Below are 54,740 nucleotides of genomic sequence, written 5' to 3' on the forward strand. Positions count from 1 at the left end.
CTCGAACGCCTGCGGATCGAAACCACCGCACTCCACCGCCAGCGAGTGATCGACGATCAGCTGCACCGGCACCACCGGATTGACCTTGGCCGGGTCACCGCCCTTGTCGGCGATCGCATCACGCAGGCCAGCGAGGTCGACCAGCGCGGTCTGGCCGAGGATGTCATGGCACACCACGCGCGCCGGGAACCACGGGAAGTCCAGGTCGCGACGGCGCTCGATCAGCTGCTTCAGCGAGTCGGTCAGCGTGGTCGGGTCGCAGCGACGCACCAGGTTTTCGGCCAGCACGCGCGAAACGTACGGCAGCGTGGCATAGGCACCAGGCTGGATGGCATCGACCGCGGCGCGCGCGTCGAAGTAGTCCAGCGAGGCGCCGGGGAGGTTCTTGCGATAGTCGATATTCATGGGCTGGCGGAATGCTTGAGGCGGGCCGGGTGCCGGCGATGCGGCGGCGAAAACGTCCGGCCGGCACGAGGCCGGCCGGATGCATGCAGCAGTGGAACGGTGGCGATGATCAGGAACGCTTGTCGATGGCCACGAACTCGCGATCTTCCGGGCCGATATAGTTGGCGCTCGGGCGGATGATCTTGCCGTCGATGCGCTGCTCGACGATGTGCGCGCTCCAGCCGGCGGTGCGGGCGATCACGAACAACGGAGTGAACATCGCGGTCGGCACGCCCATCATGTGATAGCTGACGGCGCTGAACCAGTCGAGGTTCGGGAACATCTTCTTGATGTCCCACATCACCGTTTCCAGGCGCTCGGCGATGTCGTACATCTTCAGGCTCGACTGCTCTTCGGACAGTTCGCGGGCGACGTCCTTGATCACCTTGTTGCGCGGATCGGACACGGTGTAGACCGGGTGGCCGAAACCTATCACTACTTCCTTGCGCTCGACGCGGGCCTTGATGTCTTCCTCGGCTTCGTCCGGATTGTCATAGCGCTTCTGCACTTCGAACGCCACTTCGTTGGCGCCGCCGTGCTTGGGGCCGCGCAGTGCACCGATGCCACCGCAGATCGCGCTGTACATGTCGCTGCCGGTGCCGGCGATGACGCGGCAGGCGAAGGTCGAGGCGTTGAACTCGTGCTCGGCATACAGGATCAGCGAAGTGTGCATCGCCTTCACCCACGAATCCTGCGGCTTCTCGCCGTGCAGCAGGTGCAGGAAGTGGCCACCGATGGAGTCATCGTCGGTTTCCACGTCGATCGCGCGACCGTTGTGGCTCCAGTGGTACCAGTACAGCAGCATCGAGCCCAGGCAGGCCATCAGCTTGTCGGCGATGTCACGTGCGCCCGGATGGTTGTGGTCGTCCTTCTCCGGCGACACGCAGCCGAGCACGGACACGCCGGTGCGCATCACGTCCATCGGGTGCGCCGACGGCGGCAGCTCTTCCAGCGCAGCCTTCACCGCAGCCGGAATGCCACGCAGCGACTTCAGCTTGGCCTTGTACGAGACCAGCTCGGCGCGGGTCGGCAGCTTGCCGTGCACCAGAAGGTAGGCGATTTCCTCGAACTCGCTGGTATTGGCCAGGTCCAGGATGTCGTAGCCGCGGTAATGCAGATCGTTGCCACTGCGGCCGACGCTGCACAGCGCGGTGTTGCCGGCGGCGGTGCCGGACAGGGCGACGGACTTCTTCGGCTTGAAGGTCGGGGTTGCGGTCGTATCGTTCATGTTTCCCTCCGAAACTTGATGGTGCAGGGTACTGCTTATTTCTTGGCGGCGAACAGCGCATCGAGCTGCTGCTCGAAGGCGTGGTAGCCGATACGGTCATACAGCTCCTCGCGGGTCTGCATGCTGTCGATCAGGTTGCGCTGGTGGCCTTCGCGGCGGACCGTCTGGTAGACGTTCTCGGCCGCCTTGTTGGCGGCGCGGAACGCCGACAGCGGGAACAGCTGGATCGCCACGCCGGCCGAGGCCAGCTCGTCGCGGCTGAACAGCGGGGTCGCGCCGAATTCAGTGATGTTGGCCAGCACCGGCACCTTCACCGCATCAACGAAGCGGCGGTAGGTCTCCAGGTCGTAGGCGGCTTCAGCGAAGATGCCGTCGGCACCGGCTTCAACACAGGCGATGGCGCGCTCGATGGCCTTGTCCACACCGTCTACCTGGATGGCATCGGTGCGTGCGATCAGGAAGAAGTCCGGATCGGTCTTGGCATCGGCAGCCGCCTTCACGCGGTCGACCATTTCACCCTGCGAGACGATCTCCTTGCCCGGGCGATGACCGCAGCGCTTGGCGCCGACCTGGTCTTCGATATGGCAGGCGGCCGCGCCAGCCTTGATCAGCGACTTCACGGTGCGCGCGATGTTGAACGCGCTGGGGCCGAAGCCGGTGTCGATGTCGACCATCAGCGGCAGGTCGCAGACATCGGTGATGCGGCGCACGTCCACCAGCACGTCTTCCAGGGTGTTGATGCCCAGGTCCGGCAGGCCCAGCGAGCCGGCAGCAACGCCGCCGCCGGACAGGTAGATGGCACGGAAACCCGCGCGCTTGGCCAGCAGCGCATGGTTGGCGTTGATCGCGCCGATCACCTGTAGCGGCGATTCGGCAGCCAGCGCCTCGCGGAAGCGGGCACCAGCGGAGAAGTGGGTGGAAGCGGTCATGCGGCGATCCAGGTTGAAGGACAGGGAGGTAAGCGCAAGCACCATGCCAACCTGCAAGCGATTGATTTCACAGGCATGACCGCCCAGCGCCGGTGAAACATATGAAACATTGAAACAGATGTATCATGAAACATCGCCACACCCGATCCCCGCACCATGTACCTGCCCCGCTCGCCCCTGCGCCACGCCGAAGCCGACCCCGGCCGGCCGGTGATCTGGACCGTCAGCGTCTCGCGCCTGACCGGCCTGTTGGGCGACGTCATTCCCGAATTCGACCGCCGCGCACGCATCGAGCAGATCAACCTTGGCTTCGAGGAAGCAGTGGACGTGATCGGCCAGCGCCTGCGCCGCGAGCACTGTGATGTGGTGATCGCCGGCGGCTCCAACGCGGCCTGGCTGCGCGGCCGCCTGGACCTGCCGCTGGTGCCGATCCAGGCCAACGGTTTCGATCTGATGGAAGCGCTGGCACGGGCGCGCCGCATCGCCCCGCGCATCGGGTTGGTTACCCACGCCAGCGACGTGCCGGTGTTCAGCAGTTTCCAGCAGAGCTTCGGCCTGGACATCGAGCATCGCCGCTTCGTCACCCGCGAAGACGCCCGCGATTGCATCGCCGACCTGCGCGCCAACGGCATCGAAGTGATCGTCGGCACCGGCATGGCCATCGACCATGCCGAGCAGGCAGGCCTGCCGGGCGTGCTGCTGTACTCGGCCGATTCGGTGCGGCAGGCCTTCGAGCACGCGCTGGAACTGACCCAGACCCTGGCACGATCGGCGGACGCGCGCCCGGCTACGCGCCGACGGGCCACACCGCGCGCCGATGCGCATGCGCTGCTCGGCGACAGCAACGCGATGGCCGATGTGCGCGCACAGATCGCGCTATACGCCCCGCACGACAGCACTGTACTGGTCACCGGCGAGACCGGCACCGGCAAGGAACTGGTAGCGCGGCAGCTGCATGCGGCCAGCGGCCGGCGGGGGCGCTTCGTCGCACTGAACTGCGGCGCGATCAGCGAATCGCTGCTGGAGGCGGAGCTGTTCGGCTACAGCGATGGCGCCTTCACCGGTGCGCGGCGTGGTGGTCGCGTTGGCCTGGTCGAGGCCGCCGATGGCGGTACGTTGTTCCTGGATGAGATCGGTGAACTGCCGCTGCCGTTGCAGACCCGCCTGCTGCGCGTGCTGGAAGAACGTGAGGTGCTGCGCGTCGGTGCAACCGAACCGACGCCCGTCGACCTGCGCGTGGTAGCCGCCACCCTGCAATCGCTGGAACAGCGCGCGGCGGCTGGCAGCTTCCGTCGCGATCTGTATTACCGGCTGGCCGCGTTGCGCATCGCGTTGCCCACTCTGCGCGCGCGTCGCAGCGATATCCCGCTGCTGACCACGCACTTCTTCCGCGAACTGCGCGGCATCGATGCACCGCTGGATGCAGAAGCGCTGGCCCTGCTCGGCGCTGCCGATTGGCCAGGCAATGTGCGCGAACTGCGCAATCTGGTCGATCGGCTGCGCATCCACTGGCAGCCGGGTGAAGGGTTGATCGATGCCGCGCGACTGCTGCAGCTGGCACCGGAGCTGGTGAACGAAGGCATCGCGGCACTACCGGTGGAAAGCAACGGCAAGCGACCGCCGCGTGCGCAGTTGGAGGCGCTGCTGCAGGAACACCGTAATGACCGCGAAGGCATGGCGCAGGCGCTGGGCGTATCGCGCACCACGCTGTGGCGGTGGCTGCGCGCGGAAGGGTTGTAACCGCCTATTGCCTGGTGGGTGCGAACCTTGGTTCGCACCGTTTTTCCGTCAAGCACCTCATCCACGCATGGCGTGGATCTACTGGCATCGCGAGACGCTACACCAGCAGTTCATCGGCCACACGCGCATCATCACTACGCCTTACGGGTACAGCAGACGCTTGCTCCAGCGCCCTTCGGCACCGGCTTCATAGCACCAGCGCTCGTGCAGGCGGAACTGCGCGCCGTACCAGAATTCGATACGGTCAGGCACCACCCGCAGACCACTCCATCCGTCCGGACGCGGCACGTCCTTGCCGTCGAAACGTGCCTCGACCTCGGCCACGCGCGCGTCGAACTCCTCGCGCGTGTTCAAGGTCTTCGACTGCAGCGACGCCCACGCACCGATCTGGCTCATGCGCGGACGGCTGGCGAAATAGGCATCTGCCTCGGCATCGGCCACCTGCTCCACGCGCCCCTCGATGCGCACCTGGATGCCGGCCTCGCGCAGGCTGCGCCACAGGAACAGCAGCGCCGCCTTCGGATTGGCCTGCAGCTCGCGGCCCTTGTGACTGTCCAGGTGGGTGTAGAACACGAAGCCGCGCTCGTCGAACGCCTTCAGCAATACGGTGCGCGCCGACGGCCGGCCCTGTGTATCGGCAGTGGCTACGGTCATCGCATTGGGCTCCACCTCGCGGCTCTGTTTCGCTTCTTCGAACAGGGCGGCAAAGGTCGACAGGGCTTCGGCGTACAGGTCGCTCATGACAGCATTCTTCTCACACGGTTTGGGCTATTGTGGCGGCATGGTCGCTGCTGCGTACATGCCCCAGGTGAAAGGATTCCCCGAGACAGTGGTCGAGCAGGCGCTGGATGACGCGCTGGGCAGCAGTACAGCCGTTCCAGTATTGGCGATCAGCGGTCTGCAGGGGAGCGGCAAATCGACGCTGGCCGCGCAGGTGGTCGCCCGTGCCCAAGCCCGTGGCCTGAACGCTGCGACGCTCTCCATCGACGATGTCTACCTGACCCGTGCGCAGCGCCAGCGCCTGGCCCGGCAGGTGCATCCGTTGTTGATCACCCGTGGCCCGCCAGGCACCCACGACCTGCCACTGGCGCACGCGGTACTGGATGCAGTGGCCGCACGACAGCCGCTGGCCCTGCCCCGCTTCGACAAACTGGCCGACGAGCGCTTGCCCGAAGCGCAGTGGCAGCAGCTCGAAAAGCCGCTGGACCTGCTGGTATTCGAGGGCTGGTTCCTCGGCACTCCCGCGCAGGACGAGGCCGAACTGGCCCCTCCCCTCAACGCACTCGAGCGCGAGGCCGATGCCGATGGCCGCTGGCGGCGCTGGTGCAACCAGGCGCTGGCCCGCGACTATCCGGCGCTGTGGCAGCGCTGTGATCGCCTGTGGTTCCTGCAGCCCCCGGATTTCTCGGTGGTGCCGCGTTGGCGCTGGCAGCAGGAGCAGAATCTGCAAGCGGCCCAGCCGGGCCGGCACGGCATGAGCCGGCCGCAGCTGGAGCGCTTCGTGCAGTACTACGAGCGGGTCAGCCGGCAGGCATTGCGTGCGCTGCCGGCCATTGCCGACCGGATGGTGGTGCTGGACGCACAGCGCCAGGTACAGGCGCTGCGCTGAGCAGGTTCACTCCACCAGGAAGGTGATCCGCAGGTTCACCCGCCATTCGGTGATCTCACCGTTGCCGTCGGTGACCACCTTGGTCTCATTGATCCAGGCGCCCTGGATGCCCTTGACCGTCCCGGACACCTTCTTCAATCCGCTGCGCACCGCGTCCTCCACGCTCTTGGGCGAGGACGCATTGATTTCGATGACCTTGGCAACCGACATGGCAGACACTCCGTCAGGCGCGGGAAACCCCGCAGGAACCTCCACCCTGACGTGAAGAACGTAAAGGCCAAGGCACGGAGGTGTTAGCATCAGAGGGCATGAATCCCGCTCCGAACCTGATCCTGATCGGCCCCATGGGCGCCGGTAAAACCTGCATCGGCCGCCGCCTCGCCGAGCGCTTCACGCTGGACTTCGTCGACGTCGACCAGGCCATCGTCGACGCGGCCGGGGCCAGCATCCCCACGATCTTCGAGCATTCCGGCGAGGCCGGCTTCCGCGCCCATGAGCGCCAGGCGCTGGCACAGGTGCTGGCCGGCCGTGGCCAGCTGGTGTCCACCGGCGGTGGTGCCGTGCTCGACCCCGACAATCGCGCCCTGATCGCCCGGCGTGGCTTTGTCGTCTACCTGCGGGTCAGCGTCGCGGCCCAGCTGGAGCGCCTGTCACGCGACAAGGCGCGCCCCCTGCTGCAGCGGCCGGACCGGGAACAGGTACTGCATGACCTGGCCGCGCATCGCGACCCGCTGTATCGCGAGCTGGCCGATGTCACCCTTGATACCGACCCGTTTACCGCAGCCGATGCGACCGCCCAGCTTGTGCTCAAGCTGGCCACGCACTGGCAGCGACAGGACCCCACTGCATGACTTCCCCTGCCCTGCTGCAGGTCGCCGTTGGCGGCGACCGCCCCTATTCCATCACCATCGGCGCCGGCGCCCAGGCCGAAGGTTCCGCGCTGGCCAGCCATGTTCGTGGCCGCCATGTGCTGCTGGTCAGCGACAGCGAGGTTGCGCCGCGCTATCTGGATGCCGTCAAACAGACCCTGCTGGCCGCACGACCGGAGCTGATCGTGGGTGAGCATGTACTGGCTGCCGGCGAAGCCTCCAAGACCCTGGCGGAGTTCGGTGCAGTCATCGAGGCACTGGCCGCGCTCGGCGCGACCCGCGATGCCTGCGTGTTCGCCCTCGGTGGCGGTGTGGTCGGTGATCTCGCCGGCTTTGCCGCGGCCTGCTGGATGCGCGGCGTCGACTGCGTGCAGCTGCCGACCACGCTGCTGGCGATGGTCGACTCCTCGGTGGGCGGCAAGACCGCCGTGGATATCCCGGCCGGCAAGAATCTGGTCGGCGCGTTCCATCCGCCGCGTGCGGTGATCGCCGATACCCGCGTGCTGGCCACCCTGCCGCCGCGTGAACTGCGCGCCGGCCTGGCCGAAGTGGTCAAGTACGGTGCGCTGGGTGATGCGCTGTTCTTCGAATGGCTGCAGCAGCATGCCGACGCACTGGTGGCCGGCGAGGATGCCGTGATCGCCGAGGCCATCGCCCGCAGCTGCCGGCACAAGGCGGCGATCGTCGAGCGCGATCCCTTCGAGAAGGGCGAGCGCGCCCTGCTCAACCTCGGTCACACCTTCGGCCACGCCATCGAAACCGAACAGGGCTACGCCGCACCAGGGCGCGATGCGCTCAACCACGGTGAGGCCGTAGCGGTGGGCATGGTGCTGGCGGCCCGCCTCTCCACCCACCTGGGCCTGGCCGACGACGCCGACCGGGTGCGCCTGCAGGCGCTGCTTGAACAGCTTGGCCTGCCGGTGGCAATCCCCGCCGGGCTGGACCCGCAGGCCCTGCTCGGCCGCATGCGCCTGGACAAGAAGAACGTGGCCGGCCGCCTGCGCCTGGTGCTGTGGCGTGGCATCGGCCGTGCCGAAGTGGTGCCGGACGTGGATGAAGCGGCGGTACTAAAGGTGCTGGGGGCAGGCTGACCGCTTGCGCGTTCGGCGGGCATGGCCCGGCGCAACCGGGGAGGTTTCATGAGGTTGCCGGCCAGCGGCCGGCACTACCGCGTTGCGGCAGGGGTCACACCACCCCCGCTACAATCGACGCCATGCACGTCCACCTGCAACAACCCGCCGACGGTGCCCAGGCACCGCGCTTCCTGCGCCTGACCCTGGTCCCGGACCTGTTCGGCGGCTGGGAGCTGCTGCGCGAATCCGGCCGCGTCGGCGCCCGTTCGCAGCTGCGGCGCGAGCTGTACCTCAAGGCCGACGAAGCCCGCCACGCCTACGAGAAGGCCCGCGATGCAGAACTGCATCGGGGCTTCCAGATTCTTTCGCACGGCGACTGACTGCGCCGCTGCCCTTTTCGCCCAAGGAATGCCCACTGTGACCAGCCCTCTCCGCAACGATCGCCTGCTGCGCGCCCTGCGCCGCGAACCGGTGGACTGCACCCCCGTCTGGCTGATGCGCCAGGCCGGCCGCTACCTGCCGGAATATCGCGCCACCCGGGCCAAGGCCGGCAGCTTCCTGGCCATGGCCAAGAACCCGGAGATCGCCTGCGAAGTCACCCTGCAGCCGCTGCGCCGCTTCCCGCTGGACGCGGCCATCCTGTTCTCGGACATCCTCACCATTCCCGATGCAATGGGCCTGGAGCTGTACTTCGTCGAAGGCGAAGGCCCGAAGTTCCGCCACCCGGTGCGCGATGAAGCGGCCATTGCCAGGCTGGCGGTGCCGGACATGGAACAGGACCTGGGCTACGTGATGGACGCGGTGCGCCTGATCCGCCGCGAGCTGGACGGCCAGGTGCCGCTGATCGGTTTTTCCGGCAGCCCGTGGACACTGGCCTGTTACATGGTCGAAGGCGGCGGCAGCAAGGATTTCGCGCGCATCAAGGCGATGGCGCTGAATCATCCGCAGGCCCTGCACCGCCTGCTGGAAGTGACCACCGACGCGGTGATCGCCTATCTCGGCGCGCAGCGCGCAGCCGGTGCGCAGGCCCTGCAGGTGTTCGACACCTGGGGCGGCGTGCTGTCGCCGGCGATGTACCGCGAGTTCTCGCTGCGCTATCTGCAGCGCATCGCCGAATGCCTGGAGCGCGGCGAAGGCAGCGAGCGCACGCCGCTGATCCTGTTCGGCAAGGGCACCGGCCTGCACCTGGAAGCGCTGTCACAGACCGGCGCCGATGCGCTCGGCCTGGACTGGACGCTGGACCTGGATGAAGCACTGCGCCGCACCGGTGGCCGCGTCGCCCTGCAGGGCAACCTCGACCCGACCACGCTGTACGCCTCGCCCGATGCGATCGCCGCCGCGGCCGCACGCGTGCTCGATACCTATGCCGCCGGCAACGGTGGTTCGCGCGAGGGCCATGTGTTCAACCTCGGCCACGGCATGTCGCCGGACATGGACCCGGCCCATGTACAGGTGCTGGTCGACGCGGTGCACGCACACAGCCAACGCTGAGCATCCCGCATGCAGTCGCGGCGCGATGTTGATCGCGCCGTGACCCGCAGTGCGCGATGATGGCGCCCCCACGTTGCACCGGCCACACCCCATGTCCACAGCGCCATCGACCTACACCCGCCAGCGTCCCCTGCTGTGGCTGGTGTCCTTGGCGATCTTCATGCAGATGCTGGACTCGACCATCGTCAACACGGCGTTGCCGGCGATGGCGGCCAGCCTCGGCGAAAGCCCCCTGCAGATGCAGTCGGTGGTCTTCAGCTACGCACTGGCCGTGGCCACCTTCATCCCCGCCTCCGGCTGGATCGCCGACCGCTACGGCACCCGTCGCACCTTCTTGGTGGCGATCATCCTGTTCACTCTCGGCTCGCTGGCCTGCGCCTTGGCCCAGCACCTGCACCAGCTGGTCGGCGCACGCGTGCTGCAGGGCATCGGTGGTGCGATGCTGCTGCCGGTCGGGCGCCTGGCGGTGATGCGCTCGGTGCCGCGCGAGGACTTCCTGCGTGCGATGAGCTTCATCGCCATTCCGGCCCTGGTGGGTCCGCTGATCGGCCCGACACTGGGCGGCTGGCTGGTCGAAATCGCATCGTGGCACTGGGTGTTCCTGATCAACCTGCCGATCGGCGTCATCGGCTTCATCGCTGCGATGAAGATCATGCCCGACCACTACGCCAGCCACCGCACCCGTTTCGACCTGCGCGGCTACGCCATGCTGGCCTTTGCGATGGTGGTGCTGTCGCTGGCGCTGGATGGCATCTCCGGGCTCGGCACGCCGCACGCGCTGGTGATGCTGATGACCGTAGCCGGCCTGGCTGCGCTGGTCGGCTACTGGCTGCATGCGGCCAATTCAACGGCACCGCTGTTCTCGCTGGCGCTGTTCCGCGTGCCCAGCTATCGCATCGGCATTCTCGGCAACCTGTTCTCGCGCATCGGCAGCAGTGCCATGCCGATGCTGATTCCGCTGCTGCTGCAGGTCGGCCTTGGCCTCGGGCCGATGAACGCCGGCCTGATGATGGTGCCGGTGGCGGCCGCGGGCATGGTGTCGAAGAAGCTGGCGGTGAAGCTGGTCGAACGCTACGGCTATCGTCGGGTACTGATGACCAACACCGTACTGGTCGGCCTGGCAATGGCCAGCTTCATCCTGATGACGCCGGGCCAGCACCTGAGCGTGCGCCTGCTGCAGTTGGCCTTCTTCGGCGCGGTCAATTCGCTGCAGTTCACCGTGATGAACACTGTCACCCTGCGCGACCTGGATCGCGAGTTCGCCAGTTCCGGCAACAGCCTGCTGTCGATGGTGATGATGCTCGCCGCCGGCTTCGGTGCGGCTGCTGCAGGCAGCCTGCTGGCCGCATTCGGTACGCAGCTGGAAGGCCACGGCGCGACGGCGGCGCTGCACGCCACGTTCCTGTGCGTCGGCGCGATCACCCTGACCTCGACGCTGATCTTCTGGCAGCTGCCCGACACCAAGCCGGAGCCGCGCGAGGTCGAGCACGTAGCGGAGTAGTGGGTTCGGCAGGGCTGCGCCCTGCACCTGCAGAGGCCACTGCGCAAGCAACAGCAACGGCAACAGCGGGCTATCCGTGGGATGGTGGGGCGGTGTCGGAGTGCGGGGACGCCGCAAGTACGTCCCTGTAGGCTTGGCAGCCGCATCCATGCGGCTGACACCCCGCAATCCGACACCGCCCCACCTTCGATGGATTTCTGGTGGCTGATGGATTCACGCCATGCGTGGATGAATCTCTGTCAGATATCGAAATAATTCTGGGGTCAGATCCGTTTTCCATCGGAAAACGGATCTGACCCCAAGAGCCAACACAGAACGCCATTCCGACAGATCGCGGAAATCTGTCGAAGGCGGGGTGGGTCCGGTTGCGGGGGCGTGAGCGCCATGGATGGCGCGACCGAGCTTACATGGACGTACTTGCAGCGTCCCCCGCAACCGGACCCACCCCGCCATCCCACGGATAGCCAGCTGTTGCTGTTGCTTCGGCCGTTGCCGTTGCTCTGGCCTCTGCAGGTGCAGGGCGCAGCCCTGCCGAACCCCTATCGCCCCAGCACGCGGGCGATCGCTTCCACCAGCAGCTCACCGGTCACCGGCTTGCGCAGGAAACCACCGATGCCGGCCGCTTCCACCTGCTGCTGCAGATCCGGATCGGTGCGCGCCGTCACCGCCAGCAGCGGCAGCGTGTACCCCTGGTTGCGCAGGTGCTGGGCCAGTTCGAAACCGCTCAGGCCCGGCAGATCCAGATCGAGCAGACCGACGTCGAAATCACCCGCGCTGATTTCACGCAGTGCGGCCAGCGCATGGGCAGCGTGGATCACCTCATGGCCGCGGCTGGTGAGCAGGCCACACACCACGTCGGCCACGGTCGCATCGTCCTCCACCAGCAACACCCGCAGCGAAGGCATGTTGTCCACAGCGGCGGCAGCATCGCTGTCGGCACCTCCGTCGCTGGCCGCACCCTGTTGCAGCGGCAGTGGCAGGCTGACACCGAAGCAGGTGCCATTGCCCAGCTGGCTTTCCACCCGGATCCGTCCCTGCATCGCCAGCGCCAGTTCGCGGCAGATCGCCAGCCCCAGGCCGCTGCCGCCGTACTGCGCGGCAGTGCGCGCGCCGTCGGCCTGCTCGAAGCGCCGGAACAAGCGCTGCTGCTGTTCCTGGCTGATGCCGGGGCCGGTATCGCGCACCTCGAAGTACAGCCCACGGCTGCCCTCTTCGCAGCGCGCGTGCAACGTGATGCTGCCGCGGCTGGTGAACTTGACCGCGTTGGACAGCAGGTTGAGCAGAATCTGCCGCACCCGCATCGCATCACCCGTCGCCTGCAGCCCGGCAGGCAACTGGTTGTCGAGGATGAAGCGCAGGCCCTTCTGCGCAGCCAACGGCCCCATCAGTGCGGCCAGATCCTGCAGCAGGCGATTGAGACTGAACGCATTGGATTGCAGTTCCAGGCGCCCCGATTCGATCCGCGCCAGGTCCAGCGCATCGTTGACCAGATGCAGCAGGTGCTCACCGGCATGCCGGATCGACTGGGTGTAGCCGCGCTGCTGCGGATCCAGCGGCGAGGCCAGCAGCAGTTCACTCATGCCCAGCACGCCGGTCATCGGCGTGCGGATTTCATGGCCGAGATTGGCGAGGAACCGCGTCTTGGCCGCCGATGCATGTTCGGCCAGATCCTGCTTGTGCAGAGCGAGCTGGTAGGCGTGCTGGCGCTGCAGCCGGCGCCGGTACAACCAGGCGAACCAGCTGGTCAGCAGCAGCGCGATCGAGGCCAGCACCAGCAGCCCGGACAAACTGCGCCACCAAGGCGGCTGTACGTGGAATTCCAGGGTCTGCACCCGCGACCACACGTGGTCGGCCGAGCGCGCCTGCACTTCCAGCCGGTAGGCGCCGGGTGGCAGGCGCGAGAACAGGCGCTCGCCTGCCGGGCCCACCTCGACCCAATCCGGGTCGTAGCCGGCCAACCGGTAGCGGTAAGTGTTGGAGGCCGAATCGGCGAACGACAACAGGCGCGCGACGATACGCAGGTCGCGGTCGCCATCGGCGATCTGCAGCGGCGTGTCATGGGTCAGGTCCAGCAGCTGTTCGTTGCGGCGCACCTCCACCCGCTCGATCACCAGCGGCGCGCGCCGGGTGGAAGGCCGCACCTGCTCGGGATCGAATACCACCACGCCAGCGGGGGTACCGGCCACCATGCGCCCAGCGGCGGAGGCGATCAGGGTGTGTTCGCGGAACTCCTGGCTGGGAAGCCCATCGTGCACCCCGTACAGGCGTACGCTCTCGCCATCCGCACTGACGCGCACCAGGCCACGGGCACTGGTCGCCCACGCCACGCCCTGTGCGTCGACCACCAGACCGGTGGCGGAAATCGCCGGATAGCCCTGCTCCGCGCCCACCACCGCCTGCCGTTCCAGCCTGCCCTGGCTCCAGAGGTAGCGCGACAGGCGACCATCTTCGGACAACAAGACCTGGCCGTCCTTGCCGACGTGCAGGGCATACACCGCCGTGGCCGGCGCACCGGGCACCGGCTGGAAGCGCTGCGCATCCGGTTGCCATTGCAGCAGGCCGCGGCTGCTGGCCAGCCAGATGCGGTCCTGCGGGCCGCACTCCACGTCCAGATTGAGCTGACCGGCCTGCAGACCGTCCTGGCCGTTTTCCAGCTGCCGGCGCACGTGCCCGTCCAGGTCGCGCTGCTGCAGGCCCGCCGACAGCATCAACCACAGGCTGTCGCCATCGCAGGTCATCATCGCCTCGATATTGCCTTCCATGGTCGCATCCGCGCCGGAGTCACGCCCCCAACGCCGCAGTTCGCCCCGGCGCGGGTCGTAGCGCATCAAGGCGTCGGTCGAGCCCACCCACACCCGTCCCTGCCGGTCTTCGCGCACCGAGGTCAGCCAGTGCATGCCGTTGACGAAGGTGCGGTGCTGCTCGATCACGCCCGTGCGTGGATTGAATCGGTCCAGCGCGCCATGGCTGCCGACGGTCCACACGCCGCCATTGCTGGAGGGGCTGGTGCCCAGCACATAGGAATTGCGCAGCGAGGACGGATCATCCTCCAGCCGCGAGAACACCGAGAACTGCCACCAGCGCGGCAGTAGATGCCACAGGCCGGCATTGGTGCTGGCCAGCCAGATGCCACCTTCGCGGTCCTCATAGGCGCCGGTCCAGTTCGGCCGCACCAGGCCACGGGCGATGGCGCTGTACAGCGGCACTGTCTGGTAACGGCCATCGATGCCCCGGCCCAGGCCACTGCGGGTATCCAGCCAGTGCCCGCCCTGCTCGTCGCGCAGCATCATGCCCAGCACCTGGTCGCCGGCCGGCAATGTCCAGGGCACGGATTCGAAACGGCCATCCGGGCGGCGCACGGTGGCCCCGGCCATCGTGCTGATCCAGAGGCTGCCGTCGGGCTCGGCGGTCAGCCCATTGATCAGCAGGCTGGGCACCAGGTCGCCGCCGATACGTTCGAAATCGGTGCCGGTCCAGCGCGCCACGCCATGCTTGGTACCGACCCACAGGCTGCCGTCGGCAAGCGTGGCCAGGTACGGTACCGAGGCGGCCGGCAGACTGCGCGGGTTGTTGGCTTCGGGCAGGAACCGCTGCAGGCGGTCATTGCTGTCCAGCCGGTACAGGCCGCCCTCGTGGGTGCCGAACCAGATCGCGCCATCCGGCGTCGCAGCCAGGCTCCAGACCGTATTGCTGCCCATCAGTGGCTGGCTGCTGCGGTCGTAGAAGCGCAGCTGCCGGCGATCGGCCGACATCCGCACCAGACCGGCATTTTCAGTGCCTATCCACAACTCGTTCCGGGCATCGACCAGCACGCTCCAGATGCGGTTGTCGCGCAGGCCGTCCTCGGAACGCCAGATGCGGTAGTTGCGCCCGTCGTAGCGGGCCAGGCCATCGTTGGTGGCAATCCACAGGTAGCCGTAGCGGTCTTCGGCCATGCGGTTGACAGTGTTGGATGGCAGCCCATCGAACACGGTGACCTGCCGCGGCGAAGGTGGCACCGGCTGCGCGGCAGCCGGGGCCAGGCAGCACAGCAGCAGCATCAGCAGCGTCACTGCCCGCAGATACACCACCGATGGCCTCCTCACGCTGCTGTTGATGATGCCCACGCCGTGGGCGTCGGCATGGTAAACCGAAAGTTGCGCGATTCACGCCGCAAGTTGTCGTACTCAGCTGATGATCTGGCGCTTGCTACGCGCCTGGGCAATCGCCGCCACCAGCAGGTCGCCGGTCACCGGCTTGCGCAGGAAACCATCGAATCCGGCCGCAAGCACCTGGGCCTCGGCATAGGCATCCGAGCGCGCGGTAACTGCCACCAACGGCAACTCGTAGCCCATCGCGCGCAGCTGGCGGGCGATCGCGGTGCCGTCGAGTGCCGGCAGGTCCAGATCGAGCAGGCCGACATCAAACCCCTCCGTGGATATCTCCGACAGTGCGCCCAGGCCATGCAGCACATGCACCACCTCATGGCCGCGCCCGCGCAGCAGTCCGGCAATGACCTCGGCAACGGTCGCATCATCCTCGACCAGCAGGATGCGCAGCGCAGGCAGCGTCGGCGACGGGGCCTCGCCAGGGCTGGAGGCCTGCTGCCGGCTCCAGGGCAGCGGCAGCCGCACGGCGAAACGTGCGCCACGCCCCGGCTGGCTGTCGACATCGATGCGGCCGCCCATCGCCACGGCCAGCTCCTGGCAGATCGCCAGGCCCAGCCCGCTGCCGCCATAGCGCGACGCGGTGCGCGGGCCATCGGCCTGTTCGAAGCGGTGGAACAGGCGCTGCTGCTGCTCGGCATTGATGCCCGGCCCGCTGTCGCTGACCTCGAAGGTCACCGCGCCGCCATCATCGTCCAGCCGCGCCGCCAGACCGACATGGCCGCGCTCGGTGAACTTGATCGCGTTGCCCAGCAGGTTCAGCAGGATCTGGCGGACACGCATCTCATCGCCACTGACGCTGATCGGGCCGGGCAATGCATCCCCGCGCTGGAACGCCAGCCTGCGCTGTTGTGCCATCGGCTGCATCAGCGCCTGCACCTGGTCCAGCAGTCCGCCCAGATCGAACGGCCGGATATCCAGTTCAAGCCGGCCGGCCTCGATCCGTGCCAGGTCCAACGCATCATTGACCAGCCGCAGCAGATGGCTGCCGGCCTGCTGGATCGAGCCAGCATAGCTGCGCTGTACCGGGTCCAGCTCGGTGGCCAGCAGCAGTTCACTCATGCCCAGTACGCCGGTCATCGGCGTGCGCACTTCGTGGCCCAGCGTCGCCAGGAAGCGGCTCTTGGCCTGCGATGCCTGCTCGGCGATCTGCTGCTTGTGCACCGTCAGCTGCCACTGCTGGCGCCGCCGCAGCCGCCTGCGGATCGACCACAGCAGTGCCAACAGCAACAGCGAGCCCAGCATCACATAGCCGAAAATCGCCATGCCGCTGCGCCACCAGGGCGGCAATACCTTGATGTGCAACTGCTGCGAGGGTGTCCACGGGCCACTGGCCGATGCGGCCTGCACCTCGATCGAATACGCCCCGGGCGGCAGCCGCGACAACGTACGCTGGCCATCCCCGCCCTGTTCCACCCAGTTCTGGTCGTAGCCATCCACGCGGAACCGGTAACGGTTGCCCTGCGGGTTGGCGTAGGAAAGCAGCCGCGCATCGATCTGCAGGTCACGGTCATCGGGTCCCAGCAACAGCAGGCCGGAGGTCGGCAAGGGCTGCCAGCCGCGCGCATCATCACGACGTACGCGCACCTGCGCGATCACCAGCTGCGACGGTGGCAGTTCGACATCCGCAGCATTCGGATCGAAACCCACCATGCCGGTCTGGGTAACGGCCAGCACCCGCCCATCGGCATCGATCGCCGGTGGGCGTCCGGTGAACTCGGCATCGAGCAGGCCGTCGCGCTCGTTGAAGATCTGCAGACGACGCTGTTTCGGATCCCAGCGCAGCAGGCCACGCGGAGTCGTCGCCCACAACTGTCCGTTTGCGGCCAGGGCCAGCCCCCCCATGCTGACCGGCGGCACGCCGGCGCTGGCATCGACGCGCTGGATCAGGCGCAGGCTCAGGCCGTCCCACTGGTAGCGTTCAAATGCGCCCTGGCGTGCGATCCACATCTGCCGGGGATCGATCCATACCAGGTCATAGATCGGCCCCCGGGAAACGCCCGGCACCGCTTCGAAGCGGTCACCCTGCTCGCGCATGATCCCCGTTTCCCCCATCACCCAGGCCCGCCCGGTGGCATCGAAGCGGATCTGTTCGACCGGTGCATCGGTATCACCACGCAGCATGGCGCCATCGAAACTGCGCAACAGGCGGCCCTCGGCACTGCGCTGCTGCAGGCCCAGATTCATCACCGACACCCAGACCGTGCCATCAGGCGCCTGCCGCATCAGATCGATCCGCTGTCGCAGGTCGGAGCCGCCGCCGATGCGCCAGTCGCGCAGCGCACGGGTGGCCGGGTCATAGACGCTGATGCGTCCCGCGCGGCCCAGCCACAGCCGTCCATCGGGACGTGGCAGCACCGACCACACCGCACCGCCGCCCAGCTCGCGGTCGCTGGCCAGCAGGCTCAATGTCCCCTGCGCATCGATCTGGTAGACACCGTGCGCAGAACCGACGTAGTAGCTGCGACCATCGCTGGCGGCACTCAGCAGGTACTGGCTGTCCAGCGGCTTGCCATCAACCTGGTACCAGGTCGAAAAACGCCGCCAGTCTGGCGGCAGGTAGGCCAGGCCCTGGGTCAACAACGCGACCCACAGCCCTCCCTCATGATCCTGCAGCAGGTCGAGCACGCCACTATGGCCGGTCAGGAAGCCACTGCCACGGTCGCCCTCCAGTTTGCGCAGCACCTGGCCGTCACCGCGCAGCAGGCCATCGGAGGTTCCCGCCCAGTAGCCTCCGCGGCTGTCGGGCAGCACCAAGGCCGAGCGCAGGCCGGCGCTGTCGGCCCAGGCCGGGCGCGTCACCCGATCCTGCGCATCGATGCGATACAGGCCGTCGTTCTGTGTGCCGACCCAGATTGCGCCATCGGCATCGCGGCTCAACCGCAGCACACTGACCGCCGCCAGTTCGCTCGGCGCCACAACTTCAAAGGCCTGGCCATTCCAGCGCGCCACGCCGGCTTCGGTTCCCACCCACAGCCGTCCCTGCGCATCAACCAGACTGCTGAAGACGGTGTCGCTGGGCAGCCCACCGGGCTGCGCCGGATCATGCTGGAAATGTCGCAATGAGCCATCTTCGCCGAAGCGGCAGACCCCGTGGCTGCTGCTGCCGATCCACAGAGCGTCCTCGGCGTAGGCCAAGGTCCAGAACTGCCCCTGGCACCCGTCAGTGACGGAATCGAAGGTCTTGAAGCGCTCGCGATCGGCATCCAGGCGGGCCAGCCCCTTGCCGTTGATGCCGACCCATACCCGATCGAGCGGGTCGACCAGCAGGGTTTCGATCTCGTTGCCGGGCAGCGAGTCCGGCCGTGCAGGGTCGTGCTGCCACACCCGCAGTTCACCGCCGTCATAGCGGGCCAGACCGCCATCGGTGGCAGCCCACACGCGGCCCTGGCGGTCTTCGGCCAGCGCGACCACCATGCGCGAGGGCAGCCCCTCGGCCGCGCCGAAACGGCGCAGGCGCGGTGTTTCACCGGCCATGTCCAAGGTCGCGGCTGCAGCGGAAAGCGCCAACAGCACCAGACCTGCTCCTGCAATGCCTTGGCACCACCGGCGCCAGCCGCTCGTCATCCTGAACCCCCTGTCCTGTGCCGATTGTCACACAGGGCTGCAGCCATCGCTGCAACAGCCTGTTTCCGGCCACATCGGCACCACGAACTGTTGCAGCCGTGCACACAGCGTTGCGCAAGGGCTATGGGTATGATCGGACGGTCTTTTTCCCGGAGTCCACCGCCGATGCGCCACTGCCTGGCCCTGCTGCCGATGCTGCTTGCCGTCGCCCCCGCCTGGGCAGGCAACGATGCCTACCGCATCGATCCGGTGCACACCCGGGTGTTGTTCGCGATCGACCATGCCGGTTACTCGCAGGCGCTGGGTACGATCTCCGGAAGCCAGGGCCAGTTGCAGTTCGATAGCGACAACTGGCGCGATGCGACACTGGACGTCGAGATTCCGGTGGCGCGACTGGACCTTGGCGATGCCAAGTGGAACCAAGCCACGCTGGCGCGCAGCCTGCTCGATGGTGAACGCTTTCCCATTGCCCGCTTCGTCTCCCACCACGTCGAACCGATCGACGCGAAGCGTGCCCACGTGACCGGGACATTGACCCTGCGCGGGGTCAGCCAGGAAGTCACGCTGGAGGTGACCTTGAACCAGGTCAAACGCTATCCGCTGCCGCCGTTCCGGCGTACTGCAGGGTTCTCCGCCACCACGACACTGAGCCGCCGCGCCTTCGGCATCACCGCCTGGCCGGGCGTGATCGGCGATGCGGTACAGGTGCGGATCGAGGCTGAAGCCACGCTCGACCGCAGCGACTCTCCGGGAACTCCCGCGCCCCAACCCCACTCCGACAGCCAGACGGCCACCAAGGACCCTTCATGACCGCCAAGAACACCCCCGCCGCCTGGGGGAGTGTCAGCCAGACCCTGCACTGGCTGATCGCATTGCTGATTCTCGCCCTGGGCATCGTCGGCCTGACCATGGGCGAGCTGCCGAAGACGCCCAAGTACTTCTGGGTCTATACCGCGCACAAGTCGATCGGCATCACCGTGCTGGCACTGGTGGTGCTGCGCCTGGGCTGGCGCCTGTATGCCGGTGCCCCCAAGCCGGTACCGGGCGTGCCGAGCTGGCAGGAGCGCATCGCCAGCGCCACCCATGTGCTGCTGTATGTGCTGATGTTCGCCATCCCGTTGTCGGGCTGGATGTACGACTCGGCCAGCGGCCTGCGCCCGTTCCGCTGGTTCGGTCTGGTCGAAGTGCCCAAGCTGAGCGGACCGGACCCGCAGGTCGTGGCGGTTTCCCATGCCCTGCACGAATACGGCTTCTGGCTGTTGATCGCGGTGGTACTGGCCCATGCCGGTGCTGCCTTCTACCACCACCTGTTCCAGCGCGATGCCACCCTGTCCCGGATGTTGCCGCGCGGCTGGCTCGCCTCTCCCCAGAAGGACTGACCGATGAACCTGAAACTGACCACCCCGGCCGCCGTGGCCGCCGCCCTTGCCGGCCTGCTGGCCACCGCACCGGTGCTCGCCGCCGATTACGCGCAGGCCCCTGGCGCCGGTTCGTTCCTGGCCTTTGCCACCAAGTACGACGGTGAAGTGTTCACCGGCAGCTTCCCGGGTTTTGCCACCAAGCTCAGCTTCGACCCGGCCAACCCGGCTGCTGGTTCGCTGGACGTGGTGATTCCGCTGGCCGGCGCCAAGAGCGGCAACAGCGACCGCGACTCCACCCTGCAGGGCGCGGACTTCTTCAACGTCGGCAAGTTCGCTACCGCGCGCTATACCGCCAAGGGCTTCCGCGCGCTTGGCAACGACCAGTTCGCCGCCGATGGCACGCTGGAACTGCGCGGCGTCAGCAAGCCGGTCACCTTCACCTTCACCTGGAAACCCGGCGCACAGCCGGTGCTGACCGGCAAGGCCACGGTCAAGCGACTGGACTTCGGTGTCGGCGGTGGCGACTGGGCCGATACCAAGACCATCCCGGACGAAACCGCGATCAGCACGATCGTGAAGTTCGACGCGAAATAAGACGCCCTGGCGTCCGCGGTAGCGCCGGGCCATGCCCGGCGGCTTCCCCCCGATGGCCGCGCTACGCGCTCGCCGGGCATGGCCCGGCGCTACCTGCCCGCGGCCAACCAGGCCTGCACCGCAGCCGCATCGAACGGCCAGTCCAGCTCCCGCCCGCAAGACTCATCGCGCAGCACCGGCACCCGCGCCCCATAGCGCGTCTCCAGCGCCGGCTGGTCATCCAGGAACACCGATTCGAACTCGGGCGACCGCGCCTTGGCCAGTTCGGCCAGGGCCATGTCACACAGATGGCAGTCGTCACGCTGGAACAGGGTCAACACCGGGGTTTGCTCCCTTGGCGGAAATGCTGCGCCGCAGTCATGGAAGTGCGGCGTGAACCGCTAGAATAGCGGTCTCTCCCGGTACCCGCAGTACGGCAACCATGGCTGTCAGCACGTTCGACGTTTTCAAGATCGGCATTGGCCCGAGCTCCTCGCACACCGTCGGGCCGATGAGGGCCGCCGAGCGCTTCATCCATCGCTGGCTGCTCGACCCTGGCAAGCTGGGGGAGGTCGCACGCATCCGTGCCGACGTGTACGGCTCGCTGGCGCTGACCGGCCGCGGCCACGGCACCGACAAGGCGATCCTGCTGGGCTTGGAAGGGCAGCGTCCGAACCTGATCGACCCGGACATCATTCCGTCCACGCTGGAGCGCATCCGCAGCAGCAAGCGGATCATGCTGATGGGCCAGCACGAGATCGCCTTCGACGAAAAGCGCGACCTCGGCCTGAACAAGCGGCAGAAGCTGCCCTACCACACCAATGGCATGCGCTTCACCGCGTACAACGCCGATGACGAAGTGCTGGCCACCCGCGATTACTACTCGGTCGGCGGCGGCTTCGTGGTCAACCAGGACGACGCGGCCGATGATCGCATCGTGCCTGACGAAACGCCGTTGCCCTACCCATTCAAGAGCGGCGACGAGCTGTTGGCGCAGACCGCACGCAGTGGCCTGAGCATCGCCCAGTTGATGTTCGAGAACGAGAAGTGCTGGCGCACGGAAGACGAGATCCGCGACAACCTGCGCGAGATCTGGAGCGCGATGCAGGCCTGCGTGGCGCGTGGCATCCGTGAGGAAGGCGTGCTGCCCGGTGGCCTGAAAGTGGGCCGCCGCGCACCCGCGCTGTACCGCGAACTGTCGTCGAAGCCGGAAGCGGCGATGCGCGACCCGCTGACCACGCTGGACTGGGTCAATCTGTATGCGCTGGCCGTGAATGAAGAAAACGCCGCCGGTGGCCGCGTGGTCACCGCACCCACCAACGGCGCGGCGGGCGTACTGCCGGCGGTGCTGCACTACTTCGACCGCTTCTGCCCCGGCGCGAACGAACAGCGGGTGTTCGACTTCCTGCTGACCTCGGCGGCGATCGGCATCCTGTACAAGGAAAACGCCTCGATCTCCGGCGCCGAAGTGGGCTGCCAGGGTGAGGTCGGCGTTGCGTGTTCGATGGCCGCCGGTGGCCTGGTCGCGGCGCTCGGCGGCAACCCGAGCCAGATCGAGAACGCGGCGGAAATCGGCATGGAGCACAACCTCGGCCTGACCTGCGATCCGATCGGTGGCCTGGTGCAGATTCCGTGCATCGAGCGCAACGCGATGGGTGCGGTGAAGGCGATCAATGCCTCGCGCATGGCGATGCGCGGCGACGGCAAGCACAAGGTGTCGCTGGACAAGGTCATCAAGACCATGCGCGATACCGGCCGTGACATGCAGGACAAGTACAAGGAAACCAGCCGCGGCGGGCTGGCGGTGAACGTCATCGAGTGCTGAGTTGTAGAGCCGAGCCCATGCTCGGCTGATGAGGGAGCCGAGCATGGCCTCGGCTCTACAGCGGACAACACCGTCCCCGCTTTCCGGTTAGGCTCGGGCATCCCCTGCTCCGGAATGTCCCATGCGTGTGATCGCTGCTGCCCTGCTTGCCTGCGTTCCGTTGTCCGCTCTCGCTGCACCGGCCTACGGGCCGCGGCTGGAGGGGTTCGATTACGGCTATCCGGTGAAGACCTTTGCGCTGGAATCGCAGCGCCAGCCGTTGGAAATGGCCTATCTGGATGTCGCGCCGAAGAAGACGCCGATCGGCGTGGTGGTGCTGCTGCATGGCAAGAACTTCTGCGCAGCGACCTGGAAGGAGACGATCAAGCCGCTGGTGGCCGCAGGCTACCGGGTGATCGCACCGGACCAGGTGGGGTTCTGCAAATCGAGCAAACCCGAGCGCTACCAGTATTCCTTCGGGCAGCTGGCCGACAATACCCATGCGCTGCTGCAGCAGCTGCAGTTGGGTGACGTGCCGGTGCATGTGGTCGGTCATTCGATGGGCGGCATGCTGGCCATCCGCTATGCGCTGATGTATCCACAGGAGCTGCGCAGTCTGTCGCTGGTCAATCCGATCGGGCTGGAAGACTGGAAGGCGCTGGGCGTACCCTGGCGCAGCGTGGACGCGTGGTATGCCGGTGAAATGAACATCAGCTATGACAGCATCCGCCGCTACCAGCTGGACGTGTACTACGACGGCAAGTGGAAGCCGGCGTACGAACCGTGGGCGCGCATGCAGTCGGGCATGTACGAAGGCCCGGGCAAGCAGCAGGTCGCCTGGAGCCAGGCGTTGACCTCGGACATGGTGTTCAACCAACCCGTCGTCCATGAACTGAAGAACCTGCAGGTACCGACCACCTTGTTCATCGGCCAGAAGGACCGCACGGCGATCGGCCGTGACCAGGCATCACCCGAACTGAAGGCGACGCTGGGCAACTACCCGGCACTGGGCAAGGCGGCAGCGGCGGCGATACCCGGCTCGACCCTGATCGAGTTCGCGGCACTGGGCCATTCGCCGCAGGTGCAGGACCCGAAGCAGTTCAATGCGGCATTGTTGAAGGCACTCAAGGCGCGGTGAATTTCCATAGCCGCCGGGCATCCCCCGGCGCTACGAAGATCGGTGTGGGTAACGCCGGGCCATGCCCGGCGAGCGCAGCGGCAGCTGGGGTCAACCCACGATCCGCAGCACGTCATCCAGCAGCGCCGCTGCGGTCACTTCCGCACCCGCACCCGGCCCCTGGATCAACAGCGGTTGCGCGCGGTAGCGATCGCTGTGGATGGCCACGCGGTTGTCGGTACCCGCACCCTGTGCCAGCGGGTGGTCGGCAGCCAGTTCGCGCAGGCCTACCTGCGCACCCTCACCATCCACACGTCCGACAAAACGCAGCACCCGACCGTTCGCGCGCGCCTGCTGCCAACGTGCCTGCAGCGGTGCATCCAGCTGCTCCAGCGCGTTCACTGCATCGTCCAGCGGCAACGCTGCCAGCGTATCCGGCACCAGTGAATAGACCTGCACCTGCGAAGCATCCAGCGCCAAGCCGCTGCTGCGCGCGAGGATCAACAACTTGCGGCGCACATCCTCGCCGGAAAGATCCAGTCGCGGGTCCGGCTCGGTGTAGCCGGCCGCCAGCGCTTCACGCACCGCTGCCGAGAACGGTGACTGGCCGTCATACCGATTGAACAGCCACGCCAGCGAGCCGGAAAGTACGCCTTCGATGGCATGGATGTGGTCGCCACCGGCAACCAGCGCACGCAGGCTGCTGAGCAACGGCAGGCCGGCGCCGACGGTGGCACTGTCGCCGTAGCGCGCACCGCTGTCGGCGCAACGGTCGGCGATGGCCTGCGCACGCGACAGCTGCGCGCCACGGCCGAGCTTGTTGGCGGTCACCACGTGCACGCCGCGCGCCAACCACTGCACATGGCGCGCCGCTACGTCTTCGCTGGCGGTGGCATCGACCACTACGTCACCACGCTCCAGCCCTTCGGCGCTGGCCCACGGCGGCGAACTCTGACCATCACGTGGCGCACGGCGTGCCAGTTCCAGCGGCAACGCCAGATCACGGTCGATCGCCAGCGCCGTGCGCGAATTGGCCAGCCACTGCACGCTGGGCAACTCCAGCCCACGTGCCTGCAGCGCCTGGTAGCGCTGTACGAAGGCCGAACCGACGGTGCCGGTTCCGAGCAGCGCCAGGCGGCCGGTCCCCAGCAGCGGAATCTCGACAGGCAAAGCGCTCATGCGTCTGCTACCTGTTTGCCGCGTGCCACCGCGTCGATCACCGCTTCGGCGCGTGCCAGTGCGGCGTCCAGATCAGCCAGCAGGTCGCGTTCGCCTTCGATACCGACCGACAGCCGCAGCAGGCCTTCGCTGATGCCCGCGGCAGCGCGCGCTTCGGCCGTCATCGCCGCATGGGTCATGGTTGCCGGATGCGCGATCAGGCTCTCCACGCCCCCCAGCGACTCGGCCAGCGTGAAGTAACGCAGGCCATCGACAAACGCGCGCACAGCCGCATGTGGATCATCGCCGGCACAGCTGGCCAGTTCGAAGGACAGCATCGCGCCGAAACCACTCTGCTGCCGGGCGGCAACGGCGTGGCCGGGATGATCGGCCAGGCCCGGATAGTAGACCTTGGCAACAGCCGGATGCGCATCAAGCAGTGCCACGATCGCGGCAGTATTCTCCTGGTGCGCGCGCAGGCGTGCATCCAGCGTGCGCAGGCCGCGCAGGGTCAGGAACGCATCGAATGGCGAACCGGTAAGGCCCAGTGCATTGCCCCACCACACCAGCTGTTCGTGCACGGCGGGATCGCGGGCAATCACCGCACCACCGACCACGTCGCTGTGACCGTTGATGTACTTGGTGGTGGAATGCAGCACCACGTCCGCACCGAACGACAGGGGCTGCTGCAAGGCCGGCGACAGGAATGTGTTGTCCACCACCACCAGCGCACCGGCCTTGTGCGCGGCATCGATGACGAAGCGCAGGTCGGTGATGCGCAGCAGCGGGTTGGATGGCGTTTCCACCAGCACCAGCTTCGGCTGCGTGGCCAGTGCCTGGGCCAGCGCGCGCGGGTCGGTCAGGTCGGCGGTGACCAGTTCGAAATGGCCCTTCTTCGCCAGCGCGTTGAACAGGCGCCAGCTGCCGCCGTACGCATCATGTGGCACCACCAGGGTGTCGCCGGGCTGCAGCAATGCGTTCAGCACCAGGTTGATCGCGCCCATGCCGGTGGCCGTGACCACGCCACCGGCGCCGCCTTCCAGTTCCGCCAGCGCTTCGCCCAGCAGGTCGCGCGTGGGATTGCCACTGCGGGTGTAGTCGTACTGGCGCTTGTTGCCGAAGCCTTCAAAGCTGAAGTTCGACGACAGCACGATCGGCGGCGTGACCGCGCCATGGGCGGTGTCCCGATCGATGCCGGCGCGGACGGCGGCGGTGGTGCGACAACAGGACGGTTCAGCGGCGTGCAGGCTCATGCGGACTCTCCAGAAGTGCGGAAGGCGGTGGCGAGGATCGCGTCGATGCGATCGGTTTCTTTCAGGAAGGCGTCGTGGCCATAGGGCGAGCGCAGCACGCGCAGGCTGCCGCGCGGGCCCAGTCCCTCGACCAGCCCGACCAGGTCGGCAAGCGGTACCAGGCGGTCGCCTTCAACGGCAACCACCACGGTCGGCGGCAGGATCGCGCTCGGGTCCACGCGGTGCAGGTCGATCGACTCGGACAGGCGCAGGTAGGCATTGACCGGCGTGCGCGCGACGTACTGCGCGCCTGCGGCGTCGAGATAATCTTCGGCGGCGACTCGGACGCGGCCATTGACTACTTCCGGTGCTGCGTCGAAGCGCTCGCCGAATTCTTCCGGCGTGCGATAGCTGAGCATCGCGAACTGGCGGGCCAGCGCCAGACCGTGGTCTTCGCCACACTGCAGCTGGCCTAGCGCCACGGCACGACGCTGCAGCGCACGCCAGGCGGCGGCATACGGATGCGGGCGGTGCGCGCCGCTGACCAGCACCAGCTGGCGTACCCGTGCGCGGTGGCGGATCGCGAACTGCTGGCCGACCAGCGCGCCGTAGGAATAGCCGACGAACGCCTTCAACGTGCGGATGCCGAGGTGATCCAGCAGCAATGCCAGCGCATCGGCCTGGTCGGCGGTATCGATCGGCACATCCAACGCACCGTCGGCGCCGATGAAATCGAACGCGAGCACACGCAGCTGCTGCGGATCCAGTGCGCGACCACTGGCAACCAGGCCTTCGGCCCAGCCCTTTTCGCTGAACTGCGCATTGGAGGCCACATGGCGGTGCGCGGAAATGCCGCCGGCCAGCACCACCACCGGTGCGTTGACCGGACCGACCCACTCGTAGCGCAGGCGCACCGGGCAAGGGCCGGCATGACGCATCGACAGCACTGCGGCGAACTCGCCGCGCTCGGCGTGCACGCGGTCATCGACCGGCACGCTGACGGGGACAAAGGGTTCGGGGCGAAGCACGGTGCTGGTGGCGAAGCTCATGGCGGGTTCCGGTAGGGAAATCGGCCATCGAGCCTTCGCGGGGCTCGCGTTCGAAATGCACGTGGTGTGCAGGTTCGAACCATCTTTCGGTGGACGCCACGGTCCCCGCAGGATTTGGCACCTACGCAGGCGCTTTCGCGTCTGCGGGCTGCCCCGGCTTCAAAGGGCCTGTCCCTCTGCCGGTCTCGATGGTGGAGCCACGATGCCAGTCCTTTCCGGGCATGTCAATCCCTTCATGCGGATAAAGAGATGAATAAGCGGAGAGGCCGCCGCCCTTCCCCCTTCCCTACAGCTTGCGTAGAGTCCCGGCGGTCCATGTCGCTGGAGCCATCGATGCGCCGTTTGCCCCTGTCCTGCCTGCTGCTGCCCCTGTTGGCGAGCGCCTCCGCGAACGCCGCCGACTGGCGCCAGGGCTGGGGACTGGTGCCGCAGACTGCAGCCGCGCGCAGTGCCGACGCCGCGCCGCAAGCGGCGCCGGTGGCACGCCTGCGGCTGCAGCCGATCGGCGACCAGTGGCAGGCCCGGATCGACAATCCGCTGTCCGGCCCGGTGCAGATCGAGCTGCGCGCGGCCCCCGGCACGCAGGTGGAGGGCCTGCCGCTGCAGTCGCTGGTGCAGGCCACCGGCAGCCTGGTAGTCGGCCACCTGCCCTCCCCTTCCAACGGCAAGGCACTGGACCTTCGCCTGCAGTCGGTGCCGGGCAATCCGGCCGCGCGCGCCGAAGACGTCGCCTATCGCCTGCCGTTCGCAGCTGTCCAGCTGCGTGTGGACCAGGCGCCGCAGGGCCGGTTCAGCCACGATGACGAGGAGAACCGCGACGCCATCGACTTTGCCCTGCCCGAAGCAACGCAGGTCCTGGCCGCCCGCGAGGGCACGGTGATGCAGGTACAGGACGGTTTCCGCGGCAATGGCCTGGATCGTGAACGCGATGCCGGACGCGCCAACTTCATTCGCATCCTGCATAGCGATGGCAGCATGGCGATGTACGCCCACCTGCAGGCCGGCGGCATGCGGGTCCGTCCCGGCCAGGCCGTGCAGGCTGGCCAGCCGATCGGCCTGTCCGGCAACAGTGGCTACAGCACCGCCCCGCACCTGCACTTCGTGGTGCAGCTCAACCGGGGCCTGGGCCTGCGCTCGGTGCCGGTGCGCATCCTCGCCCCGCAGGGCGAATTGCACTTCGCCCGCGAGGGCAGCGGCGACGCCAGCGCCGGGCGCTGACCCGCCGACGCCGGCAGGCCGGTATAATCGGGCGCTTATCTCTTTGAAAAGCGCCCCGTGCGGGCGCCACTGCCATGTCCGAAGTCGCCACCGAAGCGTCGCGTCGCCGCACGTTCGCCATCATTTCCCATCCTGACGCCGGCAAGACCACGCTGACCGAAAAGCTGCTGCTGTTCGGAGGCGCGATCCAGATGGCCGGCTCAGTGAAGGGCCGCAAGGCTGCCCGCCACGCCACCTCGGACTGGATGGCGCTGGAAAAGGAGCGCGGCATCTCCGTCACCTCCTCGGTGATGCAGTTCCCGTACGAAGGCAAGATCATCAACCTGCTCGACACCCCGGGCCACGCCGACTTCGGCGAGGACACCTACCGCGTGCTGACCGCCGTGGACTCGGCGCTGATGGTGATCGACGTGGCCAAGGGCGTGGAAGAGCGCACCATCAAGCTGATGGAAGTGTGCCGCCTGCGCGACACCCCGATCATGACCTTCATCAACAAGCTCGATCGCGAAGGCAAGGAGCCGATCGACCTGCTGGATGAGGTTGAAAGCGTGCTCGGCATCCAGTGCGCACCGGTCACCTGGCCGATCGGCATGGGCCAGCGCCTGAAGGGCGTGGTCCACCTGATCACCGGCGAAGTGCACCTGTACGAACAGGGCCGCAACTTCACCCGCCAGGATTCGACCATCTTCCCGTCGATCGATTCGCCCGGGCTGGCCGAGAAAATCGGTGAGCGGATGCTGGCCGATCTGCGCGACGAACTGGAACTGGTGCAGGGCGCCAGCCATCCGTTCGACCTGCAGGCCTACCGGGCCGGCAAGCAGACCCCGGTGTTCTTCGGCTCGGGCGTGAACAACTTCGGCGTGCAGCCGCTGCTGGACTTCTTCGTCGAGCACGCGCCGTCCCCGCAGGCACGCTCCACCACCGGTCGCGACGTCGCCCCGCAGGAGCCGAAGCTGACCGGCTTCGTGTTCAAGATCCAGGCCAACATGGACCCGCAGCACCGTGACCGCGTGGCGTTCATGCGCGTCTGCTCGGGCCGGTTCACTGCCGGCATGAAGACCCTGCACGTGCGCACCGGCAAGGACATGAAGCTGGCCAATGCGCTGACCTTCATGGCCAGCGACCGCGAAATCGCCGCAGAGGCCTGGCCGGGCGATGTCATCGGCATCCACAACCACGGCACCATTTCCATCGGTGACACCTTCACCGAAGGCGAAGCGATCACCTTCACCGGCATCCCCAACTTCGCTCCGGAACTGTTCCGTCGCGCCCGCCTGCGCGATCCGCTCAAGCTAAAGCAGCTGCAGAAGGGCCTGGCACAGTTGTCCGAGGAAGGCGCGACCCAGTTCTTCCGTCCGCTGACCAGCAACGACCTGATCCTGGGCGCGGTGGGCGTGCTGCAGTTCGACGTAGCCGCCTACCGCCTGAAGGACGAGTACGGCGTGGAAGCCACGTTCGAGCCGGTCAGTGTCACCACCGCACGCTGGGTCCATTGCAGCAACGAGAAGAAGCTGGAGGAGTTCCGCGAGAAGAATGCGCTGAACCTGGCGCTCGACGCCGCCGGCCACCTGGTCTACCTGGCGCCGACCCGGGTCAACCTGCAGCTGGCGCAGGAACGCGCGCCGGATGTGCGTTTCTCGGCAACCCGGGAAGCCGCGCATACGGTCACCGGCAACTGATTGCAGCGACCATACGGTGGCGGGGGTGCACGCGCCCGCCATCGCGGCGATGATAGGGGGGTGCAGGTCCCCCTCCCTGCAGACGATGCCCATGCCATGTCCACGACTTCTGTTGCTTCGATCCGTGAAGAAATTGCCAGCGCCCTGACCCACGGGCTGGGTGCGGTGCTGGCCCTGGCCGCCAGCGCAGTACTGATCACCCTGGCCGCGATCTACGGCGATGGCTGGCAGCTGGCCAGCGCGATCGTGTTCGGCGTCGCCCTGCTGCTGCTGTACACCGCCTCCACGCTGTACCACGCCATCCAGCATCCGCAGGCCAAGGGCCGCCTGAAAGTATTCGACCATTGCGCGATCTATGTGCTGATCGCCGGCACCTATACCCCGTTCACCCTGATCGGCCTGCGCGGCCCCTGGGGCTGGGGCATGTTCACGGCGATCTGGGCGCTGGCGCTCGGCGGCGTGGTGTTCAAGCTGTTCTACACCGGCCGCTTCAAGGTGTTGTCCACGGTGATCTACATCGCCATGGGCTGGCTGGTGGTGGTGGCGATCAAGCCGATGTGGGCCTCGATCGATGGCGGCACCCTGGCCTGGCTGTTCGGCGGCGGCCTGTCCTATACGCTGGGCACCTACTTCTACCACCGCGAATCCATCCCCTATTCGCATGCGATCTGGCATCTGTTCGTGATCGGCGGCAGCGTCTGCCACTTCGTCGCAGTGACCCGACAGGTGCTGTGACCGCTGATCTGCGGTAGCGCCGGGCCCTGCCCGGCAAGCAGGCGTCCACTGTGCACGCCATGCACATGAACGCTTCGCGCCCCGTCCACCGCGACGGGGCAACCATGGCAGCGTGAATGCTGCCTCTGCTCCTGCTGCTCCCAAGGCGTCGCGCTGGCGCCTGCGCCGTCCCGGTCCACGCGGGCAGCGCTGGCTGGCCGTGCTGGTGTTCCTGTTCGCGGCGATCCTGGTACTCATTGCGCTGTGGGACTGGAACTGGTTCAAGGGCCCGGTGGAACGTGCGGTGCAGGCGCGCACCGGGCGCGCCCTGCACATCGGCAACCTGGATGTCGACCTCGGCCGCACCACCACCGTGCGTGCCGACACCCTCACCTTCGCCAATGCGCCCTGGGCGAAACAGCCGAACATGGCCAGCGCCGACCGGGTCGAGATCGACGTGCGCGTGTGGCCACTGCTGCGCGGCAACGTGCAGCTTCCCGAAGTCCGACTGACCCGCCCTGACGTACTGCTGGAGACGGCGCCGCGCAAAGGCGAGCCGGGCAACTGGGATTTCCTCGGCGACAGCAAGGGCGGCACCACACCGCAGCTCAAGCACCTGCGCATCGATGATGGCCGCCTGCAATTCCTCGACGCGCTCGGTCGCACCGATATCCTGGTGAACGTGCGCAGCGGCGAACCGAAACAGGCCGACGCCGCACCACCGTTGCTGGTGGCCGGCAAAGGTCGCTGGCGAGGCAATCCATTCGTCCTGAGCGGCGGCACCGAATCGCCGCTTGAACTGACTGACAGCGCCCATCCCTTCCGCATCCATCTGGATGGCCGCGCCGGCGCCACCCATGCCATTGCCAGCGGCACCTTGACCAACCCGTTCCAGCTGCAGGTGTTCGACCTGCAGTTCGCGCTGAGCGGCAACGACCTGGCCGACCTGTATCCATTGCTGGGCATCGCCATTCCGCCCTCCCCGCCATATGCCCTGGACGGTCGCCTGAAGCGTGATCACCAGGTGTGGCGCTACGAGCGCTTCACCGGCAAAGTCGGCGACAGCGATCTGGGCGGCGATGTGCAGTTCGACGTCTCCCGGGAACGCCCACGGATGACCGCGGACCTGGTGTCGCGTCGTCTTGATTTCGATGACCTTGCCGGTTTCGTCGGCGCCCCCCCGAAGACCGGCGGCGGTGAGACCGCCAATGCAGAACAGAGGGCCGAGGCTGCGCGCGTGGCCGCCAGCGCAAAGGTGTTGCCGGCCACCCCGTACAACCTCGGCAAGCTGCGTGCGATGGATGCGGATGTGCGCTGGAAGGCCCAGCGCATCAATGCGCCGAAGCTGCCGCTGGACGACATGGATGCGCACCTGCTGCTGGATGATGGTGTGCTGCGGCTGGACCCGCTGAACTTCGGCGTTGCCGGCGGCGACATCCGCAGCACCATCCGCATGGACGCACGTCGGCCGCAGATCGCAACGACCTTCAAGGCCAGCGCACGCGGCGTGCAGCTGGGCCAGTTGTTCCCCGATGCCAAGCTGGCCGAGCAGGCCAAGGGCGGTATCAGCGGCAGTATCGACCTGACCGGCAGCGGCAACTCGATCGCCGCGATGCTCGGCAGCAGCAGCGGCAACGTAGCGTTGGGCATGGGCCGCGGCCATGTCGGCAACCTGCTGATGGAAGTGGCGGGGCTGGACATCACCGAGTCGCTGAAATTCCTGTTCACCGGCGACAAACAGATTCCGCTGCGCTGCGCCTTCGCCGATTTCGGCGTGCGCGAGGGCCTGATGCATACCCGGTCGATGGCAGTGGACACCACCGACACGATCATCCTCGGCGAGGGCGATGTCAGCCTGCGCGATGAAACGCTGGACCTGCTGCTGAAGCCACGCCCCAAGGACAGGAGCATCCTGGTGCTGCGCTCACCCCTGCGCATCGGCGGCACCTTCAAGGACCCGTCGTTCCGCCCCGACTTCAAGGCGCTGGGTCTCCGTGGCGCGGTGGCGTTGACGCTGGGCAGCATCGCGCCGCCGGCGGCACTGCTGGCCACCATCGAGCTGGGCCCGGGCAAGGATGCCGACTGCGGTGGGCACTACGCGAAGTAGAGCGGGCGTTCGCGGCACCTTGATTCCCAGGCGGAGAGCCGAAGCAAGGCAACAGGCAGGACACGCCGTAAACCCGTCCTTGGGGGCTCGGTCGGCGCATCCATGCGCCTCACGGTCCTGCCTGCCGCCTTGCTCCGACTTCGGAGAGTTCCCTGCAGCCGCGGAACGAGAGCAGGAATTCAAGATCAAAAGAAGAAGCACAGAGCAGAATCAAAAGCAGTGCCAACCTAGGTTGGCGTCTACCAAGCCAGATCAAGCGGGATCAAATACCCACCGCGCTCGCAGGAACGCGTCCTGAGGTGGAGGGCATGGGCGTGCAGGACCGTTGGCGCCATGGGCCCGGCGCATGCGCCGGGCGGGTTGGGCAGGACGCCCAACCCCGGTCTTGCCGTGTGCGCAGGACAGCGCACACGAGCAAGGCGCCATCGAGCCCCCAGGGATGGGTTTACGGCGTGTCCTGCACGGCCATGCCCTCCGCCTCCCCGCACATCAGGAAGGCGCTGCTTTGGCTTTGGCAGTTGCTTGAAAAAGCGGGCCGGCGGGCCGCAGGCCCGCCAGCGACAAACTCATCCCGCCACGATGTACTGCTGCAGCTGATCCAGCTCGCGCCGCTGCGTATCGATCACCGACTTCACCAGGTCACCGATCGAGATCACCCCGAGTACCTGCCCGCCCTCGACCACCGGCAGATGGCGGATGCGGTAATCGGTCACCAGCTGCAGGCAGTGTTCCACCTGCTCACCCGGGGTCACTGTCACTACTTTCGCGGTCATGATCTCCGACACCGCCGTATCGCGCGACGAACGATCGTGCAGCACGATCTTGCGTGCGTAATCGCGCTCGGACAGGATCCCGACCAGTCGCGGTCCATCCATCACCAGCACCGCACCGATGCCCTTCTGCGCCATCAGCCGGATCGCATCGATCACCGCCGCGCCAGGCGCGACCGCATGCACTTCAGGGGACTTGCCGTCCAACAGTTGCCGTACCGACGTCATCTGCCTGCCCTCCCAGGGTGGGTTGCAGCTCCGAGTCTGCCACGGAAGGGGCCAACCATGCGTCAACCAGGTACAACGGCCGTTGCTTGGACTCCTCGTACAAGCGCCCCAGGTACTCGCCGATCAGCCCCAGCGCGATCAACTGCACGCCCCCCAGGAACAGGATCACCGCCATCATCGTCGGCCAGCCGGCCACCCGGTCGCCATACATTGCGGCCTTGGCGATCACCCAGATGGCAAAAACGAAGGCCACGCCAGCAGTGGCCAATCCCATGTAGGTGGCCGCCCGCAACGGCACCGTCGAGAAGCCGGTGATGCCTTCCAGTGCGAAGTTCCACAGCCGCCACAGGCTGAACTTGCTGCTGCCGGCCAAACGGGCATGCCGGTGATACGGCACCGCCACGCGACGGAAACCGACCCAGCTGAAGAGGCCCTTCATGAACCGGTGACGTTCGCGCATCTCTCGCAACGCGCTCAGCGCGCGCGGCGACAACAAGCGGAAATCACCGGTATCGGCCGGGATGGGCGTGCGCGAGAGGCGACCGATCACTCGGTAGAACACCGATGCGGCAGCACGCTTGCTCCAGCTCTCGCCGTCACGTGCCAGGCGCGTGCCGTAGACGTTGTCGTAGCCCTCGCGCCAACGTTCGACAAAGTGCGGCACCAGTTCCGGCGGGTCCTGGCCATCGGCATCGAGGATCATCGCTGCGCCTTCGCGCACATGGTCCAGGCCGGCGGTCAGCGCCGCCTCCTTGCCGAAGTTGCGCGACAGCTTCAGCGCCGATACCCGCGGGTCGGCCTGGGCCAGAGAGGCGATCAACGACCAGGTCGTGTCAGTGCTGCCGTCATCCACGTACAGGATGTGTCCATCGATGCCGGCCAGGCCATCCAGTACCGCGCACACTCGCGGATGCAGCTGGGGTAGAACCAGCTCTTCGTTATGCGCGGCGATGACGAAGGTAAGACGCTCACGGGTCATCGCCGGATTGTACGTCGTAGACGGGCGTGCAGCCCGCCAGTCCACCGTTCAAGCCCCCTCTTTGCCACACGGATACGAGAGGCACCCCGACACCGCTCGTGCCCCTCAGTCCTCGGCCAGATAGCCCGCTCCACCCAGCTGCCGTGCCTGCCGCTGGATCCACGCCGCACGACGCTGCACGTACGGGCCGGGCTTTGCCGCGTTGTAGCGACGCGGCGCTGGCAACACTGCCGCGAGGCGCGCGCTCTCCGCAGGACTCAACCGCGCGGCGTCCTTGCCCCAGAATGTCTGCGCCGCCGCCTGTGCGCCGTACACCCCATCGCCGAACTCGGCGATGTTGGCGTACATCTCCAGGATCCGCTGCTTCGGCCAGAACGCTTCGATCAGCACCGTGTACCAGACCTCCAGGCCCTTGCGGATCCAGCTGCGGCCCTGCCACAGGAACAGGTTCTTGGCCACCTGCTGGCTGATCGTGCTGGCCCCGCGCAGGCGTCCACCGCGCGCGTTGTGGTCGCGCGCCTTTTCAATGGCCTGCAGGTCGAACCCGCTGTGCTCAGGGAAGCGCTGATCTTCTGCAGCCACCAGCGAAATCGGCAGGCTGGGCGCCATCTGGTCGAGGTCCCGCCATTGGTAATGCAGCCGGTAGGACCAGTCGCCTTCACCCAGTGCCTCGCCGAAACGCCAGACCATCACCGTGGACAACGACGGATCGATGAAACGCAGCACCAGCACCTGCAGGCAGCTGAAGGCCACGAACAGCACCGGCAGCCACAGCAGCCGCTTCCAGCGCCAGCGCCGACATGGCGCCGTGTCGGCGGCGGCCACTACCTTGTCCTGCTCTCCCCCTGCCCCCATTACTGGTGCATCCTTCTTATGCCTGGTTGTCGGCGCATTATCCGGCAACCATCCCCGTTTCCGCGCGATGTGAGCCGATGACCGCCCAATCCGATTCCCTTATCCGTTTCCTGCTCCCCGACGCCGGTGTCCGTGGCGTCCATGTGCGCCTGCAGGCCACCTGGCAGGACATCCAGTCCCACGGCGAATATCCGGACAGTGCCACCGAACTGCTCGGCGACGCCTGCGTGGCCTCGGCGCTGTTCACCGGCCACACCAAGGTGGACGGTCGCCTGTCGATCCAGCTGCGCAGCAATACCGCGCTGCGCACCCTGTTCGCCGAATGCACCGCCGCCGGCACCCTGCGCGGCATCGTCCAGCTGGCCGAAGGCGGTGACGCCCCCCGCGACCTGACCGACCTGGGCCAGGACGCCCTGCTGGCCATCACCATCGAAAATCCGGGCCTGGATCCGCGCGAACCGCAGCGCTACCAGAGCCTGGTCGCGCTGACCGCGCCGGAACTCGATGAAGCGTTCGAGGACTACTTCCGCCAGTCCGAGCAGTTGCCGACGCGCCTGCTGCTGGCCGCCGACCGCGACGGCGCTGCCGGCCTGCTGCTGCAGAAGCTGCCGGGCGACGAGGGCGACGACGACGGCTGGGCCCGCGCCAGCGCGCTGTTCGACACCCTGGGCAAGGCCGAGCTGCTGGCCACCCCGGCCGAGGAGCTGCTGCACCGGTTGTTCCACGAGGAAAAAGCAGAGCTGGTGGGTGACAAGGCGCTGTCATTCGCCTGCTCCTGCTCGCGTGAACGGGTTGCCTCGATGCTGGTCTCGCTGGGCGAGGAAGAGGCCCGTGCGGCTGCCGAAGACACCGGCGCGGTGGACGTACGTTGCGAATTCTGCGGACAGGAGTATCACTTTCCGTTGACGGAGTTCGGCATACTGTTCCACGGTGCCCAGGGGGCTGTACCGGCACCTGAACGTCTTCAGTGAAAACGAACGAGTCTTGTATCTGGGGAGGAGCAAGGCTTGTTAAGAATTCATAAACACCCTAGGATCGAGTTCCCGCCCCAGCGGGAACTTTCACTGTCCGTCACTGTCTGAACTGGTCCGATGCGTACCTTCCTGCGTCTACCGCTGGCCCTGCTGATCGCCCTTGGCGCGATCACGGGCGTGCATGCGCAGAGCAAGGACACCCGCACCGTGATTCCGGTGTGGAACAAGGGCAGCGGCAAGGTCGAGGCCCTGCTGTACCTGGAGCCGACCGGTGAACAGGCAGTGGGCGCACGCTGGCATTTCGGCCGCAATTCGCTCGATGCTGCGTTCGGCCTGTCTTCGGGTGACTCGCTTGGCCTGCTGTGCAACAGCAGCAGCGGTTCGAGCATCAGCGGACTGGCGAGCCATTGCATGCTGGCCAGCCTGGGTGACGACGATGACGCCATCGGCTCCAACCGGCGCCTGACCGGCACCGCCGCGCTCAACCGTGGTACCGGCCGCCTGGGAATCACTGCCGGCACCGGTCGCGAGACCCTGCCCGCCTGGCTGGCGACGCCCAGCAAGACCCCCTCGCTGCGCGCCGAACAGAATGACCTGACCGTGTTCGCACAGAAGAACATCGGTCGCGAAGGCTTTGTCTCCATCGCCGGCACCTATGCCAAGGCGCGCCTGGTACCCCTGGCTGACGCCTCGCCGGCCATCGTCGACCGCTGGGACAGCAAGAGCTTGAGCCTGGGCGCAGGCTACGGCAATTTCAGTGGCAGCATCATCGGTCGCGTGGTTGACGTTCCCGGCAAGCCCGGCAAATGGGAAGGCCTGGGCATCGGCCTGACCTGGCGCACCCCGTGGTCCGGCCAGCTCACCGTCGGCGCGGAAAACGTCATCAGCCGCGGCAAGAACCCGTTCTCCCCGCGCAACGAAAGCAACGATGACGGCACCGTGCCGTACGTGCGCTATGAGCAGGATCTGTAGTCGATCAACGACTGCGAACAAACTGTGTTCAACATCGGGCGCCCTGGGCGCCCGAATTGTTTCCGGACACCTCTGTCAAGTGCGAAAAGCACCGATCCGTTACAAACGGATACAACGCGACATGCATCAACTGAAACTTTTTTGTGCCTTGAAGGCGGGTAGACGCAGCAGCGCCCCTGCGCGCACTCGGATAACTCATTGAAATACAAGAAATAGAAGCCCATTCATGTGTAACCACAGCGTGAATTAACGCAGCTTTAATTTTTGGCGAAGGGTCGTTACTATCGATTCAGCCTCGCGATTTTGGAGCCTTCTTTTTTGGCACCGCCGCGCAGGCACTACCCCAGCCAAGATTTCTTGGAGAGAGAGAGCCAATGAATTTCCAGTCCAACAAGCTGCGTGACGCTGTCGTCGTCGCGCTGATCGCCGGTGCGGCGACGTCCGTAACAGCCCAGGCGCAGGAAGCGACCAACCTGGATCGCATTTCGGTGACCGGTTCGCGCATCAAGAGCACCGACATCGAAACCTCGCAGCCGGTCCTGAGCCTGACCCGCGCCGACATCGAAAAGCAGGGCGTGACCTCGGTCGCCGACATCCTGCAGCGCATCGCCGCCAACGGCGCCGCACTGAACCGCACCTTCAACAACGGCGGCGACGGTTCATCCGGCATCAGCCTGCGCAACCTTGGTTCGGACCGTACCCTGGTGCTGGTCAATGGCCGCCGCTGGACCACCGGCCTGGACGGCAGCGTCGATCTGAACACCATCCCGACCGCGATGGTCGAGCGCATCGACGTCCTGAAGGACGGCGCTTCCACCATCTACGGTTCGGACGCCATCGCCGGCGTGGTGAACATCATCACCAAGCAGAACTTCGACGGCGCCGAAGCAAACTTCTACAAGGGCCAGTACAGCGCTGGCGACGGCGAGCGTGAAGCGGCCGATTTCACCATCGGCACCACCACCGATCGCGCGTCGGTGATGCTGGGCGTCTCCTACGTCAAGGAAGGCAAGGTCATGGCCGGCGATCGCAAGATCTCCGCTGGCGGCCCGCCGTTCTTCAGCGGCCAGAGCAGCACCGGCATGCCGGGCTCCTACATCCGTGACGAAGAGCGTTATGTGCAGATCAACGGCGTCGAAACGCCGTTCAACGCCAACATCCACGGCTACAACACTGCTCCGGACAACTACCTGCTGACCCCGCAGGAGCGCACTTCGCTGTTCGCGTCGGGTTCGTACAACGTCACCGACAACATCACCTTCCGTACCGAGGCGATGTACAACGAGCGCAAGTCCGAGCAGCTGCTGGCGGCCATGCCGGTCACCGGCATGCGTCTCAGCGCCAACAGCATGTACAACCCGACGGGTGAAGACCTGACCGGCGTCAATCGTCGCTTCAATGAAAGCGGCGGCCGTTCGTTCAACCAGAACGTCAAGAACTGGCACTTCTACGGTGGCTTCGAAGGCTTCTTCGAATTCGCCGACCGCAACTTCGACTGGGATGTCGGCTACCGCTACGACAAGACCGACCAGAACGACCTGACCTACGGTCTGTTCAACCTGGCCAACCTGCGCAACGCCTACGGCCCGTCGGAAATGCGTGGCGGTGTGCCGGTCTGCGTCACCGCCCCGGGCGGCGACATCATTCCGGAGTGCGTGCCGGTCAACGCTCTGGGCCCGGAAGGCTCGATCAGCCAGGCCGCGATTGATTACACCTCGTTCACCGCACACGATTCGTCGAGTCTGGTATCCAAGGGTTACTACGCCAACATCTCCGGTGAAATCGTGCAGCTGCCGGCCGGTGCTCTGGCCTTCGCTGCCGGTTACGAGTACCGCAAAGAGACCGGCCAGTTCGATCCGGACGCCTTCATCGCTGCGGGCCTGAGCACCGGCAACGGCGCCAAGCCCACCAAGGGCGGTTACGACCTGGACGAAGTGTTCCTGGAACTGTCGATCCCGGTGCTGGCCGACCTGCCGGGCGCCAAGCTCCTCGACTTCAGCGCGGCAACCCGCTACTCGAAGTACAGCAACTTCGGCAACACCACCAACAACAAGTTCGGTTTCCGCTGGAAGCCGATCGACGACCTGATGATCCGCGGCAACTACTCGGAAGGCTTCCGCGCGCCGAGCATCAGCAATCTGTACGGTGGTGATGGCGATTCGTACGAAACCTACGCTGATCCGTGCGCGGCCGCCAATGCCCCGACCGGTGCCGTGCTTGCCCAGTGTATTGCCCAGGGTGTGCCGGCCGGCTTCGTCCAGCCGGGCACGGAAGATGAGGATGGCGTGCCGCAGTCGGGCGCGACCCAGACCGAAGAACCGTTCACCTGGAAGTCGAACCCGAATCTGAAGCCGGAAACCTCCACCAGCAAGACGCTGGGCCTGGTGTGGAGCCCGAGCTTCGTGAGCGGCCTGAACGTGACCCTGGACTGGTGGCAGATCAAGATCGAAGACGCCATCACCCGTCCGGCGATCCAGGACATCATGAACTACTGCTACGGCGGTTCGCCGGCCGAGCAGGCAGCCTACTGCGGCCTGATCACCCGTGATCCGACCTATGGCACCACCGCGCAGCGTTACACCATCACCAACGTCGACATGCCACTGCAGAACCTGGCGTCGTACAAGGTGGAAGGCTGGGATCTGGGCGTCCTGTACCGTCTGCCGGAAACCTCGTTCGGCCAGTTCACCATCAGCTGGGACAGCACCTATCTGGCCAAGTGGGAAACCAAGGCCACGCGCGACTCTGAAGTGGAAGGCCGCCAGGGCCGTTACCTCGACCAGGATCCGTACTGGCGCATCCGTTCCAACCTGTATGTCGATTGGTCCTTCGGTGACTTCGGTGTCAATTACGGCCTGCGCTACAAGTCCGGCATGACCGAAGACTGCCTGCTGGGCGGCGCGCTGCGCAGCTACTGCTCCGATCCGGAAGGTCGCAAGAACCACATGGGTGCCACCACCTACCACGACATCCAGGTGCGCTACAACACCCCGTGGAAGGGCACGATCATGCTGGGTCTGAACAACGCATGGGACAAGCAGCCGCCGGTCTCGTACTCGACCTCGTACAACATGTTCGACCCGCAGTACGACCTGCCGGGCCGCTACATGTACATGCAGTACAAGCAGAAGTTCTGATCGATCCACTGATCAGCTGATGCAGCAACGGCCCCGAAAGGGGCCGTTGTTTTTTGGGCGTCCGCTGCTGGCGTCGACGCCAACGAAAAAGGCCGCGGCATCGCCGCGGCCTTTCTGCATCCAGCGATGAAGATCGTTCAGCCGTTCGGAATCAGCGTGTCGATCAGGTGCTCGACATACGCTTCGAAATCCTCGCGCGCCTGCTTGGGCTGCTGCAGTTGCAGCGACAACTGCAGGAAGCCCACATATGCCGCGTAGGCCAGGCGTGCGCGATGGCGTGCATCGGTCGAGCTCAGGCCCGCCTGACGGAAGGAGGCGATCAGGTAATCGAGCCGCCGCTGCGACACGCGGTCGATCACCGGCCGCACCATCGGATGGTCCAGCGCCTTCAGCAGTTCGCTGTAGATGATGTGCGGCTGTACTTCGTGCGCCACCATCTGGAACAGCTGGCGCAGGCGCACGCGCGGGTCCGGCACGTCTTCCAGGCTGCCGAACACCTGTTCCTGCTCGAACAGTTCCCAGCGTTCCAGCGCGGCCTGCAGCAGCGCATCACGCGAGGGGAAGTGCCAGTAGAAACTGCCTTTGGTCACGCCAAGGCGGCGCGCCAGCGGCTCCACCGCGACGGCACTCACACCTTGCTCGGCAATCAGATCGAGGGCCGCCTGGGCCCAGTCTTCGGCACTCAGGCGGCTGTTGCGGCCGGCACGCGGTTCGCCGGCGGAAGCGTCAGGTTGATTCATTTGCTGATTTAACCATACGCCGGGGTTCGTTGCAGTACGCGGTTGCGGCCGAAACCGTCGGCAGCCGGGCCAGAAGGGATTCCTGCAGCGCACCATACCGTGCAGTATTGACTTCCTGCAGAAGCAATCCATACTAGCGAGTATGGTTATGTCCCCTACTCCCGCTGCATTCCATGACCTGCGCCTGGAGGCTGCACACGGCGCCTCGCTGGCTGCAACTGCCAGCACCTCCGGTCGTCGCGGACGCGTGCTGTTCGCACACGGCTTTGGCCAGACCCGCCACGCCTGGACGACCACGGCCAAAGCACTGTCGGCCGCTGGCCTGCAGACCCTGGCCTACGACGCCCGCGGTCATGGCGATTCCGACTGGAACGCGACCGATCTGGCCTACCACGGCGAGCAGTTCGCCGATGACCTGATCGTGCTGGCCGGCGAGCAGCCGCGACCGCCGGTGCTGGTGGCCGCGTCCATGGGGGGCCTGTTCGGCCTGCTGGCCGAATCACGCTGGCCCGGGCTGTTCTCGGCGATGGTGCTGGTGGACATCACCCCGCGCTGGGACACCGCTGGCGTCGAACGCATCCTTGCCTTCATGACCGCGCATCCGGAAGGATTCGCCTCGCTGTCGCAGGCTGCCGATGTGATTTCGGCCTATATGCCGCACCGCCCGCGCAAATCCGAGGATTCACTGCGCGCCCTGCTGCGCGACGATGGCCACGGCCGTTGGCGCTGGCATTGGGACCCGCGCCTGGTGGCCGAACTGGCCCGCGACAGCGAGCAGCACCAGGACGCACTGGCCGAAGCCGCGCGCCAGGTGAAGTGCCCCTTGCTGCTGGTCAGCGGTGGCCGCAGCGATCTGGTCACCCCGCAGACGGTGGCCGAATTCCTGGCATTGGCGCCACACGCACGCCACGTACAGTTGCCGCAGGCCACGCACATGGTCGCCGGTGATGACAACGACGCCTTTACCGCTACTGTGTTGGACTATCTGGACGTGTTGCCCGCAGCGGATGCTGCAGCTTCGTCCGCCATAAACGAGCACGTCACCGGAGCACGCTCATGAGCCTCGTCATTCCCTTCCTCGCCCTGCTGCTGGCAGGCGCGTTCGTTGCCTACCACCGCATGCGCCTGCTGACCTGGACGCTGATCAGCGTGGCCCTGCTGGTCGCCTGCTGGTTCATTCCCTACGTCAACCAGACCGCCACGATCGTCGCTGCCGCCGTACTGGCCGTGATCGTCGTGCCGCTGCTGCTGCCCTTCATCCGCAAGCCGCTGCTGACCGGCCCGATGATGAAGGTGTTCCGCAAAGTGCTGCCGCCGCTGTCGCAGACCGAGCGCATCGCCCTGGAAACCGGCTCGGTCGGCTTCGAAGGCGAGCTGTTCACCGGTGACCCGGACTGGAACATCCTGCTGAACTACCCCAAGCCGCAGCTGAGTGCTGAAGAACAGGCCTTCCTCGATGGCCCGGTCGAAGAGCTGTGCAAGATGGTCAACGACTGGGAGATCACCCACGTCCATGCCGACCTGCCGCCGGAGCTGTGGAGCTTCATCAAGAAGAACAAGTTCTTCGGCATGATCATTCCGAAGGAATACGGCGGCCTGGGCTTCAGCGCGCTGGCCCACCACAAGGTGATCCAGAAGCTGGCATCCGTGTCGAGCGTGGTCAGCTCCACCGTTGGCGTACCGAACTCGTTGGGCCCGGGTGAGCTGCTCAACCATTACGGCACCCAGGAACAGAAAGACCAGTACCTGCCGCGCCTGGCCGATGGCCGCGAAGTGCCCTGCTTCGGCCTGACCGGTCCGTTCGCCGGCTCGGACGCCACCTCGATTCCCGATTACGGCATCGTCTGCAAGGGCGAGTGGAACGGCGAGCAGGTGCTCGGCGTCAAGCTCACCTTCGACAAGCGCTACATCACGCTGGCCCCGGTGGCCACGCTGATCGGCCTGGCCTTCCGCATGTACGACCCGGATGGCCTGATCGGCACCACCCGCGATATCGGCATCACCTTGGCCCTGTTGCCGCGTGACACCGCCGGCGTGGAAATCGGCCGTCGCCATTTCCCGCTCAACTCGACCTTCCAGAACGGCCCGATCCGTGGCAAGGATGTCTTCATCCCGCTGACCCAGCTGATCGGCGGCGCCGAGAAGGCCGGCAAGGGCTGGAACATGCTCAACGAGTGCCTGGCCGTCGGCCGCTCGATCACCCTGCCCTCCACCGCCAGCGGCGGTGCCAAGGCCGGCGCGGTGGTGACCGGTGCCTACGCACGTATCCGCAAGCAGTTCGGCCTGTCGGTCGGCCGCTTCGAAGGCGTGGAAGAAGCGCTGGCCCGCATTGGTGGCAAGGCGTACAAGATCAGCGCGCTGTCGCAGGCTACCGCTGCCGCTGTGGACCGCGGTGACGTGCCGTCGGTGCCGTCGGCGATCGCCAAGTACCACTGCACCAGCATGAGCCGTGAAGTGATCTCGGACGTGATGGACGTGATCGGCGGCAAGGGCATCATCCTGGGGCCGCGCAACTTCGCCGGCCGCAGCTGGCAGGCCGCGCCGATCGCCATCACGGTGGAAGGCGCCAACATCATGACCCGCAGCCTGCTGATCTTCGGCCAGGGTGCGATCCTCTGCCACCCGTGGGTGCTGAAGGAAATGAAGGCCGCGCAGGATCCGGACACCCGTGCCGGCCTGCAGGACTTCGACCGCAGCCTGTTCGGCCACATCCGCTACGGCATCTCCAATGCCGTGCGTTCGTTCTGGTTCGGCCTGACCGGCGCGCGCTTCGGTGCTGCCCCGGGTGACGCCTACACCCGCCGTTACTTCCGCAAGCTGGATCGTTACTCGGCCAACCTGGCGCTGATGGCCGACATCTCGATGATGACGCTGGGCGGCAAGCTGAAGTTCAAGGAATCGCTGTCCGGTCGCCTGGGCGACGTGCTGAGCCACGTCTACATGACCAGCGCCATGCTCAAGCGCTACCACGACGAAGGTGCGCCGCAGGCCGACCAGCCGCTGCTGGCCTGGGCCTTCCATGACAGCGTGCACAAGATCGAGGAATCGCTGTCGGCGGCCCTGCGCAACTTCCCGATCCGTCCGATCGGCTGGCTGATGTGGGCACTGATCTTCCCGCTGGGCCGTCGTGCCGAAGCCCCGGGCGACCGCCTGAGCCGTCGCGTGGCTGCGCTGCTGATGGCACCGAACGAAGCCCGCGACCGCCTCGCCAGCGGCGTGTTCCTGACCCCGTGCGAGAACAACCCGGGTGGCCGCATCAACAGCTACCTGAGCAAGGCGATCATGGCCGAGCCGGTGGAGCGCAAGTTCATCAAGGCGCTCAAGACCAAGGGCATCGAAGCGCTGGATTTCGTCACCCAGTTGGACGAGGCCGTGGCCGAAGGCGTGATCACCCAGGACGAACGCACCCTGCTCGAGGAGCTGCGCACGCTCACCCTGGAAACCATCACCGTGGACGACTTCGATCCGGAAGAGCTGCGCTCGGCGGGCTACTACAAGCGCGAACAGACGGGCGCGCAGTCACAGGCCGCGTGATCGCAGGCACCATGTAAACGACAACGGCGGACTTCGGTCCGCCGTTTCTTTAGGGAGACACCCGATGTCTGCTCCACTGCTTACGCTTTACCACCGCCTGCAGCGCTGGCCTGCCGGCAACTGGTTGTTCTCGCGCGCGGTGTGCTTCAAGGCACCCTACTTCGCCAGCATCGCCCCGCGCATCACGCTCCTCGAGAACGGCCGCTGCGAGGGCACGCTGGCCGACCGCCGCAAGGTGCGCAACCACATCGGCACGGTGCACGCGATCGCGATGTGCAACCTGGCCGAGCTGACCGCCGGGCTGATGGTGGATGCGTCGCTGCCCAAGGGCATGCGCTGGATCCCAAAGGGGATGCAGGTGCAATATCTGGCCAAGGCCCGCGGCACGCTGCACGCGACGGCGTTGCCGGCGCAGCCGATCGTGGTGGCGGCGGAAGGCTACGCGTTGCCGGTGATGGTGAATGTGCGCGACCGCGCTGGGACGGAAGTGTTCAATGCGGTCATCGACATGTGGGTGTCGCCGGCGAAGTGATGTTCCCGCGAACGGCGCAGCCCCTCGTGGGTTGGTCGCTGGAAGCGGGTCATGGGTTGGGCCGGAGGGGTGGGGCCAGGCGGGGACGCCGCAAGTACGTCCCTGTAGGCTTAGCCGCGCCATCCATGGCGCGGATACCCCGCCCGGCCCCAGCCCTCCGGCCTCTGACAGTTCTCTGCGGCGTCCACCCACGCAAGAGAAAAAAGAAGAGCAAAAGCAAAAGCAAAAACAAAAGCAAAAACAAAAGCGGCCCGATGGCCGCTTTTTTCATGCGCGCAGAACCCACGAGCGCAGCGACCCGCTGTTGCTCTTGATCTTCTTTTTCTTCTCCGTGGGCTGGCCGCACACGGAAACTGTCAGGGGTCGGGCGGGTTGGGTTCGCGGGGGTGTCCGCGGCATGGATGCCGCGGCCAAGCCTACAGGGACGTACTTGCGGCGTCCCCCGCGAACCCCACCCGCCCGACCCAACCACATGACCCGCTCTACGCGACCAACCCACGAGGGGCTGCGCCGTTGGCCGGAAACTACGCCACCGCGCGAAGGATCAACGCCAGGATCGCCGGCACCGCCTGGATCATGAAAATGCGCCGGCTCACGCTGTACGCGCCATAGCACCCCGCCACCACCACGCACGCCAGCGAGAACGTCACCAGCACCGGCTGCGCCAACACCAGCCCCACCACGATGCCTGCCGCCAGGAAGCCGTTGTACAGGCCCTGGTTGGCCGCCAACACGCGCGTGGTCTCCGCCTTCTCCGGCGTATTGCGGAACGTCTTCAGGCCCAGCGGGCGGGTCCACAGGAACATCTCCAGCACCAGGAAATAAACGTGCAGCAGTGCGACCAGCAGGGTCAGGGCGAGCGCGATCCAGTACATGGGCGGTTCCTTGAACAGGGATGGAGAATGGGGTCAGATCCCTTTCCCGCAGGGAAAGGGATCTGACCCCGGAAAATCAACGGTCGCGCGGCAGCTTCTTTTCTTCGCGCAGCACGCCGAACGCTGCCAGCGTCATCAACCCGGCTACGGCGACGCCACCGATGAACACCACGTGCGAGCCGAACAGCGACAGCGCCTTGTGCAGCCAGGTGAAGCTCAGGTCGGCACCGCGGTAGACCACCGTGTCGATGGCTGCGCCGGCCTTGTAGCGCCACTGGCGGTCCACGCGGGTGTAGATGGTTTCGCGCGCTGGCTTGAACAGCGAGAACTCGCTGGCCCGGGTCAGCACCTGCACCACCGCCACCATCATCGGCAGTGGCGACGCAGCAAGCACAGAGAAGCCGAGCAGGATGGCGAAGGCGGGAATCAGCAGGGCCGGGGCGATGCCATGGCGCGACAGTAGCCAGCGGGTCAGGCTCAGCTGCAGCAGCAGCGTCAATGCGTTCACCGCGAGGTCGATGCGCGAGAAGAACGCAGTGCTGGCGGCCGGATCGCTGAAGGCCGCACGTACGATACTGGCCTGCTGGTTGTACAACAGGGTGCCCACGCCCACACCGAACATCACCAGGACTGCCAGCCAGCGCAGCAGGGGCTCGCGCACGATCAGCTTCAGACCATCGAGCACGCTTCCACCCATCGGCATTTCACCCGACACCAGCTGCTGCTCGCGTTCGCGCAGTACCGCCCAGTGCCGCAGGCGCCAGATGCAGAACAGGCAGATGACCAGGAAACCGGCCGACACCAGCATCAGGTTGGCGATGCCCACGCGCTGCGCCAGCGCACTGGTGATGAGCGGGCCGAGGAAGGCGCCGACCGTGCCGGCCGCACCGATATATCCGTAGTAGGCCCGCGCCTGCGCATTGGAGAACACGTCGGCCATGAAGCTCCAGAACACGGCCACTGCGAACAGGTTGAACACCATCACCCATAGGAAGAAGGCCATGCCCCGCCCCGGCACTTGGCTGTCGAACAGCGCATAGAAGCCCAGCAGGGTGGCGATGAAGAAGCCGTACACCGCCGGCAGGAATACCCGCCGCGGGAAGCGGCTGACCAGCCAGCCATAGACCGGCTGCAGCACCAGCATGATCACGAACACGCAGGAGAACAGGAACTGCAGGACGAAGTCCTTCAGCGCGATGCCGTGGTTGGCGAACCAGGCGATCAGCACCGGTGGGAACACCGTCTCCAGGTCGGCCGAAGCGGCCATCGCCTCGCGCACCGGGCGCAGCACGTAGTAGCCACTGAGCAGGCAGAAGAAGTAGAGGAAGGACCACCAGAGCGCCGGCGACTCGCGCAGCGCTGCGACCAGCTTCTTCAACGGACCGCCCGCAGTGGCCGCGCTCACGCGGCTCCCCTCGCCAGCAAACGGCGGTTGGACAGCGGCATGGCAGGCTCCGGGGGCAGTGAAGCGCGTACGTTATCCAATGCACTGCAACATCGCCAGCGCAGGCGGCGCTGATGGCTGCAACGCAGTGTCACGGACCGGCCCGGCGGACACCTTGTGATACACGCTTTTCTGGCGTCAAAACTCCAACTTTTTCAACGAGATGCGCATTCATCTTCGCTTTGTTTGTGCACAGGCGAAAAGCGGCGCTAGAATCATCCCCAGCAGTCGCGCACGGGTTCCAACCGATGAAAAAGAACAGCCTGCGTCGTCCGATCCGTTCGGCGGCCACCGGTTTGCTGGGCATGTTGATGCCCCTTGCCTTGTCCACCACCGCGCAGACCCCGCCGGCCCTGCCGCCGATGCCGACCAACATCGAGACCGCTGCCGGTGGCGCCATTGCCCACACCCAGCCGGCGGCCTACCGCACCGGCCTGGTGCCGCAGGTGCAGTTGCCGGCGGCTGGCTTCAACGTCGCCAACATCGAATCGATGGCGCAGCAGCTCACCTATGGCGAGCGCGTGCCGGGCATGGCCGTGGCCATCGTGCAGGGCGGCCGCGTGCTCAGCGCGCGCGGCTACGGCGTCACCGACGTCAACAACCCGTTGCCGGTCGACGCCCACACCGTGTTCCGCCTGGCGTCGCTGTCCAAGGCCTTCGCCGGCACCATGGCCGGCCTGCTGGTCAACGATGGCACCCTGCGCTGGGACAGCAAGGTCACCGACTATGTGCCGGGCTTCCGCCTGAACTCGCCGGAGGCCACCGACCGCCTGACCGTGGCCGATGTGCTCAGCCATCGCGTCGGCCTGCCGTACAACGCCTACGACCGCGACATCGAAGGCAATGCAGAGTACTACGCGCTGACCCAGAAGCTGGCCAACACCAGCCTGAAGTGCCTGCCGGGCGACTGCTACGCCTACCAGAACGTGGCCTTCAGCCTGATCGGCGACGTCGTGTATGCCGCCTCCGGCAGCTTCTACGAGCAGTCGGTCGAACGTCGCATCTTCAAGCCGCTGGGCATGAACGATGCCAGCCTCGGCCTGGCCGGTATTCAGGCCAGCTCGCGCTGGGCGCGCCCGCACGTACGCAGCCGCAACGGCTGGGTATCGCTGACGCCGAAGCCGACCTATTACCGCGTGGCCCCTGCTGCCGGCGTCAACGCCAGCGCCAGTGACATGGCGCAGTGGCTGCTGGCCCATACCGGCCACCGCCCGGACGTGCTGCCGGCGCCGCTGCTGGCCACCCTGCACTCCAGCCTGATCAACACCCCGGGCGAGATGCGTTCGGGCTGGCGCCGTGAACGCCTGCACTCGGCCGGCTACGCGCTGGGCTGGCGCACCTTCGACTACGCCGGTCACGATGTCGTGTTCCATGCCGGCGCCGTGCAGGGTTACCGCGGCCTGGTGGCATTGGTGCCCGAGCGCGACCTCGGCATCGCCATCATGTGGAACGGTGAAAGCGGCCTGCCCAGCGGCCTGCTGCCGACCGTGCTCGACGCCGCCCTCGGCCTGCCGTCGCAGCGCTGGCTGGACGTGGACACCGACTTCGGCAGCGACAACCTGATGGCCGAGGGCGCCGCCCCGGCGCAGCAGGACAAGCGCAAGGGCAAGGGTGCCTCGGGCAACCGCGCGGTGGCCTCGCCGCGCTGAGCTGGCGAACTCGACCGTAAGCAGAAGGGCGGCCCACGGGTCGCCCTTTTTTGTTGTTGTAGAGCCTAGCCCATGCTCGGCTGATTCAAGCAGCCGAGCATGGTTCGGCTCTACCGTTCCGCAGCGCTAGTGGGCGAAGTAGTGCATTCCGCCATCCACCGGAATCACCGCCCCAGTGATGTACCCCGCCAACGGGGAGGCAAGGAATGCAACCAGGTGCGCCACCTCCTCCGGTTCGCCGAAACGCCCCATCGGAATGTTGCGGGCGATGAACTCACGCCGGCTCTCTTCGGTGGGATGCAGTCGATCCAGGATCTGCGCGCTGTTGATACGCCCTGGTGCAATCGCGTTGACGGTGATGCCCTCGCCCGCCACGTCGCAGGACAGCCCCTTGCTCCACAGATGCAGCGCCGCTTTCGCCGGGCTCGCGGCATTCACCGCGCGCGGCTCCATCGACCCGCTGAGGTTGATCACACGCCCCCAGCCATTGGTCTGCATCGACGGCAGCACTGCCTGCGTCAGCCGTCGTGCCGCCGAGAAGTTCAGCGCCATTGCCTCGTCCCACACCTCATCTGCTGCAGCCACCCCAGCCAGCCGCGCGCCACCGGCCGCATTGACCAGGATATCCACGCGCTGCAGCGCCGCCAGCGACGCGCTGGCAATGCGCTGCACATCGTCGGCGTCGGTCAGATCGCCCAGCAGCACGACCGGTGATGGCCCACCCGCCGCCTCGATCGCGTCCGCCACCGATTGCAACGGCGCCTGCCGCCGCGCGGTGATCGCCACGCGCACACCCAGCGTTGCCAGCACCTGCGCGACACCTGCGCCGATGCCGCTGCCTGCGCCGGTGACCAGCGCGGTACGTCCTTCAAGATCCAGTTTCATGTGTTGCCCTGCCAGGTTCTGCCGGCCCATCTGGCCGTGCGGACATGCTCTTTAAGTACCCTCGATTGATAAACTCCGATGAGGTTTCAACATTCAGAACCCGGGGTGTCAGATGAACCTGTTGGAGAGCATGCAGGTCTATGTGCTGGCCGTGGAAAAGGGCAGCCTGAGTGCCGCGGCGTCGGCACTGGACATCTCCGCGACGATGGCCGGCAAGCACCTGCGCGCCCTGGAAAAACGGCTGGGCATGCAGCTGTTGAGCCGCACCACCCGACGGCAGCACATGACCGCGTTCGGTGAGGCCTATTACGGCCGCTGCAAGGAGATCCTGCGCCTGGTGGACGAAACGGATGCGCAGGCCCAGCATCACCATCTGGCACCGGCGGGCAAGCTGCGGATCAGTGCACCGGTGATCTTCGGCACGCATGCGCTGGTTCCGGCACTGTCGACCTACATGGACCGCTACCCCGAGGTCAGTGTCGAGCTGGTGCTGACCGATCGCGTGGTCGAACTGGCCGATGAGGGGTTCGAGGCCGCCATCCGCATCGGTAAGCTTGCCGACACCACGCATCTGGTAGCACGTCCGCTCAGCCCCTACCGGCTGACCTTGTGTGCATCACCGGCCTATCTCGCGCGGCATGGCACGCCGCACAGCGCGCAGGCGCTGCAGCAGCATCACTGCCTGTCGCTGGATCCGGCTGCACTGTCGCACTGGCTGGGCAACGAAGTGGCATTGCCAGCGCCGCCTTCGGGACGCCTGCAGATCAACAACGGCGAAGCGTTGCGGCTGGCCGCGCTGCAGGGCTTGGGCATCGTCCTGCAGTCGAGCCTGCTGCTGGCAGCGGACATCGATGCGGGTCGCCTGGTCCCGTTGCTGCCGGAACATGGTCGGCGCGGGCGGCCCATGCACGTGGTCTACCCGCACGACCGTTACCACTCGACCCGCCTGCGCAGCTTCGTGGATTTCCTGGTCGAACGGTTTCCCTGTGAAGCAGCAGACCATCGCAGCTGGCCAGGCGCAGACAGCCCATAAAAAAACCCCCTCCCCGCTGGGCAGTCGGGGAAGGGGTCTCAGGGTACGGCTATCGGGAAGTACTTAGATCAGCGGTGCCGGCGTTGCCGGAAGGGCCACCGGGGCGGCCTTCTTCTTGCGGGCGGCCGGCTTGCGCTTGGCAACCTTCTTGGCAGCCTTCTTCGGGGCAGCCTTCTTGGTCGCCTTCTTCGCAGTCTTCTTCACTGCCTTCTTGGCGGTCTTCTTTGTCGCCTTCTTCACTGCCTTCTTGGCGACCTTCTTGGCCGGCTTACGGGCGGTGGTCTTCTTGGCGGCTTTCTTGGCAGTCTTCTTGGTGGCCTTCTTGGCTACCTTCTTGACGGCCTTTTTCGCGGTCTTCTTTACGGCCTTCTTGGCAGTGGACTTCTTGGCTACCTTCTTCGCAGCCTTCTTCACTGTCTTCTTCGCCGTGGCCTTCTTGGCGACCTTCTTGGCAGCCTTCTTCACTGCCTTCTTGGCGGTCGCCTTCTTCGCGACCTTCTTCACTGCCTTCTTGGCAGCGGCCTTCTTGGCGACTTTCTTCACCGCTTTCTTGGCGGCGGGCTTTTTCTTCGCAGCTTTCTTGGTTGCCATGGTGATGGCTCCTCGTCAGTGATAGGGAGTTGAAACGCCCAGGTGGATCAAACCCGCCCATGCTGCGTGCGGGGACCGCCGGCGCGTCAGGCGCGCCGTTACGGATGCGGTGATGCCCGCCACGATCGGCGGAGCAGGCATCGGAACAGGGGTCGCCTTGCATTTCTCCGGGGGAAGCGGAGCCATGTCCACCGTCTTGAGGATCGCGGTGGTCTTCGAGGGGCTGCTTCGCATCGGACGATTGATTCTGCGCACTCGGTTTGGCAGGCAAGGTCTGCTGAGGCGAAACCTAATCACGGTTTTTTTTACTGTCAACAACCCCCGCGAAAAATTTTCACATCCGCCGCGTCCCGGGAGCCCTTCCCGCGCCTGCCGATGTTCCTCCGCGAGCACCGGCAAACACTGCATCGCACATCGTCGCCGCCATCAGCTGCGCACGAACAGCGAAGAAAAAACACTTGAAATAAGCACTCTGCGTCATGTAGAGGGCTGAAGCAGAAGGCCGCACGGTGAGGTGGTCGTGCACGGCGATGCACTCGCCAACGCCAGCACAACGGACCTGCAACAAGGCCAAAAACTTTTCACATCCGGGCGCGCCGTCGCGGGGGTGGAAACGCGGATTTGCGCAAAACTGCGCACGCCTTTTGGCCGCGCTCAACACCGGCTGATGCCATGGCGATGGCATGCGGCGAACCGGTCGGCATAAGTTCGACGCGTCCTCCAAAACGAAAACGGCCACCCGAGGGTGGCCGTTTTCGTACCGGGGAAACGACGACTCAGTGCTCTTCGTCTTCCAGGCCTTCGGCGTACGCGTCGGGGTCCAGCAGCTCGTTGAGCTCATCGCTGTTGGACACTTCGACCACGAACATCCAGCCGTCGCCGTAGGCGTCTTCGTTGATGGTTTCCGGCTTGTCGGCCAGCGCCGAGTTGACCTCGACGATGGTGCCGCTGATCGGGCTGTAGACGTCGGAGGCGGCCTTCACCGACTCGACGACCGCGATCTGCTCGTTGGCCTTGGCGGTCGTGCCGACTTCCGGCAGTTCGACGTAGACCAGGTCACCCAGCAGGCCCTGAGCGTGGTCGGAAATACCGACGGTAACGCGGCCATTGCCTTCGACACGGGCCCACTCATGGGACTTGAGGAACTTGAGGTCGCCGGGGATCTCGCTCATGGGACTGCTCCAGAGATATGCAGGGGGTGGAAAAAACGGGGCTAGTGTAACCAACCGGCCGCCACTGCTGGCAGTGACGACCGGCACGTTTGGATCACGCGTCGGTCAGCACGCCGGGCTGGGCCTGGCCTTCGCGCACGAACGGGAACTTGACCACCCGCACCGGCACCTGGCGGCCGCGGATGTCGACGGTGACCTGACCGAGTTCACCGGCCGGCACGCGTGCGAATGCGATGCCCTTGGCCAGGGTCGGCGAGAAGGTGCCGGACAGGATCTCGCCCTGGCCGCCGGCCGTGGTGACGGCCTGGCCATGGCGCAGCACGCCCTTCTCATCCATCACCAGGCCGATCATCTGACGTGCGTTGCCGGCGGCCTTCTGCGCCTCCAGCACGTCGCGGCCGATGAAGTCGCGACCTTCGTCCAGCGACACCGTCCAGGCCAGCGCCGCTTCGTACGGGCTGATCGCTTCGTCCATGTCCTGGCCGTACAGATTCATGCCGGCTTCCAGGCGCAGGGTATCGCGCGCGCCGAGGCCGGCCGGCTTCACGCCAGCGGCAAGCAGGCGGTTCCAGAACGCGACCACGGCATCCTGCGGCAGCAGGATCTCGAAACCGTCTTCGCCGGTGTAGCCGGTGCGGGCGACGAACAGTTCAACGCCGTCGTCGGACTGCACCTGCAGCGCGGCGAAGCGGCCGAGCTTGCCCAGCGACTCACGGTCGGCGTCGCGGGCCAGGCCGATGACGATGTCGCGCGCCTGCGGACCCTGCACGGCGAGGATCGCCAGGTCCGGACGCTGCTCGACGGAGACGTTGAACGGCGCCGCCTGCTCGCGCAGCCACGCCAGATCCTTCTCGCGGGTGGAGGCGTTGACCACCATGCGGAAGAAGTCTTCGGCCAGGTAATAGACGATCAGGTCGTCGATGACGCCGCCCTGCGGATTCAGCATGCACGAGTACAACGCCTTGCCGGTGGCCTTGAGCTTGTCGACCGAGTTGGCCAGCAGGCGGCGCAGGAACGGCTTGACCTGGTCGCCACGCAGGTCGACCACGGTCATGTGGCTGACGTCGAACACGCCCGACTCACGACGCACCAGGTGGTGCTCGTCCAGCTGCGAGCCGTAGTGGATGGGCATGTCCCAACCCCCGAAATCGACCATCTTGGCGCCAAGGGCGCGGTGGGTATCGTTGAGCAGCGTCTTCTGGGTCATGACCGGGTCCGGCAGCAGAGGAAACAAGAACGCGCATTATCCCAGATCGGTCGGCCGCAGGTCGCGCCGCAGCGCAGCGGGGGGATGTTGGCCGGCCGGCGGCCGGCAGCGCTTTCCACAAGCCAAGCAACGGCAACGGCAACGGCCAAAGCGCATCGGCTCGGCGAAGTCGACGGCTTGGCTGGAGCGGTATGGGCGATCGGGACACGCCGTGAACCCGTCCCTGGGGGCTCGGTCGCGCCATCCATGGCGCGAACGGTCCCGCTCGCCCATACCACTCCAGCCTTTCAACGTCCCCGGTGACGGAACGGAAGGCAAGTGCCAGAGCAAGAGCAGATTTCGGTGTCGATACATATATAGAGAGGGGTCGGAGCCCTTTCCTGCGGAAAGGGCTCCGACCCCGGGCGCACAGAGCGCAGCGACCGGCTTTTGCTTCTCGCTTTTGATTTCTTTTCCGTGGGCTGGACGCGCACGGAAACTGTCAGGGGTCGGGCGGGTTGGGTTCGCGGGGGTGTCCGCGGCATGGATGCCGCGGCCAAGCCCCCAGGGATGGGT

The 54,740-nt window shown here is 66.2% G+C and carries 46 protein-coding genes and 1 riboswitch (1 of these 47 only partly in view); of the genes, 25 read left to right on the plus strand and 21 right to left on the minus strand.

Annotated elements, in window-relative coordinates; translation table 11 throughout:
- From acnD to prpB, 3 genes are all read right to left on the minus strand, one after another.
- Window positions 1–405 carry the start of a Fe/S-dependent 2-methylisocitrate dehydratase AcnD gene (acnD, locus tag MRBLST15_RS10015; RefSeq protein ID WP_265953130.1) on the minus strand. It extends 2,214 nt beyond the left edge of the window, so only the first 405 of its 2,619 coding nucleotides appear in the window; the start codon lies at window positions 403–405; the stop codon falls past the left edge of the window.
- Between the two features lie 109 nt (window positions 406–514).
- Entirely contained in the window at window positions 515–1,672 is a 1,158-nt protein-coding gene (gene prpC, locus MRBLST15_RS10020; RefSeq protein WP_089236472.1) for a bifunctional 2-methylcitrate synthase/citrate synthase, read from the minus strand.
- A gap of 35 nt (window positions 1,673–1,707) precedes the next feature.
- On the minus strand, window positions 1,708–2,601 hold the full coding sequence (prpB, locus tag MRBLST15_RS10025) for a methylisocitrate lyase (protein ID WP_265953142.1): 894 nt from the start codon (window positions 2,599–2,601) through the stop codon (window positions 1,708–1,710).
- 156 nt (window positions 2,602–2,757) lie between these two features.
- Between prpB and prpR the strand changes: the two genes are divergently transcribed.
- Entirely contained in the window at window positions 2,758–4,341 is a 1,584-nt protein-coding gene (prpR, locus tag MRBLST15_RS10030) for a propionate catabolism operon regulatory protein PrpR (protein WP_367785814.1), read from the plus strand.
- A 141-nt stretch (window positions 4,342–4,482) separates the two neighbouring features.
- Here the strand turns inward: prpR and pdxH are convergent, their stop codons facing one another.
- Window positions 4,483–5,082 carry a pyridoxamine 5'-phosphate oxidase gene (pdxH, locus tag MRBLST15_RS10035; RefSeq protein ID WP_367785815.1) on the minus strand — a complete coding sequence of 200 codons (600 nt, stop codon included), beginning with the start codon at window positions 5,080–5,082 and terminating at the stop codon, window positions 4,483–4,485.
- Between the two features lie 40 nt (window positions 5,083–5,122).
- Here pdxH and MRBLST15_RS10040 point away from each other — a divergent pair, with 40 nt between their 5' ends.
- Window positions 5,123–5,950 carry a kinase gene (locus MRBLST15_RS10040; RefSeq protein WP_312704435.1) on the plus strand — a complete coding sequence of 276 codons (828 nt, stop codon included), beginning with the start codon at window positions 5,123–5,125 and terminating at the stop codon, window positions 5,948–5,950.
- Between the two features lie 6 nt (window positions 5,951–5,956).
- Here the strand turns inward: MRBLST15_RS10040 and MRBLST15_RS10045 are convergent, their stop codons facing one another.
- Window positions 5,957–6,160: a dodecin family protein gene (locus tag MRBLST15_RS10045; RefSeq protein WP_049465447.1), complete on the minus strand. Its 204-nt coding sequence runs from the start codon at window positions 6,158–6,160 to the stop codon at window positions 5,957–5,959.
- A 98-nt stretch (window positions 6,161–6,258) separates the two neighbouring features.
- On the opposite strand from MRBLST15_RS10045, the gene MRBLST15_RS10050 reads away from it, so the two are divergent.
- The 5 genes from MRBLST15_RS10050 (at window position 6,259) to mdtD (ending at window position 10,884) form a co-directional block, all read left to right on the plus strand.
- Entirely contained in the window at window positions 6,259–6,801 is a 543-nt protein-coding gene (locus MRBLST15_RS10050) for a shikimate kinase (protein ID WP_367785816.1), read from the plus strand.
- Window positions 6,798–7,910, plus strand: coding sequence for a 3-dehydroquinate synthase (gene aroB, locus MRBLST15_RS10055; RefSeq protein WP_367785817.1), 1,113 nt, complete (start codon window positions 6,798–6,800; stop codon window positions 7,908–7,910). Before MRBLST15_RS10050 ends, aroB begins: the two co-directional genes overlap by 4 nt.
- A gap of 122 nt (window positions 7,911–8,032) precedes the next feature.
- Window positions 8,033–8,272, plus strand: coding sequence for a WGR domain-containing protein (locus MRBLST15_RS10060; protein ID WP_099818886.1), 240 nt, complete (start codon window positions 8,033–8,035; stop codon window positions 8,270–8,272).
- Between the two features lie 28 nt (window positions 8,273–8,300).
- Window positions 8,301–9,383: a uroporphyrinogen decarboxylase gene (hemE, locus tag MRBLST15_RS10065; RefSeq protein WP_265955254.1), complete on the plus strand. Its 1,083-nt coding sequence runs from the start codon at window positions 8,301–8,303 to the stop codon at window positions 9,381–9,383.
- Window positions 9,384–9,474: 91 nt separating this feature from the next.
- On the plus strand, window positions 9,475–10,884 hold the full coding sequence (gene mdtD, locus MRBLST15_RS10070) for a multidrug transporter subunit MdtD (protein WP_100553245.1): 1,410 nt from the start codon (window positions 9,475–9,477) through the stop codon (window positions 10,882–10,884).
- Window positions 10,885–11,423: 539 nt separating this feature from the next.
- Here mdtD and MRBLST15_RS10075 read toward each other — a convergent pair.
- Window positions 11,424–14,954: a hybrid sensor histidine kinase/response regulator gene (locus MRBLST15_RS10075; RefSeq protein ID WP_367785818.1), complete on the minus strand. Its 3,531-nt coding sequence runs from the start codon at window positions 14,952–14,954 to the stop codon at window positions 11,424–11,426.
- Between the two features lie 96 nt (window positions 14,955–15,050).
- Window positions 15,051–18,596 (minus strand): sensor histidine kinase, encoded by a 3,546-nt coding sequence (locus MRBLST15_RS10080; protein WP_312705534.1) that lies wholly within the window; start codon window positions 18,594–18,596, stop codon window positions 15,051–15,053.
- Between the two features lie 165 nt (window positions 18,597–18,761).
- Between MRBLST15_RS10080 and MRBLST15_RS10085 the strand changes: the two genes are divergently transcribed.
- The 3 genes from MRBLST15_RS10085 to MRBLST15_RS10095 are packed head-to-tail and all read left to right on the plus strand — an operon-like array spanning window position 18,762 to window position 20,551.
- The gene (locus tag MRBLST15_RS10085) at window positions 18,762–19,406 is read left to right on the plus strand and encodes a YceI family protein (protein WP_367785819.1); all 645 of its coding nucleotides are present in this window, start codon (window positions 18,762–18,764) and stop codon (window positions 19,404–19,406) included.
- Window positions 19,403–19,975 carry a cytochrome b gene (locus MRBLST15_RS10090; protein ID WP_367785820.1) on the plus strand — a complete coding sequence of 191 codons (573 nt, stop codon included), beginning with the start codon at window positions 19,403–19,405 and terminating at the stop codon, window positions 19,973–19,975. The genes MRBLST15_RS10085 and MRBLST15_RS10090 overlap by 4 nt, the downstream gene beginning before the upstream one ends.
- A gap of 3 nt (window positions 19,976–19,978) precedes the next feature.
- Window positions 19,979–20,551, plus strand: coding sequence for a YceI family protein (locus MRBLST15_RS10095; protein WP_265952310.1), 573 nt, complete (start codon window positions 19,979–19,981; stop codon window positions 20,549–20,551).
- An 89-nt stretch (window positions 20,552–20,640) separates the two neighbouring features.
- Here MRBLST15_RS10095 and MRBLST15_RS10100 read toward each other — a convergent pair whose 3' ends face one another.
- On the minus strand, window positions 20,641–20,871 hold the full coding sequence (locus MRBLST15_RS10100) for a glutaredoxin family protein (RefSeq protein ID WP_265952311.1): 231 nt from the start codon (window positions 20,869–20,871) through the stop codon (window positions 20,641–20,643).
- A 101-nt stretch (window positions 20,872–20,972) separates the two neighbouring features.
- On the opposite strand from MRBLST15_RS10100, the gene MRBLST15_RS10105 reads away from it, so the two are divergent.
- Together MRBLST15_RS10105 and MRBLST15_RS10110 are read left to right on the plus strand one after the other, a co-directional pair.
- Window positions 20,973–22,355, plus strand: coding sequence for an L-serine ammonia-lyase (locus tag MRBLST15_RS10105; RefSeq protein ID WP_089236487.1), 1,383 nt, complete (start codon window positions 20,973–20,975; stop codon window positions 22,353–22,355).
- A 121-nt stretch (window positions 22,356–22,476) separates the two neighbouring features.
- On the plus strand, window positions 22,477–23,472 hold the full coding sequence (locus tag MRBLST15_RS10110) for an alpha/beta fold hydrolase (RefSeq protein WP_367785821.1): 996 nt from the start codon (window positions 22,477–22,479) through the stop codon (window positions 23,470–23,472).
- A 90-nt stretch (window positions 23,473–23,562) separates the two neighbouring features.
- Here MRBLST15_RS10110 and MRBLST15_RS10115 read toward each other — a convergent pair whose 3' ends face one another.
- The 3 genes from MRBLST15_RS10115 to metX are packed head-to-tail and all read right to left on the minus strand — an operon-like array spanning window position 23,563 to window position 26,890.
- Window positions 23,563–24,630 (minus strand): homoserine dehydrogenase, encoded by a 1,068-nt coding sequence (locus MRBLST15_RS10115; protein ID WP_367785822.1) that lies wholly within the window; start codon window positions 24,628–24,630, stop codon window positions 23,563–23,565.
- Window positions 24,627–25,862 carry an O-succinylhomoserine (thiol)-lyase gene (locus tag MRBLST15_RS10120; RefSeq protein WP_265952315.1) on the minus strand — a complete coding sequence of 412 codons (1,236 nt, stop codon included), beginning with the start codon at window positions 25,860–25,862 and terminating at the stop codon, window positions 24,627–24,629. The genes MRBLST15_RS10115 and MRBLST15_RS10120 overlap by 4 nt, the downstream gene beginning before the upstream one ends.
- On the minus strand, window positions 25,859–26,890 hold the full coding sequence (gene metX, locus MRBLST15_RS10125; RefSeq protein WP_265952316.1) for a homoserine O-succinyltransferase MetX: 1,032 nt from the start codon (window positions 26,888–26,890) through the stop codon (window positions 25,859–25,861). The genes MRBLST15_RS10120 and metX overlap by 4 nt, the downstream gene beginning before the upstream one ends.
- A gap of 76 nt (window positions 26,891–26,966) precedes the next feature.
- Window positions 26,967–27,085: riboswitch (SAM riboswitch) on the minus strand.
- A gap of 138 nt (window positions 27,086–27,223) precedes the next feature.
- Here metX and MRBLST15_RS10130 point away from each other — a divergent pair.
- The 4 genes from MRBLST15_RS10130 to MRBLST15_RS10145 all read left to right on the plus strand — a co-directional run bounded on the left by MRBLST15_RS10130 (window position 27,224) and on the right by MRBLST15_RS10145 (window position 32,608).
- Window positions 27,224–28,108: a M23 family metallopeptidase gene (locus MRBLST15_RS10130; protein ID WP_367785823.1), complete on the plus strand. Its 885-nt coding sequence runs from the start codon at window positions 27,224–27,226 to the stop codon at window positions 28,106–28,108.
- 74 nt (window positions 28,109–28,182) lie between these two features.
- A complete protein-coding gene (locus MRBLST15_RS10135; protein WP_100460065.1) occupies window positions 28,183–29,787 on the plus strand; it encodes a peptide chain release factor 3 in 1,605 nt (534 codons plus the stop codon).
- Window positions 29,788–29,883: 96 nt separating this feature from the next.
- Window positions 29,884–30,522 (plus strand): PAQR family membrane homeostasis protein TrhA, encoded by a 639-nt coding sequence (trhA, locus tag MRBLST15_RS10140; RefSeq protein ID WP_265952318.1) that lies wholly within the window; start codon window positions 29,884–29,886, stop codon window positions 30,520–30,522.
- A 112-nt stretch (window positions 30,523–30,634) separates the two neighbouring features.
- The gene (locus tag MRBLST15_RS10145; RefSeq protein WP_367785824.1) at window positions 30,635–32,608 is read left to right on the plus strand and encodes an AsmA family protein; all 1,974 of its coding nucleotides are present in this window, start codon (window positions 30,635–30,637) and stop codon (window positions 32,606–32,608) included.
- A 566-nt stretch (window positions 32,609–33,174) separates the two neighbouring features.
- On the opposite strand, the gene MRBLST15_RS10150 is transcribed toward MRBLST15_RS10145, so the two are convergent.
- The 3 genes from MRBLST15_RS10150 to mtgA all read right to left on the minus strand — a co-directional run bounded on the left by MRBLST15_RS10150 (window position 33,175) and on the right by mtgA (window position 35,440).
- The gene (locus MRBLST15_RS10150) at window positions 33,175–33,606 is read right to left on the minus strand and encodes a CBS domain-containing protein (RefSeq protein WP_265952320.1); all 432 of its coding nucleotides are present in this window, start codon (window positions 33,604–33,606) and stop codon (window positions 33,175–33,177) included.
- Window positions 33,566–34,585 carry a glycosyltransferase family 2 protein gene (locus MRBLST15_RS10155; protein WP_312705537.1) on the minus strand — a complete coding sequence of 340 codons (1,020 nt, stop codon included), beginning with the start codon at window positions 34,583–34,585 and terminating at the stop codon, window positions 33,566–33,568. Before MRBLST15_RS10155 ends, MRBLST15_RS10150 begins: the two co-directional genes overlap by 41 nt.
- Before the next feature lie 105 nt (window positions 34,586–34,690).
- Complete coding sequence (gene mtgA / locus MRBLST15_RS10160; protein ID WP_367785825.1) at window positions 34,691–35,440, minus strand: monofunctional biosynthetic peptidoglycan transglycosylase; 750 nt, start codon at window positions 35,438–35,440, stop codon at window positions 34,691–34,693.
- A gap of 77 nt (window positions 35,441–35,517) precedes the next feature.
- On the opposite strand from mtgA, the gene MRBLST15_RS10165 reads away from it, so the two are divergent.
- From MRBLST15_RS10165 to MRBLST15_RS10175, 3 genes are all read left to right on the plus strand, one after another.
- Window positions 35,518–36,411, plus strand: coding sequence for an Hsp33 family molecular chaperone HslO (locus tag MRBLST15_RS10165; protein ID WP_265952323.1), 894 nt, complete (start codon window positions 35,518–35,520; stop codon window positions 36,409–36,411).
- A 120-nt stretch (window positions 36,412–36,531) separates the two neighbouring features.
- Window positions 36,532–37,386 carry a hypothetical protein gene (locus MRBLST15_RS10170; protein WP_032952038.1) on the plus strand — a complete coding sequence of 285 codons (855 nt, stop codon included), beginning with the start codon at window positions 36,532–36,534 and terminating at the stop codon, window positions 37,384–37,386.
- Window positions 37,387–37,760: 374 nt separating this feature from the next.
- The gene (locus MRBLST15_RS10175; RefSeq protein ID WP_367785826.1) at window positions 37,761–40,523 is read left to right on the plus strand and encodes a TonB-dependent receptor plug domain-containing protein; all 2,763 of its coding nucleotides are present in this window, start codon (window positions 37,761–37,763) and stop codon (window positions 40,521–40,523) included.
- Window positions 40,524–40,660: 137 nt separating this feature from the next.
- Here the strand turns inward: MRBLST15_RS10175 and MRBLST15_RS10180 are convergent, their stop codons facing one another.
- A complete protein-coding gene (locus MRBLST15_RS10180) occupies window positions 40,661–41,263 on the minus strand; it encodes a TetR/AcrR family transcriptional regulator (protein ID WP_025877807.1) in 603 nt (200 codons plus the stop codon).
- Window positions 41,264–41,405: 142 nt separating this feature from the next.
- Here MRBLST15_RS10180 and MRBLST15_RS10185 point away from each other — a divergent pair, with 142 nt between their 5' ends.
- From MRBLST15_RS10185 to MRBLST15_RS10195, 3 genes are all read left to right on the plus strand, one after another.
- The gene (locus MRBLST15_RS10185) at window positions 41,406–42,323 is read left to right on the plus strand and encodes an alpha/beta fold hydrolase (RefSeq protein WP_367785827.1); all 918 of its coding nucleotides are present in this window, start codon (window positions 41,406–41,408) and stop codon (window positions 42,321–42,323) included.
- Window positions 42,320–44,797 (plus strand): acyl-CoA dehydrogenase, encoded by a 2,478-nt coding sequence (locus MRBLST15_RS10190; RefSeq protein WP_367785828.1) that lies wholly within the window; start codon window positions 42,320–42,322, stop codon window positions 44,795–44,797. The genes MRBLST15_RS10185 and MRBLST15_RS10190 overlap by 4 nt, the downstream gene beginning before the upstream one ends.
- 64 nt (window positions 44,798–44,861) lie before the next feature.
- Window positions 44,862–45,329 (plus strand): hotdog fold domain-containing protein, encoded by a 468-nt coding sequence (locus MRBLST15_RS10195; protein ID WP_367785829.1) that lies wholly within the window; start codon window positions 44,862–44,864, stop codon window positions 45,327–45,329.
- Window positions 45,330–45,853: 524 nt separating this feature from the next.
- Here the strand turns inward: MRBLST15_RS10195 and MRBLST15_RS10200 are convergent.
- Entirely contained in the window at window positions 45,854–46,204 is a 351-nt protein-coding gene (locus tag MRBLST15_RS10200) for a DUF1304 domain-containing protein (protein WP_191078159.1), read from the minus strand.
- A gap of 76 nt (window positions 46,205–46,280) precedes the next feature.
- Entirely contained in the window at window positions 46,281–47,609 is a 1,329-nt protein-coding gene (locus MRBLST15_RS10205) for an NTP/NDP exchange transporter (protein ID WP_367785830.1), read from the minus strand.
- A gap of 287 nt (window positions 47,610–47,896) precedes the next feature.
- On the opposite strand from MRBLST15_RS10205, the gene MRBLST15_RS10210 reads away from it, so the two are divergent.
- The gene (locus MRBLST15_RS10210) at window positions 47,897–49,297 is read left to right on the plus strand and encodes a serine hydrolase domain-containing protein (RefSeq protein WP_099818861.1); all 1,401 of its coding nucleotides are present in this window, start codon (window positions 47,897–47,899) and stop codon (window positions 49,295–49,297) included.
- Between the two features lie 126 nt (window positions 49,298–49,423).
- Here the strand turns inward: MRBLST15_RS10210 and MRBLST15_RS10215 are convergent, their stop codons facing one another.
- Window positions 49,424–50,182, minus strand: a complete 759-nt coding sequence (locus tag MRBLST15_RS10215; protein ID WP_367785831.1) for an SDR family NAD(P)-dependent oxidoreductase — start codon at window positions 50,180–50,182, stop codon at window positions 49,424–49,426.
- A gap of 112 nt (window positions 50,183–50,294) precedes the next feature.
- Between MRBLST15_RS10215 and MRBLST15_RS10220 the strand changes: the two genes are divergently transcribed.
- The gene (locus MRBLST15_RS10220; RefSeq protein WP_367785832.1) at window positions 50,295–51,215 is read left to right on the plus strand and encodes a LysR family transcriptional regulator; all 921 of its coding nucleotides are present in this window, start codon (window positions 50,295–50,297) and stop codon (window positions 51,213–51,215) included.
- A 63-nt stretch (window positions 51,216–51,278) separates the two neighbouring features.
- Here the strand turns inward: MRBLST15_RS10220 and MRBLST15_RS10225 are convergent, their stop codons facing one another.
- Window positions 51,279–51,806 (minus strand): hypothetical protein, encoded by a 528-nt coding sequence (locus MRBLST15_RS10225; RefSeq protein WP_033831786.1) that lies wholly within the window; start codon window positions 51,804–51,806, stop codon window positions 51,279–51,281.
- A gap of 112 nt (window positions 51,807–51,918) precedes the next feature.
- Between MRBLST15_RS10225 and MRBLST15_RS10230 the strand changes: the two genes are divergently transcribed.
- Window positions 51,919–52,299: a hypothetical protein gene (locus MRBLST15_RS10230; RefSeq protein WP_265956094.1), complete on the plus strand. Its 381-nt coding sequence runs from the start codon at window positions 51,919–51,921 to the stop codon at window positions 52,297–52,299.
- A gap of 283 nt (window positions 52,300–52,582) precedes the next feature.
- On the opposite strand, the gene gcvH is transcribed toward MRBLST15_RS10230, so the two are convergent.
- Window positions 52,583–52,978 carry a glycine cleavage system protein GcvH gene (gene gcvH / locus MRBLST15_RS10235; RefSeq protein WP_312705544.1) on the minus strand — a complete coding sequence of 132 codons (396 nt, stop codon included), beginning with the start codon at window positions 52,976–52,978 and terminating at the stop codon, window positions 52,583–52,585.
- 94 nt (window positions 52,979–53,072) lie between these two features.
- Window positions 53,073–54,185 carry a glycine cleavage system aminomethyltransferase GcvT gene (gene gcvT / locus MRBLST15_RS10240; protein ID WP_265956098.1) on the minus strand — a complete coding sequence of 371 codons (1,113 nt, stop codon included), beginning with the start codon at window positions 54,183–54,185 and terminating at the stop codon, window positions 53,073–53,075.
- Between the last annotated feature and the right edge of the window lie 555 nt (window positions 54,186–54,740).

The sequence above is a fragment of the Stenotrophomonas sp. LST15-1-1.1 genome (genome assembly GCF_040815575.1).
GTDB classification, from domain to species: domain Bacteria; phylum Pseudomonadota; class Gammaproteobacteria; order Xanthomonadales; family Xanthomonadaceae; genus Stenotrophomonas; species Stenotrophomonas lactitubi_B.

Coding starts and splice junctions, on each gene's coding strand:
- prpC (WP_089236472.1), bottom strand. CDS start 1,672: ATGAACGATACGACCGCAACCCCGACCTTCAAGCCGAAGAAGTCCGTC.
- prpB (WP_265953142.1), bottom strand. CDS start 2,601: ATGACCGCTTCCACCCACTTCTCCGCTGGTGCCCGCTTCCGCGAGGCG.
- prpR (WP_367785814.1), top strand. CDS start 2,758: ATGTACCTGCCCCGCTCGCCCCTGCGCCACGCCGAAGCCGACCCCGGC.
- pdxH (WP_367785815.1), bottom strand. CDS start 5,082: ATGAGCGACCTGTACGCCGAAGCCCTGTCGACCTTTGCCGCCCTGTTC.
- MRBLST15_RS10040 (WP_312704435.1), top strand. CDS start 5,123: ATGGTCGCTGCTGCGTACATGCCCCAGGTGAAAGGATTCCCCGAGACA.
- MRBLST15_RS10045 (WP_049465447.1), bottom strand. CDS start 6,160: ATGTCGGTTGCCAAGGTCATCGAAATCAATGCGTCCTCGCCCAAGAGC.
- MRBLST15_RS10050 (WP_367785816.1), top strand. CDS start 6,259: ATGAATCCCGCTCCGAACCTGATCCTGATCGGCCCCATGGGCGCCGGT.
- aroB (WP_367785817.1), top strand. CDS start 6,798: ATGACTTCCCCTGCCCTGCTGCAGGTCGCCGTTGGCGGCGACCGCCCC.
- MRBLST15_RS10060 (WP_099818886.1), top strand. CDS start 8,033: ATGCACGTCCACCTGCAACAACCCGCCGACGGTGCCCAGGCACCGCGC.
- hemE (WP_265955254.1), top strand. CDS start 8,301: ATGCCCACTGTGACCAGCCCTCTCCGCAACGATCGCCTGCTGCGCGCC.
- mdtD (WP_100553245.1), top strand. CDS start 9,475: ATGTCCACAGCGCCATCGACCTACACCCGCCAGCGTCCCCTGCTGTGG.
- MRBLST15_RS10080 (WP_312705534.1), bottom strand. CDS start 18,596: ATGACGAGCGGCTGGCGCCGGTGGTGCCAAGGCATTGCAGGAGCAGGT.
- MRBLST15_RS10085 (WP_367785819.1), top strand. CDS start 18,762: ATGCGCCACTGCCTGGCCCTGCTGCCGATGCTGCTTGCCGTCGCCCCC.
- MRBLST15_RS10090 (WP_367785820.1), top strand. CDS start 19,403: ATGACCGCCAAGAACACCCCCGCCGCCTGGGGGAGTGTCAGCCAGACC.
- MRBLST15_RS10095 (WP_265952310.1), top strand. CDS start 19,979: ATGAACCTGAAACTGACCACCCCGGCCGCCGTGGCCGCCGCCCTTGCC.
- MRBLST15_RS10105 (WP_089236487.1), top strand. CDS start 20,973: ATGGCTGTCAGCACGTTCGACGTTTTCAAGATCGGCATTGGCCCGAGC.
- MRBLST15_RS10110 (WP_367785821.1), top strand. CDS start 22,477: ATGCGTGTGATCGCTGCTGCCCTGCTTGCCTGCGTTCCGTTGTCCGCT.
- MRBLST15_RS10115 (WP_367785822.1), bottom strand. CDS start 24,630: ATGAGCGCTTTGCCTGTCGAGATTCCGCTGCTGGGGACCGGCCGCCTG.
- MRBLST15_RS10120 (WP_265952315.1), bottom strand. CDS start 25,862: ATGAGCCTGCACGCCGCTGAACCGTCCTGTTGTCGCACCACCGCCGCC.
- metX (WP_265952316.1), bottom strand. CDS start 26,890: ATGAGCTTCGCCACCAGCACCGTGCTTCGCCCCGAACCCTTTGTCCCC.
- MRBLST15_RS10130 (WP_367785823.1), top strand. CDS start 27,224: ATGCGCCGTTTGCCCCTGTCCTGCCTGCTGCTGCCCCTGTTGGCGAGC.
- MRBLST15_RS10135 (WP_100460065.1), top strand. CDS start 28,183: ATGTCCGAAGTCGCCACCGAAGCGTCGCGTCGCCGCACGTTCGCCATC.
- trhA (WP_265952318.1), top strand. CDS start 29,884: ATGTCCACGACTTCTGTTGCTTCGATCCGTGAAGAAATTGCCAGCGCC.
- MRBLST15_RS10150 (WP_265952320.1), bottom strand. CDS start 33,606: ATGACGTCGGTACGGCAACTGTTGGACGGCAAGTCCCCTGAAGTGCAT.
- MRBLST15_RS10155 (WP_312705537.1), bottom strand. CDS start 34,585: ATGACCCGTGAGCGTCTTACCTTCGTCATCGCCGCGCATAACGAAGAG.
- mtgA (WP_367785825.1), bottom strand. CDS start 35,440: ATGGGGGCAGGGGGAGAGCAGGACAAGGTAGTGGCCGCCGCCGACACG.
- MRBLST15_RS10165 (WP_265952323.1), top strand. CDS start 35,518: ATGACCGCCCAATCCGATTCCCTTATCCGTTTCCTGCTCCCCGACGCC.
- MRBLST15_RS10170 (WP_032952038.1), top strand. CDS start 36,532: ATGCGTACCTTCCTGCGTCTACCGCTGGCCCTGCTGATCGCCCTTGGC.
- MRBLST15_RS10175 (WP_367785826.1), top strand. CDS start 37,761: ATGAATTTCCAGTCCAACAAGCTGCGTGACGCTGTCGTCGTCGCGCTG.
- MRBLST15_RS10180 (WP_025877807.1), bottom strand. CDS start 41,263: ATGAATCAACCTGACGCTTCCGCCGGCGAACCGCGTGCCGGCCGCAAC.
- MRBLST15_RS10185 (WP_367785827.1), top strand. CDS start 41,406: ATGGTTATGTCCCCTACTCCCGCTGCATTCCATGACCTGCGCCTGGAG.
- MRBLST15_RS10190 (WP_367785828.1), top strand. CDS start 42,320: ATGAGCCTCGTCATTCCCTTCCTCGCCCTGCTGCTGGCAGGCGCGTTC.
- MRBLST15_RS10195 (WP_367785829.1), top strand. CDS start 44,862: ATGTCTGCTCCACTGCTTACGCTTTACCACCGCCTGCAGCGCTGGCCT.
- MRBLST15_RS10200 (WP_191078159.1), bottom strand. CDS start 46,204: ATGTACTGGATCGCGCTCGCCCTGACCCTGCTGGTCGCACTGCTGCAC.
- MRBLST15_RS10210 (WP_099818861.1), top strand. CDS start 47,897: ATGAAAAAGAACAGCCTGCGTCGTCCGATCCGTTCGGCGGCCACCGGT.
- MRBLST15_RS10215 (WP_367785831.1), bottom strand. CDS start 50,182: ATGAAACTGGATCTTGAAGGACGTACCGCGCTGGTCACCGGCGCAGGC.
- MRBLST15_RS10220 (WP_367785832.1), top strand. CDS start 50,295: ATGAACCTGTTGGAGAGCATGCAGGTCTATGTGCTGGCCGTGGAAAAG.
- MRBLST15_RS10225 (WP_033831786.1), bottom strand. CDS start 51,806: ATGGCAACCAAGAAAGCTGCGAAGAAAAAGCCCGCCGCCAAGAAAGCG.
- MRBLST15_RS10230 (WP_265956094.1), top strand. CDS start 51,919: ATGCCCGCCACGATCGGCGGAGCAGGCATCGGAACAGGGGTCGCCTTG.
- gcvH (WP_312705544.1), bottom strand. CDS start 52,978: ATGAGCGAGATCCCCGGCGACCTCAAGTTCCTCAAGTCCCATGAGTGG.
- gcvT (WP_265956098.1), bottom strand. CDS start 54,185: ATGACCCAGAAGACGCTGCTCAACGATACCCACCGCGCCCTTGGCGCC.